This window comes from Mucilaginibacter sp. A3364, from assembly GCF_059690715.1.
Genome location: NZ_JCAWED010000002.1, coordinates 344,877 through 402,547 on the forward strand (window position 1 = coordinate 344,877; position 57,671 = coordinate 402,547).

Here is a 57,671-nt window from a genome sequence, read left to right on the forward strand (position 1 = left end):
CGCTATAAGTTTTTGGGTCGATGATGTTGATCTCGTCTGATACAAAACCTGCTCTGAAATAGTTCAGATCATCATCAAAATATTTTTTGGTGAGTAAAACGTTCATAGCCTTATAATGAATCTGCAAAAGTTATCAATCGGTCAACACCTTCTTTTATCTGCTCGGTAGTGTTTACCAGCGATATGCGGCAGTGATCGTCAAAATTCTCGCCGAACGAGTTGCCGGCCAATACTGCCACCTTCTGCGCTTTTAAAAATTCGATGGTAAACTGGTCGCTCGTCATACCGGTTTTTGATATGTTCAGGAAACCAAAAATACCGCCGGTTGGCTTAACAATGCTTAGTTTTTTTGATGAGTTGATCCTATCGTAAACATACTGCGCGCGATATTTCAGATCAGCCTTAAAATTCTTTAAAGTCTCGGCATTATTTTTCAAACCCTCAATAGCCGCAAACTGCGTAAACTCGGGCGTGTTGGTGTTTATTTGCTGATTGATCTTCAGCATTGTTTGGTATATAGCCGTGTTGCGGGTATGCAGGTAACCAATTCGCCAGCCTGTCATTGAAAATGATTTGCTGAAACCGTTGATGGTTACCACATGCTGACCGTCGGTATCAAAAGCAGCCGGACAGGCGAACTCTTCATTGCCAAAATAAACCGGCTCATAGATCTCATCAGAAATAATGATAATGTTTTTGCTGATGCAGAACGCGGTAAGTTCGGCAATCTGTTCTTTTGATAGTATGGTACCGGTAGGGTTATTAGGAAAATTAATGAGTATAGCCTTGGTTTTATCTGTAACCGCGTTTTTCACGGCATCCATATCAATGCTGAAGTCGGTTTTGCTCATATCAATATTTACGGCCTTCGCTTGCGGTTCCGCCAGGTAAATAAGGGGGATGTTACTCACATAGCATGGCGTAAAGTTAATGATCTCGTCACCCGGCTGTAATATCGCAGCAAGCGCCAGGTATAAAGCATTTTTAGCACCTGGCACAACCATAACCTGTGCTGCTGTTGCCTGAATATTATTGGCGGTTTGCAGTTTGTTGGCAACCAGCTCCCTCAATTCGGCAAGGCCATTGGCGGCCGAGTAACGGGTGCGACCGTTCATGATAGCTGCAATGGCGGCGTCCTTAATGTTTTGCGGGGTATCAAATTCAGGTTCGCCTAAACCCAGGGAGATAATTTTTTCGCCTTTTTGTTTCAATTCGGCAATGGTTTTACCTAACTCCAACGATGGCGACATTACCAGACTACTATGCAGTTTCATATATCTATTTTTTCAAATTTGCTGTTAACAATTCGTATTCCTTGTGTATCTCTTCAAACACGTAAGGCCTGTTGTACTTACTTTTTATAACACCGCGGGCGGCATTTTTTATGCTATTGTATAAGGCCTCATCGGTTTCTAACCTTACCATGGCATCAAACAGTTCGGTTTCTGATTTTGGCGCTACCAGTAAGCCATTCACCTCATGGTCAACAATATCTGCACAACCTACAATATTGGTACATATAACCGGTATGTTAAAGGCCCCGGCCTGCATAGGTACGTTAGGCAGGCCTTCGCGATAGCTTGGGAACACCACCACCTGCGCAATTTTTAAATAATGTCTTACATCCTTTTGATAGCCTACAAAATAAATGCTGGGATGGCTATTGATGATCTCTTCGGTTTCGGGTTTTACCGGGTCAAGGGTTCGTTCAAAATCGCCAACTAAGATGAGGTTTGCGTTGGGTTGAAGTTTGCTTAGTTTATCAAAGGCTGCCACCAACTCGTTAATACCTTTATCCTTCACTATGCGACCGATAGCAAGGTAATTAAACGCTCCGGGTTGCAGCAATGCAGATGGAATACCTTCAATACTTGCTTCAAATTTATCAGGATCAAAAAAGTCAAGATCAACCCCGTTTGAACTGCCTTTGCCTATCACTTTAACTTTACTTGCAGGGGCAAAATTATGCGCTAAAATAAAATCCTTTAAGCCGTACGAGTTGGGATAAACCTTATCGGCAAACTTATAGGTTAGTTTTTCAATGGCTATTAACAGCTCGCGTTTTTTGCCGGTTGTTTCCATTAGCGGCATGCCTGCTACGGTATGCATTTTAACCGGTACGCGTGCTATCCAGGCGGCCATCATACCCAGCAAACCCGCCTTAGGCGTATGCGTGTGCACTATTTCGGGCTTGTGTTTACGCAGAAATTTAACTAACTGGTAGAGCGACTTCAGGTCTTTAACCGGCGATATAGTGCGCGTCATGGTAATAGGATAAACCGCAACTTCTTCGGTATTTTTAACGTCCTCCAGGGCCTGGCCCGCGCCCGAAACAGCTGTTACATTGTAAAACTGGTTCATGTAGCGCAACTGGCCCTTAAGCAGCCCCCGTAATGATTCGGGGATGGTTGTAATACGGATGAGTTTAAGTTGCTTATCGCTATTGCTGGTCTTTAACATATTTGGTGCCTTTGTATGATACTACGGGCCTTTGTTCGTTTTTATCTGAATAAAATGAATTATCTTTTGATACCGAAGCATTCTGGATCAGCGATACCGGCTTACCTTTTTTAACCGCGTGCTTTGGTATGTAGATCTTGTTGTTTTCGAATATTAAACCCGGCATACGCAGGTAAGGGAAGTACGTTGAAAACCCTTCTTTAGCGGTGCTTGTTAATTCGTTATTCTTTATAATGAGCGAGTCGGACGCATCTGTCGACGCTCCTTTAATGCCACTCTCGGCGCTTTTTATCCTGCTGTTTAATATCTGTACTGTCGATCCGCTTTTCTTTCCTTTAGCGTAGATGCTGCCGTTGGCACAATCAATGGTACAATTATCAACTATCAAGTTAACAGCCGATAATATCATGGTATATCCCGAGCTTTTTTCGGTTGATGTTACCGTGCAGTTTTTAAGCACAACGTTTGCCGTTTTATTGGGTGCCGTACAAACAAACTGGCTGCCTAAATTGCCGGCAAAGATACAGTTATCAAACACAATACTGCCGGTTTTATAATCTTTATAAAGCTTATTAGGCTCAATGTCAACCCCGGCTGTAGGTGCATGGCCACCATAAGCGCCAGTAAAGCCGGTGCCGGTGAATTTGCAGTTAGTAAACTGCCCGCCATACAACCCTGTTATTGACATACCCTGCCTGGCGTTGTTACTGCAAACCACGTTATTGGCTTTAACATTTAAAGTGGGCACATCGGCACCGGTTATATATAAGCCGTCGCTTTGCGCATGATGAAGGTAAAGATCTTTAAGTGTTACGTTTTCGCATTGGGTTATGCGTACCAAATGCGATGACCGCTCGGCAATACCTTTATCGCGGGTCATTTTGTCAACATTGCCATTTATCTCAAGCCCTTGCACCAATACATTTTTGCACTGGCTGATTACCAACGGAACAATGGCCGTTGTAAAACTATTGCCGTTACCTTTAGCTGTTTCGGCATCGCGCACACGCTTAAAATTTCCGTTAACCGATATTACTGCCTGGCTGCCAATAATATTAAGGCCGGTGCAATTCAAAAAGCTAATATTATCATAAGGATTTTGCTTTGTGCGATAGGCTTTTATATAATAAGTACCCTTTGGGAACAGTAGTGTACCGCCACCTTTTTTGTTAATATAATCAGCCGCTTTTAGCAAAGCATTGTAATCGTCAGTAACACCATCGCCTTTAGCGCCAAATTGTTTTATACTTATCTCGCCTTTGGCATTTGCGGTTTGTGCGCTTATTTTACTGTGGCTTACGCCTAATAGTACAAGTACTATTGCTATACATTTTATACTTCTTGCTATAATCATGGCCTTGTTGCTTTTTATAATTATACTATGAAGTTTCAACGGCGGCATTTGTTTTAGCCGCGGGTGTAATGGTTTTAAACTTTGATCGCTTTTTTGTACCGGCAGCTTTTCTGAGCGCGTAATCCCTGCTTAAAAAGAAAAGCAGCACCAGTGGCGTAAAGTACATGGTTTTCATACGCACGGCAATACCCAGGTTTGACAGCGTACTTGACTGTGCAATAACCGGCAGTATCACCCCAAACAATAACATAGCGAACAAACCCTTGTATCTTGACTTAAAAACGGATCCGCGCAGGTTTAGCAGAATACTTATGCTCATGATAAGCCACACCGCGTTTTCTATGGATGCATATAGCATCATGCCGCTACGCGCGTCATAAAAAAGAGGCCTGAACATAAAGCCAAAAACTTTTGCCGGGAAACTTGCATTGGCCATGTTAACCGATGAGCCACCATCCTGGTTTAATGCCAGCCTTGAATCAGCTTTATTGGTTACCGCTTCGTAATCCACACTATCCAACTTTAAGCGTGCCTGTACCAGCGGTAATAACACAACAGACATTGCTGCAAACACGATCATTATGAATACCTTTTGCACGGTTTTGGATTTCTCGTTAAGCAACACGTTACCTATGGTTAAACCTACCACAAACAACAGCAATACCGGCGAGCGGATGATACCTACAAAGAAAACGCCTATTATAATATGGATATATTTTATCCTTATCACCCCGTAGAAAAAAATCGCCACACCAAAAAACATCAAAGCATCTTTACCAATGGCAATGTTCCAGATGTGTACCCCCGGCAGCAACAGGATGTAGAAGTATGTTTTTTTAACCATTAATGAATACCGTGCCATAATGTAAAGCAGCGTTTTCATCAAAAAGTAATATCCCGAAAGACCGAAGCACGAGAACACCAGGTACCCACCATTGTAGGAAAGACCCAAAAAATGAACAAACGGAAAGGTGAAAAAATGCACAAATGTAGTACCCTGCCCAAATGTTTTGAACCAGATATCATCGGTCATGTAATACGCGGTTCGGTAGTAAACTTTGGCATCGGCACCGCCGGTAATTACCAGGCCGTAAAAAAGCGCGATAAAGTGTACCGCCGCTATGCCTAAAAAGAAGTTAAAAATAAACTCTTTGTGCTTGGTTAGTTTTGACAAGGCAGAAGCATAATAACCGCTCAAGACACAAAACATTATAAATGGAAGTATGTCCGTTATCCGGAGTGAGGTAAATTCATTCATGCAGCGCCTATCCTTTCGGCAAAAATACACATCATTTTTATTATAAGTGCCTTATCAAGCATTAGCGCATTGCTTTTAATATAACAGCCAGCCATTGGGCATGTATTTTACCGGCTTCATAATTATCGGCCACGTAAGCATAACCTTTTGTACCCATCTGTGTACGGGCGCCGGCATCAAGCGCCATCATTGCCGCCATTTTGTCGGCCAGATCTCCGGCGTTTTGCTTGGTAAACAACAAACCGCAAGCGGTAGCGTCAACCAAATCTGTGTTACCCGGTATGGCCGAAGCCACAATAGGCAGGTTGTGCGACATGGCCTCTAATAAAGCGTTAGGGGTACCTTCCCATAACGATGAAAGCACCAGGGCATCCGCCTGTTTAATATAAGTTGATGGGTCTTTTACAAAACCAATAATTTTAACTTCATCGGTAAGGCCCAGGCCGTCAATATACTCCTGCGGCCAGGTTTGACCGAAAGTGTGGCCCAAAACGCCCAACTCAAATTTCAGGCCGCGGTCTTTAAGCAATTTGGCTGCTTCAAATAAGGTTCGATAATCTTTCTGCGGCCTGAAATGCGCGATGCTCAGCCATTTAAATTCATCGTTAGGGATTTTTCCTGTACTGGCTGCCGGCACCTCGATGGCGTTATTAATGAGCGATGACCTGTCGTCCGGGTGCGTAATGCCCAGCTTTTTAAATTTCTGCAACGCAAAATCCGAATTGAATACCGTAGCGTCATCTATTTTATAAGTACGCTTATACAACCACGCGTATTTGCCTGATATCTCATTATTCCTTACCGAGGTAATAAGCGGTATACGGCTAAACACTTTTACCAAACGCGCTACCAAATTGGCAATAAACATGAACGATATGATGATATCCGGTTTTGATTTGCGCACATAGCTTAAGGTTCCCGGTATTAAAGCCAGCTTACCTTTTATGCCTTTTGATGGCAAGGCGGTAAATTTGATATTCGAAACAGCAAGCTTATCAGCAAAATCATTGGTATTAATGAAGGAAAGTATCTCAACCTCATAATTACGCGTACGTAAGAACGCGGCCAGTTTAAACAGCTGATTTTCGGCTCCGCCTTTGTTAAATGCCGGGGTTATGAATAATATTTTTTTTTGCATTGCAGCGCATGTTTATTAACCGCTTATCACTTATCAGCAGTTCTCAAAAAAAGTAGTGTAGTCAAAATTATTGATGACCAATGTTGTTGCGGGCAGACTCTTAGCATCAATTAAACGTTGAGCCAACGCGTCCGGATCAGACACCGGTACGATATAGCCATTTTTCCCTTCATCAACAATGCCGTCAAAATCGGTGCAATTGGTTACCACCACAGGTGTGCCCAGGTACAATGACTCCAGCACCACATTCGGGAAACCTTCTTCTCTTGACGGCAGGGCCAAAACATCGGCCGCCTTAAAGTATTCGGTAACATTAGTTTTAAAACCGTGAAATATAACCACCTGTTGCAAACCCAGCGTTTCTACCAGGTCTTCTAATTTTTTCTTGTAGCCCGGCTCATTATTTTCGCGGCCCAAAATGTGCACTTTGGTGTTGGGTATTTGCTTAAAAACCTGCGCGGTAGCCTGTATCAAAATATCAAACCCTTTAATATGCACCAAGCGGCCGGCGGATACAATGTTATAATCGTCACTGTCAAAATTTACGGTGCCGGTATCTTCAACATCAGCCAGGGTGTGCAAAATAATGTTGGGGATATGCAGTACCCTATCAGCCGGTAAATTGTAAAAAGCGATAGTATCCTGGCGCATTTCTTCGGTTTGAGCTACTATGTAGTGCGCGCTTTTAAATAACAGCCTGTTAACCGCGGCGCCCACCTTACCAATTAAGTTACGCTGGCGCTTAGCTTTGGGGCCGTGCGACAACCTTACTATCGGCAAATATTTTAGCCCCGAAATTTTACGGATAAGCAAACTGGCCAGGCTTATATGGTTTAAGCTGGTAAATACTATATCCGGCTTAATTTCCTTTAGTTTTTTGTAAATATCCTTAAACCCCGCCCTAAGATTTGGCTTGTTTAAAAACACCAGGTCAATGCCAGGCGGCAGCATTTTTACAAAATCGTCAGACGCGCTGATGGATAACAGTGTGACTTTTATTTTATCCAGGTCAAGCGTGCTGATAATGTTTACCAGCATCTTTTCGGCACCGCCACCACCTACACGTGGTAAAATAAAAACAACTTTTTTCATTCCCGGCCTTAAGCTATTTTATGATCAGATAACTCAGAATACACGTACATTAACTTACCTGTAGAAGAAAGATCAATATCATTGGTAAATAATACCTCTATCTCCGTTCCGGGCACTTCTTTCTTTATAATGCCTAATATGCGCTCCAATTCAGCCTCATCATAGTTGGCATTCTTAACTATTTTAAGTACAATTTTTTCTGTCGACTTTTGAATAAGCTGAAACTTATCAATACCGGTAAGGTTAAAAAACAACGTGGTAAAAAACTGCCCGTCAATATAGCTGCCATCTTTGCGGTACACTATGCCCAGCGTGCGGCCAAGTACCGATTTTATATTCAGCACCCATTCGTTATCGTCGCCTTTAACGCCCCGGTCGCCAATCTTGTACCTGATCAAAGGCATATAAAGGCTATGAAGCGTGGTAACCACAATCTCTCCGTCCTCGCCTTTTTTTACGGGTTGGTTATGTTCATCCAGTATTTCAACCAACACGTTATCAAACATCACCTTGAAACCGTTATCTGCAGGGGTTTCGGTAGCGATGGCATGCACCTCGCGCGAGCCATAAAAACTAAACACATGGCAATCATTAAATGCTTTTTTTATCTCGGCTTTAATTGCCGGGTATAAAGGGCCCGTTGTTGATTGTATAATAGGCTTAAACTTAATTTTGATGTTGTTGCGGTTAATGTACTTCGCTATCTCGTAAATAGAATGCACATAAGCCTTAATATATTTAGGCTTGCGCTTGTTCAGGATATTAACGTAGTCGTTAATGATCTCGTCGCTCATTACAAAGGTGTTGAGCGTGATACTTTGGTCGCTTATATTTTTGATGACCTTTTTAAGCGATTTCTTTTTATAGTTATGCATATCGCGCGCGGCACCCCAAAAGGTTACCGAACTGTCTGACGGGTTTACGCCGTTCAGGTAATTTGCATAGTAGTAGCTTCCCACGCCATCATACATTTGATCGCGGGTTTGGTAAAACGCCACCGGTTCGCCGGTTGAGCCGCCCGAAGTGTTTCTGTAAACTTTATCTTTTTTAGGATAACTTTCATCGCACATTTCCTTACCGTGCTCACGCAGAATATCTTTTGTTAAAACAGGTATTTGGGTAAACTCGCTATAGGTAAGTTTATCAATATCAATAGCCGCCAATAGGTTTTTATAATAAGGCGTTTTATTGGCTATGCGCAAAATATCCTTCAGCTTATCCATCTGGTATTTTACCACTTCGGCATCACGGGGCTGGCCAATTTTTTTTAGCTCCTTATATTTCTTTATCTGCTGGCGCTGAAATATGTGCTTAAATATTCCTTTCATATAATAGCTTTATTTACCCGCTCGTTTAAAAATGCTTCTTAATCTTTTGGCATGCACTTTAACTATGGCCTGCATCATGTATTTCGAAAAATTCATGTGCGATAGCAACCTGTAGTCTATTTTGCCGCCTTGTGTAACGTTGCGCTGTGCAACGCTTGATATGGTTTCGTTCTGAAATTTATTGATAGCAGCAATAAGTTTTTTATCGCTGCTGCTTTTTCTGATGGCTTCTAATGTTGGGTAAGTACATGGCAGGGCCGAGGTAGCATTTTTGGTTACCATGTTTACCGAGTCGAGGTAATACGATGAAAACACCTGGTTAATATGTATACTCTCTGTACTGGCCTGCAGGGCACGCACCCACATATCCAGGTCGCCCCCGCGTTTGCAACGGCCAACCGGGAAATCACCCGCTTGTGCAAACACCTCTTTTTTTATAGCCACTGCACCCGTCCAAATGTTGCGCGGGCCATTTAAAAAGTAAACCAGGGTGTAGTTAATTAACCGTTGTCTGTTAGCCGCATGTTTTTTTGAATGCGCATCGGGCGTTTGCATACCATCTTTCACCAAATTCCAGCCCCAGCTTAGTAAAGTTGCTTCCGGCCTTTCGTTAATAACGCTGTTCAGGTTTTCCAATAAATTGGGTGCCCACTCATCATCAGCATCTAAAAAACATATCCAGTTGTATTTAGCTGTCGCGATGCCTGCGTTACGGGCAGCGTAGCCACCCGGGCCCGGCGTATCGCGCCTGATGTGGGTAATGCGGGGCTCAACAAATTCGGTAAGCTTTTCGGTCGACCCATCGGTGGATGCATCATCAACCAATATCAACTCAAAATTGCCATAGGTTTGCTTAAGCACCGAGTTTATTGATCGGTCCAGATGCGGCTTTTTGTTATGAACCGGGATAATTACCGAAAAAAATGTGTCTGCCATTGTGCCAAGCTTTTAAACCTTGCGGGTTATATTACTTCTATAAAATACCTGTTATGAACCTTTACTGTAATTTTTTTACCAAGTATAGTTTCAAGCATATTTATTTTGGCTTTAACGTAGGCTTCATCAAAGCCCTGAAATTTTTGATCATTTACAGTCGCGTCATTGCCTTTGTTTCTGCCTAATACTTTTTTCAGGGTGCGTAACACCTTTTTCCTTATTTCAGATTTGATGTAATATTTTGAGATAACCGATGAAGATGGCGCTGTTGACGTTGCCGTTAACTGCGCAAGCTTATTTTTAATTACATTAACATATAATTCAAACGAATCGGCCCTTAAATTCTCCATCAGGCGAACGGCTCTTTCCGGGTATTCAAAACCATCGTCAAATTTCTTCTTATCTGTTAAAGCCAGGTCCATCAATTCAATAACGCCCTCAATGGTGTTTGCCCTGCGGCCCATTTGATTGGGCAGGTAAATATCATAGGTATCAGAAAAATTTGGCTTGTAATTAATCACCGGCACGCCCGATAACTGGCCCTCGATAGCCGTTGTACAGCCATCGTGCAAAATAACTTTGGCACCTATAATCCATGGCGCTACGGGCCCGTCATACACCACATGTATGTTAGGGATATCTTTAAATACTGTTTTATATATATCGTGGCTCTCGATAGGGTGCGGGCGATACACGAAGTTTAATTGCGGAAATTTAACCGCCAGGTGATGCGTCAGCTCTATCATTTTAGCCAACTGGCCGGCAGTATAACTAAACTGTCCAACACGGTGAAGGCGCTTAGGTATATCGTTTACCACATAATTACCGCGGCTTGAAAAAACGCGGTCAAGCCCGCTGGCATGGTTAGCTTTTGAATAGTTGCCGTTAACCAGCACATAGTCGCCATACCTGGCTTTAATTTTTTTAATATCGTCCTGGTATATGCCGTTGTATTTTTGTTTGTACAAGTCAAAACGCGGATGGCCGGTTGTGTGTATTTTTATATTTTTATTTGCAATACGCTCCTCGTCATGCTCGCGCTGAAAATCGCCCCAAACACATATCCTGTCTTTTTCGTCAAAAATATTAATGTTGTATAATGAGTCCTGTTTGGCTTTCCATTCATCTTCGCTGCCAAAATAAGCACCACCTTCTTCGTGCAGGTATACCAGGTCTATATCGCTTTTTTTTAGCTGGCGATAGCGGGCGCCGGTTTCAATGTCGGCACGCTTGCTAAATACATTTTTGCCTACATATACGCCGGTTTTAAACTCGGGGATAAGGTTATGCAAAAAATGCTGCTGGCCGATAAAGATATGATGATCATTGCCACTTAAAATAGCCGCCAAAGTTAACCTGTAATCAATCTCTCTGTTTATCGTTTCTACCGGGAATAAAATGTTAGCCATGGGGTATACTGCAATTGTTATAAAGCTTAAAAGCCAAGCCTTATATCGTGTTTAATATATTGGTGTATAATGAAATGGTTTCGGTGCGTTTAGCGTTTAACAGTTGTGTGTTAATGGCAAACTTATTGTCAAAAACCAGTTTTGTTTTTTCAATCAGGGCATCGGCAAATTCCCTGTCAATCATCACTACCCTGTCGGCCATATCAAGGCTGTTGTACATGTTGGTAATCCTATCCAGCGCAGCAATGCCTAAAACCTGTGTATCCATAGCTATTGAGCATACGTTGGCATGGAAACGCATCCCTAAAACCAGCGAGCTGTTTTTATAGGCCGAAAAAACCTGGTTGCAGCCGTAATCGCCTTGCGAAAACGGCGCTATCCTGATCTTGGTTCTTACATCATAATCATTCACGTTAACCAATAGCTTGTTTATCGCGTCATAATCACTGTAAATATGTGGGGCAAAAACAATATCCATATCGGTATCAGCCAAAATATGGTTTATTACTTCTGACATTTCTTTAATATACAGGCTGGTTTCAACCTTACCCATTTGGGTGTTGTTCATCAACACCTGGTCGGCAGTGGTATTGATAAGTACATATTTTTTAGGGCTTGGATTGTAAAGGGTTCCGTCATTTTCATAAAAGAACCCGCTATCCAAAACCTCCGGAATTTTATCGGCATACTCTTTACCAATATACTCGCGTAAGATGCTGCTTGACCCATCATTCCTAACGCCTATAAATGTATTTTCCCTGCTTAGCAAAGCATCTAAAAACGCTCTGAATTTAGGGATGTTACCTTCGGGCACCTCTTTGTGCGGTATGCTGCCAACGCTTATAATGGCTATAGGCGTTTTAATTTGATCTAAAACCTCTTTACTAATATTTAAAGTGGTGCCTGTTGCGCTATTCTCTACCCAAAAATCCAGGAAACCGCCGCCGCCAATTATTAACAGGTCATACCGGTTTACCAGTGTTGCAAAGTCAGCATCAAACTTATGTTTGTCGCTTAAATTATAGTTATTATAAAACTTTCTGATCTCCAGGTTATCTATCTCGTACTTATCGGGGATAAGCGACTTTAACACCGTTCGTAAGCCCATGTGGCTGGCGTTATCGCCAATGTTGCCATTAAAGGCTGCTAAATGTAAGATCTTCATTAAATATATTTTTGTTCGATTAAAAAGCGGGCATATTCCAAATCGGCCATCTCATCCAGATCAAGGTTGGCATATCCCGTCATTTCAAAGCCATGTGCTTCGGGCGTGTTATATGATTTAACCGCCCTTAAAAAATCAATTTTCGAAAAATACAGTGCTCCGTTATGCTCATACACCGCTGGCTGATCCTGTCGCCTTTGGTTAGGTACAAAACCAATTACCGGGTTCAAAGCATCATCAGCACCCTTGTAAAACATAAATTGTGGATGCTTTTTCACCCTTGATACCGATACCATCAGATCATGGCCGGTATCAATAGTTTGGGCAATACAATCATCAATATGCGCTGTTGTACGAAAAGGCGATGTTGGCTGCAATAGCATCAGGTAATCATAATCGCCATCAACATTGTCAAGCGCATGCATAATTACGTCCATGCTGGTGCTTGTATCCGTAGCAAGTTCTTCGGGCCTGATAAAAGGCACATCGCAGCCATACTGCCTGGCTACATTTATGATGTTAGCATCATCGCTTGATAGTATTAACCTATCAATAAATTTACTGTTCAAGGCAGCTTCAATGCTCCAGGCTATAACAGGTTTACCACCAAGATCGATGATGTTCTTCCCGGGAATACCCTTTGAACCCCCTCTCGCTGTAATCAGTGATAAAACTTTTTTTCCTTTATACATGTATTTTTTACTGAAAAGCTACGTCGCTAAATTTCTTTTGTTTAGAAATTTGCCAAAGCGCATCCGATTTCATCACTTTTAAAAACTTTATGGCGCTGGTACCATCGCCATAATGGCCGCAAGGTGTAAAGCGTTGGCGCGTGCCTATTTTACTAACCGACTCCACTATTTTATCTACTTCAAACGGCACGTTAAAAATAGACTCGTACTGAAACCTGTTGTTTTGCCTTGTACCGATATTGATGCTTGGTACGCCATATACCGGCGCCTCATGTATACCGGCGCTTGAGTTACCGATAATAAAATCGGCATGTTTTAAAAACGAAAGGAAAAACTCAAACCTTAAAGACGGGAACATCCTGATGTTTGGATGTTGCTCCAGGCGGGCTTTATAAATGTTATATATTTTATCAGATCCCAAATCATTATTAGGATAAATAACGATGTATTTCCTGTCGCTTTTTATCAGGGCATCTACAAACTTTACAGCGTTTTCTTCCTGTATATCTATCTCGGTTGTAACCGGGTGCAGCATGGCAACGCCATAGTTTTCAAATGGTATTTGATAACGTGCCCGGGCATCGTCCAGTGATGGCAACGAATCAGACAACATTACGTCAATATCCGGCGACCCGATCTCGTGAATGCTTGATTCGGTTTCGCCCAGCTGCTGCAGTCGCCTTTTGGCAATATTGCTGGCCACAAAGTGTATGTGCGATAGTTTTGAAGTTGCATGGCGCAAAAGGTCATCAATTGTACCCGATACTTCTCCGCCTTCAACATGGGCAACAAGCGTGTTTCTTAACGCGCCTACGGTTGCGCCGGCAAGCGCCTCTATCCTGTCGCCATGTATTACGATCAGGTCAATAGGCGTTTCGTGCAGATAGCGTGTAAGGCCCGAAATAGTGTTAGCCAATACCACCTCCATACTATCGCCATCCATCTGGTTAATGTACATAAATATGTTATCATAACCGGCATGCTTGATTTCCTTAACGGTTTTACCATACTTTGCCAGCATATGCATGCCGGTTGCAAAAATATGGCACTGAAATTCAGGGTCGGCCTGTACCGCGTTAATTAATGGCTTAAGTTTACCAAAGTCTGCACGTGTGCCTGTAAGAAATAGAATTTTTTTACTCATTATTTTTCAACGTTGGCCCATTTTACATGCACATCTTTGGCTATAGCGGTGGTGGCTTTTTTGCCTAACAGGTCGTTATAACTTTCGGCCAGTATCTCGCCGGTTCCGGGTCTTTTAACCCAGATATTCTTGTCGGTAAATACTTCGCCTTCCGCAATATCTTCAATAGTTACTACCGATGCGTAAGCAAAATCAATAGTAGGCTGTTCTTCTTTTATTAAACCTTTTTTGCCGCCTCTTTCCTGCTTCAATATTTTTGATCCTTCAATCAGTTCGGTAAGCGCGGTTGGGTCCATAGAGCATACAATGTCGGGGCCCGGCCTATCCATACTATCAGTAAAGTGGCGTTCTAAAATTGACGCGCCTAAGGCTACCGCACCTAAACAGGCCAGGTTATTAACCGTATGGTCTGACAGGCCTACAACAGCGTCAGGGAAAGTTTCGGCTAACTCATTCATGGCACCCAGGCGCACCAGGTGTGGTGGGGTTGGGTAAATATTGGTGCAGTGCAATAAAGCGTACTGTGTATTGTGTTTTCTGAATATGGCTACCGCTTTTTCAATATTTTCGATAGTGTTCATACCGGTGCTTAAAATGATAGGTTTGCCAAATTTGGCAACGTGCTCCAGCAGCGGATAGTTATTACATTCGCCCGAACCTATTTTGTAAGCTGCTACATTAAATTTATTTAACCTGTCGGCAGCAGCTCTTGAAAAAGGCGTGCTGATAAAGATCATACCTTTTGACTCTACATACTCCATTAACGCTTTCTCATCAGCTTCGTTTAATGAGCAACGTTGCATGATCTCGTAAATAGATACGTCAGCATTTCCGGGGATAACTTTTTTGGCGTCGCCGCTCATTTCGTCTTCAACAATATGAGTTTGGTGCTTAACAATTTCGGCTCCTGCCGCGTGCGCAGCGTCAACCATTTCGAAGGCTGTTTTTAATGATCCTTCGTGATTGATACCTATTTCTGCAATAACCACCGGATCAAAGTCGTAGCCTATTTTACGATTGCCTATTTGTATGTATGGAGTAGTACTCATTGTTATTATACTTATATCTGTTACTGAATTATTACTAACTGTTATTCAATTGTAAGCGCTTATGTAATTGATTTATGCCTGGGCACCAGTTTGCTCAGGATAAAATTACGGGCAGGTTTTTCTAAAAACTTATAGGTTATGCTTGATATAACCATTACTATGGCAATTGATGCTACCGGATACAAAACCGAAGCCAGCATAGGGTGCTTTGCCAGCTTGTGGTTAACCACGCTTTTTAAAAACACCAACACTACCGGATGCAGCAAATACACCGAGTATGATACATCGCCCAAAAACACCATCACTTTGTTTGACAGGAAATTGGTTGACGCCGACGGAAAACACAAGCCCAATATAAAAAACGGAGATACCGCTAATACCATCCATGGCTGCACGTTGGTAAAGAAGGGCACGATAATGATCAGTGTGAACCACAGCGCGGCAAAAACATTGCAATATTTACCGCAAAATTTGGCAAACGGTGTTTCGTTTTTATAATGGTAATACAGCATCCAGCCTGATGTAAAACCGGCTACGCCGCGTATCCAGGCGGGCCATGAGCGGGTTACTGTGCCCTCGCCGGTTATGCTGTACATGTACACAACCACGCCTATGCTTAGCAAGGTAATTACCAATGGCGATGATAACACGCGATGCACTTTTTTTAGCACCAGCAAAACCGGGAACAATAGTATATACAACCACCACTCAATACTTACCGACCATGAGGTAAATACCAACAGCTTTTTCAGGTAAAAAAATGGCATGGCGCTTAGCAGCACCAACTGGTTGCCCAGGGCCATTACATCAAAACTGAATGTACCTTTTATAATATCGCGCGACGAGTAGCTTAAAATATACACCGCCAACGCAAACAGGTACAGCGGATAGATACGCGCCAAACGCGCCGAGTAAAACTTGTAAAAGAACGTACGGCTACGTGTATAGGCCGGCAAATAAACATAACTGATAACAAAACCCGATAACACAAAAAACAGATCGACATAAGGCTGGGCAAAGAAATACTTTTCTACGTCAACCCATTTTTGCAGATCGGCGTTTAGGTGGCCCAGTAAAACCCCGGTCGCTGCAAGCCCCCTGATACCCGTTAGGGCCAGCAGCTCGTTTTTATTTCTGTTTAAGGCTTTAGGGGTATTGTCCATCAGTAGGTTTCGCTATACAAAACTATTTATTTAATAATCAATTACTTGATAATTCCTGCAAAGATATCATATGTTTGAATTTGGGTGAAATTTCTAACATAGTTTTAAAGTCGCCGAATGCTTTTATTTTGCCTTTTTCCAATAAATAAATGGTATCGGCATTTTTTATGGTTGATAGCCTGTGCGCTATAATAACCATAGTATAACTGCCATGCAGTTTTTCAATATTCTCCTGTATGTTCTTTTCCGTTTCCGAATCAAGCGCCGATGTAGCCTCGTCCATGATCAGTACTTCGGCTTTCTTATACAGCTCGCGGGCTATGGATATGCGTTGTTTTTGTCCACCGGATATCAGCATACCGTTATCACCCAGCTGGGTAAGTTCGCGCTCGGGCAGGCCATCTATAAACGCTTTAAGCGATGATAGTTCAATGATCTCTTCAAAGCGGGCTTTATTTTCGGCAGTTGGCTCGGCCCAAAAAGTAATGTTATTAAAAATGTTATCGCTAAAAATTACCGGCTCCTGCGATATATAGCCAATAGTGTTACGGAAACTACCGATGTTGTAATCGCGCAAGCTAACCTCGTCAATCAATAAATCGCCTTCCTGGGGTTTTATCAGGCCGGCTATCATGTTGGCCAGCGTGGTTTTGCCCGATCCGCTTTCGCCTATCAGGGCAATGGTTTGGTTTTTAGGAATATCAATAGTAATATCATTTAAAACCTTGTTCTCGCCATAGGCAAACACGGCGTTTTTGATCAGGATATTATTTTTAATGTTGATAAACTCGCGGTGTACCGCAGGCTCCTTCATCTCATCCATCTCGGCATTAATATCGGCTATTGATTGCATGGCACCAATGTTTTGCACAAAGTTTTGCCAGTGGTTTTGTATAACGATCAGGAAAGTTAACGAGCGATAAAACAGTATCAAACTCACTAAAATAGCAGCCAGGTTACCGCCCAAAAAGTTAAGCTGTACGTATATTACCGCGGCAACTATAATAATGATCATGGGTTCGCGCCCGGCGGTAGTAATGGCGCTGTAAAAACCCATGCGTTTGTTTATCGATTCCGAATCGTCAATTACATACTTCAGCTTACCGTTAAACTTTGCAAAGTAGTTGGTTGATTTGAGGTACTTAAAGTTATGGATAGCCTGTATCAGGTAAGCATTAAAATCATTAGCCTTTTTTGATAACGCTACCGACTGACGTTTGGTAACAATATATACCTTGCGGTAAACCAGGTTTGACAGCGTTGCACCCACAGCAACCAAAATGGCAAACTGGTAGTTAGCCAAAATAGCCAATGCCACATAGGTCATCAACATTACAAACGACTGCGTGGCGTTAAAATAAAAGTTCATGCCCTGAAAAAGGCGCTGCACTTCGGAAGTAAGCGTATTTTGAATACGGCCCGCATCCATCTTTAAAAAGCCCTGGTAGCTAAGGTCCTGCAGTTGGTTTACTAACGAGTAGCGTACTTTTTTGATGAACAATTGCCTTACACCTATCTGGTATCTTAATTGCGCGTATTTTAAAAGCCCTTTACAGCAAAAAACTACAACCAGTAAAATCAATACGTTAGTTAAAGTAAGGTCAATCCCTACGCCGTTAAAAGCCCTGGTTAAAAAATTATCAGCGCTCTTTTTTCCCGCTGTAGCGTTTAGCAAAGGCATAAACATAGCCAGGCCAATGCCATCTAAAAAACTTACACCTACGCCCAGGGCAAGGTTTATCAGTATTTTATTGCCTACTACGCTGTAATAAAATAAAAAATAACCCAGGAAATTATTCTTAAACTTAATCTTCATCGGGGTTTATTAATAATCAGGCGTAATAACTCAGATACCACTCGGTAAACTTTTTTACACCCGCTTTTACTGATGTTTGTGGTTTAAAATTAACGGCATTAACCAGGTCGCTTACATCGGCATGCGTAGCCAGTACATCGCCCGGCTGCATTGGCATCATGTTGCGGATAGCTTTTTTGTCTAAGGCTTCTTCCAATGCCTCAATGTAATCCATCAGCTTAACCGGTGTCGAGTTGCCGATGTTATAGATCTGGTATGGGGCTGATGAGGTAGCCGGATCGGGATTCATGTTATCCCATTCGGTATTGATCTTAGCCGGGTTAACACAAAGGCGGCTCACACTTTCAACAACATCATCAACAAAAGTAAAATCGCGCACCATTTCGCCATTATTAAACACGTTAATAGGTTGGCCCGATAGTATGGCTTTAGTAAATAAAAACAGCGCCATATCCGGCCTGCCCCATGGGCCATAAACGGTAAAGAAACGCAAACCGGTAGTAGGCACCTGGTACAAATGGCTGTATGAATGTGCCATCATCTCGTTAGCCTTTTTAGTAGCCGCGTATAATGATACCGGGTGCTCGGTTGATCTGTGCGTGTTTAAAGGCATATCGGCATTTAAGCCGTATACGCTTGACGTACTTGCGTAAATAAAGTTACCTACCTTGTTGTTGCGGCAACCTTCCAGCAAATTCATAAAGCCAACCACATTACTTTCAACATACACGCGCGGGTTTTGTATAGAGTACCTAACGCCCGCCTGTGCTGCCAGGTTAACCACCACCTCAAATTGCTCCTGCTCAAAAAGCTGCTCAATAGCTACCCTGTCTTCCAGGCTTATTTTAGCAAAGCGATAGGCCAGGTACACACTGCTTTGTATAAGCTGCGTATTATCCCCAACGCCGATAATACCGGTTTCTTTTAGCCTGCCAAATTTCAGGTTAACATCATAATAATCGTTTATGCTGTCAATACCCACAACATGGTGGCCCTGCTTTACTAATTTATTTACCAGGTGAAAGCCTATAAAGCCCGCCGCCCCTGTTACCAATATTTTCATTGTTTGGATAGATGGTCTCCCTTGTTTAAGAATTGTCTTTATACCACTTGATAGCTATGTTCAAGCCATCTAGTACAGATATCTTTGGATCATAGCCAATAAGCTGGCCTGCTTTATCAACATTGGCCAGGCTGTGTTTTACATCCCCTTTACGCTCATCACGATACACGGGCGCCACATCAATCCCTATCTGCTCGCAAATCCTTCCCCAAAGCTGGTTTAAAGTAGTACACTCGCCATAGGCTATATTAATTACCTCGGCTTTATCCAGGCCCTGGGTTAGCATTGCTTTTATATTAGCTTGAACAGCATTTTCAACAAACGTAAAATCACGGCTGGTTTCGCCATCGCCATTAATAAAAGGCGCTTCGTTTTTTAATGCCGACTCGATAAACAAAGGTATTACCGCCGCGTAAGGGCCTTTAGGGTTTTGCCTTGGGCCAAACACGTTAAAGTAGCGCAAGCCAACAGCGTTAAAGCCATACGTGCGCGAAAATACCGAGGCATAAAGTTCGTTTACGTATTTAGTTACCGCATATGGCGATAAAGGATTACCAATGTTTTCTTCCTGTTTTGGCAAAGCCGGATGATCTCCGTAGGTGCTTGAGCTGGCTGCATAAACAAAGCTTTTTGCGCCGGCATCACGCGCGGCTATCAGCATATTTAAAAAGCCGCTGATGTTTACTTCGTTAGTGGTTGCCGGGTCATTAATAGAGCGTGGTACCGAACCAAGCGCCGCCTGGTGGCTTACATAATCAATATCTTTTACCGCGGCGTGGCAGGTCGCTATATCGCGTATATCGCCTTCAATTAATTCAAACGCCGGGTTTGCTTTAAACGGGTCGATGTTGGTGTGCGATCCGGTGGCGAAGTTATCAAGCACACGTACTTTCTTCGCATTATACTTTAACAGGTACTCAACAATATTTGAGCCTATAAAGCCGGCGCCGCCCGTAATTAAAAATGATAATCCTGATAGATCCTGGTTATGAAATTTTTCCTGGTACATAGTGCTTATTATAATCTTGCGTCAACAACTTCAGGATTTAAAAATCCTTTAACATCGTACACCACACTTACCGGGTTTCTTAAACTGTCCAGGTCAACTTCACGGAACTCATTGTGACTCACCGCTAAAATAACTGCGTCATATTTACTTTTTGTAACGCTTGCAATATCATTAGTAGTTTCCAGGTTGTACTCGTGTTTAACCTCCTCCGGTTTTGCCCATGGGTCGTACACGGTTACGTTGGTATTGTAGGTTTTCAGTTCGTTCACAATATCAATTACCTTGGTATTGCGCACATCCGGGCAGTTTTCTTTAAAAGTAAAGCCCAATACCAGTACCGAAGCATTTTTAATGCCTATCTCTTTTTTGATCATCAGCTTAACGATCTCATGCGCTATATATGAGCCCATATCATCGTTTAACCTACGACCGGCCAGTATAATTTCGGGGTGATAGCCAAGCTCCTGTGCTTTTTGCGCCAGGTAATAAGGGTCAACACCTATACAGTGACCACCAACCAGGCCCGGTTTAAACTTCAAAAAGTTCCATTTGGTACCGGCAGCTTCCAATACTTCGTGGGTATCAATACCCATTTTGTTAAATATCTTGCTTAACTCGTTTACAAAAGCAATGTTAATATCGCGCTGCGAGTTTTCAATTACTTTGGCAGCTTCGGCAACTTTAATGCTGCTGGCTTTGTGTGTACCCGCGGTAATGATAGACCGGTAAACAGCATCTATCTGTTCGGCAACTTCGGGGGTTGAGCCCGATGTTACTTTTAATATTTTGGTAACCGTGTGCTCTTTATCGCCCGGGTTAATACGCTCGGGCGAGTAGCCTGCAAAAAAGTCCTGGTTATATTTTAATCCGCTCACTTTTTCCAATACCGGGATACATTCGTCCTCGGTAACACCCGGATAAACGGTTGATTCGTAAACCACAATATCACCCTTCTTTAACACTTTGCCTATGGTTTCGCTGGCTTTATAAAGCGGCGTTAATACCGGGCGGTTATGTTTATCAGTCGGGGTTGGAACGGTTACAATGTAAAAATTGCAATCTTTCAGCGCATCAAGCTGGTTGGTGCAGTGCAAACCAAGCTGGCCGGGTTGGTTTACAATTACTGATTTTAATTCCTCGTTGTCAAGTTCCAACGTACTATCTACACCACTTTGCAGGGCATCTATACGTGCTTGATTGATATCAAAACCTACTACCTGGAATTTTTTTGAAAAGGCAGCTGCCAATGGAAGGCCCACATAGCCCAGGCCTATAACGCCGATACGAGTGTTGTGCATTTATTTACTATTTTTTTTTCTTAAATATTGAGGTTAACTTACTTAAAACAGATTCGGGCTTACGCACATCGTCAGAGTAATAGCCATAGCCACCGTATGAACCGCCATAGCCACCATACCCGCCGTATCCACCATACCCACCATAGCCGTATCCATACCCGTACCCATATCCATATCCATAACCTTTTTTGGTTTCGATACCGTTAATTACCAGTGATAAATTAGGCAGCTTATCATTCTCTTTCAAATCATTAAGCAATTGCAATGCTGACCTGAAAGAGTAGTTATGCCTGATAACGAATATCGACGCATCAGCCAATTGGCCAAGGCTTACACCATCGGCAACAAGGCCCACCGGCGGCGTATCCATTATTACATAGTCAAAATTTTCGCGCAGATAAGCAATAAGCTCGGCCATACGCGGGCGGGTTATCAACTCGCCCGGGTTAGGCGGTATAAGGCCCGAGTTTACCAGCGAAAGGTTTGGATAGTCCTTCAGCTCAAATACAATATCTTTAGGCTTAATACTTTCATTGATAAGGTATTGCGAAATACCGATATCGCTACGCATACCTAATTTTTCTGATAGCCTTGGTTTGCGCAAGTCAAGCTCCAGTACCACTACTTTTTTCTCGATAATAGCAATACTGTTAGCCAGGTTAAGGCTCACAAAGCTTTTGCCCTCGCCGCTGATGGTTGAAGTAACAATAAACACCTTTTTATCGCCCGCGCCTATGTACGATAAATTGGTACGTATGGCCCTAAACTGCTCAGCAATAGCCGAACGGTTTGATGAAGTAATGGCAATAGGCGCGTCAGAAATATTAGACAAACTTAACTCGCCCAAAATAGGCACGTTGGTTCCGTCCTCAATTTCTTTACGGGTTTCAATTTTATTATTAAGGAAAGCGATAACCAGGATGATCAATGCCGGCACCAATAAGCCTACACCAAACGATACAGAATAAACCATCATTGATTTTGGCTCAACCAAACCCTGGTTCAAAATATCATCAACCGTACGTGAACGCACCACATCGGCCGATACGAATTGTATTTGTGTTTCTTCCTTTTTTTGCAGCAGGAAGGTGTACAATGATTCCTGCACGTTTAATTTACGTGTTAGCTCAATAAATTGCTTTTCCTTTTCTGGAAGCACTTCAAACTGGCTGGAGAATGTGCTGTTTTGGCCGGTTAAATAACCTTTGTAAGTAGAGAACTGCTTACGTATGTTGGTTATATTTTTTAAGATGTTTGAGCGTTGTACCTGTATTTGCTCATTAAGCGCAGGCAACCTCACATCATTAGGTGTATTGGTGGTTAGTATATTTTGTTTTTGAGCAACCAGGTTGTTATACAAAGTTATTTGGCCTGATAGTACGGGATCGGCTAAACCACTATTGGTTGCAACAATTTCCTCTTTACCCCTGGCGTTTTTTATAGCGTTTTCAACAAGGTCAAGCAACTCTACCTGGTACCTGTTCTCGTTTTTTTGCTGATCGGCCAGCTGCATTTTGGTTAAAAGCGTTGTTGCCGCGGCAGATACGTCGTATATTTTGTTGGAGGCTTTAAAATCGCGCACCTGGTTTTCTTGTTTCTCCAGGTCGGCACTCACGGTTTCTAACCTGTCATTCAAAAACTTAAGTGCCCGCCTTATGGCCTGGTTTTTATATACCAGGTATGATTGATTGTACGAGTAGATCAAAACCTCGATAAACTTACTGGCCCTTACCTGCAATTCATCAATTACCGATAGTTGCAACAGCCCTACGCCACCATTTTTTGCAGGCGCTATGGTTAAGCGGCTAAGATATTTTTTTATAGCTTGTGTGCGGCCTGTTATCTGCAGCGTAAAAGCTTGCTGCTTATCGCCGTGTATGGCAAACCTATTGTTTTTAGATATCACTACCGTATCATGCCCCAGCATAAACAACTGGCCATAGCTGCCTTTATGTTTTGATTTATCGGTGCCAACAGTAAAACCATCGGCTTTTAAAACCAGGTTATATAGCGGCGTGCTGTTGTTTATAAATTGCTGCGGTTTTTTAACAACGATATCAAAAGGCAGGCTATCTTTAAAAACCGGCTGATCTTTAAGCGTACCCTGCTCGGTTACGTTAATATCCAGATCTAATGAATCAACCACATCGCCTATGATTTTAAATGAGCGAAGGATGAACATTTCATTATTAACAGTATTACTGGCATTATCGGCAGCGTTAATTACACCGGCATTATTTAATATGGTGTTAGTACCACCTTCAAGCTCGCCACCACCCACTAATATATAGCCATCTACCTGGTATTTTGATACCGTGTAACGCTTGTATAAATAACCACAGATAAGTGCAATAATTAAGCTAAGACATATCCATTTATAGTAGGTTAATAATTTTAACAGATAGTATTTAAAATTAAAACCGCTACTTTTTTTGTCTTCTTCTATAAATTCTTCCATCAAAAAATATTTATTATTTATACTTTATAAAAATAGCATAAATACCAACGGCCAGTGTTAAGAACGACACGTAGAACCTTGCCTCTTCGTTAAACAATCTGCTGCTGCGGGGTTGCACATAAATTATATCATTATGCCTTATTTGAAAAAGCTCCTGATTATATAAAATATCTTTTTTGCGAAGGTCGACCTTAAAAATGGTACGCTTGCCATTATAATCGCGATAGATAGCTATATCATAACGCTTGGCACTGCTGGGCAGATCGCCGGCGGCACCCAGTGCATCTAAAAATGTAGTACGTTGTAAAGGAAGCGTAAAAGTACCGGGGTTTCTAACCTCGCCAAGTACTGTAAACTTTAAAAGGAAAAACTTGACACTTACTATTGGCGCCTTTAAATAAAAAGCCAGTTTTTTTTCTAAAATATCTTTTAACTGATCGGCAGTAAGACCGGCTGATTTGACCTTGCCCAGGTAAGCAAACTCAATATTACCTTCCGAGTCTACCAAAAAACCGCTGGTTTCTGCCACACGACGGCTTGCATCTGCACCACCTACACCACCGTAATTATTAAATCTTTCGGCTGCTACCGCGTCTTCGGCACCGATATCTATCTGCAGCCTGTCGCCTTCCTGAATAAAGCGCGGTTGCTGCGGTAAGTTTGGTAAATGAACAACTGATGAATCTGGCAGATCATTAAAGTACCTTAATTGTTTTTGCGAAGTACAGCCTCCTAAAGCCAACAGGGCGCAAAGGAATAATAAGCAGATGTTTTTATTCATAGGGTTTCTTAAAAGCTAAAAGCTTAGTTTTTAAATTCTTGCAAATATATCATTATTTGGCTAATATATTGCTATTCAAATGTGCAGTACGTTTAACAAATCGTCAATTTATTGTTTATAATTTAATTAAAACAACATTTTAACCCAGCCAATTTGCACTTAAAAGCGATAGGTAACAGCCAGGGCCAATTGCACATTAATAGCATCATGCCGTACATAATCCCAGTAAAATATTTTCGGATCATCCTTTATCTCCCATTCGTAATTTAACTGCCTGGCGAATAACAATTTACCCGAGAACAGGAAGTGCTTATAGTCCCACTCGCTGTTCAGGCCCAGGTTAATATCTACCCAATGGCGCCTTAACTCACCTTTCGGAAATGTGCGGGTAAACAGGTCGGCGTTGTGTTTATAGCGCTCTATCACAATACCTATTTTTTTCATGCCCCTAAACCAGCTCACATCAAGCGCCTGCAGGCTGCCACCCGGGCCTATGCCGGCGCCCAAAAGCTGGCCATTATTGGTATACCCGTGTTTAATGGTACCATGCGTATACCAAACGCCACCACCACGAAACACCGCGTCATTTGTTCCGGCGGCCAGTTGCGAAGCTTCAACACCTATTTGTATATATTGATCGGGCTTACTGCCGGTTGGATATAATTTTTTAAAACCCATGGTATAAGCGCTTGAATGATCAGGATCAAGGAAAAAATCGCGCAGGCTCCAGTTATGGTCATTTTTGCCAAACTCGAAGTAAATTTCGGCTTTGGCGTCGGTCCATAAATAGCGGGCAAAAATTGAGGTAACCTGGTCGCGCTTCTGGGCGTCTTCGGTACTTTGGCCGGTTGCGGGATCATACGAAGATGATTTTGACAGCCCCAAAAATACCGGGAAATAATCGCCAAACCCGTGGCCCATATCGCCCTGGTAAACCTGGTAAGCCCTGGTTAAGCCCAAAAATAAGCCCGGCACCCATTTAGGATGATACGTTACCGCTAAACCCGAAATGTAACGCCAATCGTTACGCTTGGGTTTGTAAAAGTTATCGCGGCCAAACTCCTGGCCCAGTACCAGCGGTGTTTGGCCCGAGCCTTCCAGTTTACCGCCTATCAGCTGCGCTTCAAAATGGCCTATAGGTGTTTTAATTGGCCGCGTTGTATTTAAGGTAGCATGCAAAAACCCGCTGGCCGTATTACTCATAATAAGCGAATTGCGGATACCCGGCCCCCACCATAAATTCTCTGTCGATACGCCTACTGATACCGGATCAAAAGTAAGGCGTACACTGCTTTGGCCCGGGAACACTTTAGTGTATTTACCTGTACCAAAACGCTCGGGCAGGTCTATCGAGTTATAAATACTATACCAGCCAGACCATACACTACTTTCGTTAGTTGCCTGCGTAAACCCATCAAAGTTTCTGTTTTGGGCAAATACAAATTCGGGTTTAAACTGTATGCTTAAAAATTTATACTTCGCAAAAAAACCGGCACTTACCAGGGTTTGATATCCGGCAGCAGGTATCATGGCGCCATCGTTCCAGCCGTAAGGGTTATGGCTGTTATACTGTTGCTGCCAAACTACCGGCAACAGTTGTATAAAACCATTACCATCGGCAGTTTTGTACATGCCGTTGTTGCCTTCAAGGCTATCATTAAGCCCGGTTATGTAAGGGTTTTGTTTTTTAAACGCGGCCATGGGGTTTATTGGCCTTATGGTGAATGACACGTTCGAATCAACCTTGCCCAGTAATTGTGCCCTGCGGTAAGCATCCTCAATAACCGGTGTACCCACTTGCAGGGTTTGAGCCATAGTGCTCATCGCAAACAAATTAAGCAGTAAAGCCAGGCTTAAGGTTAAAGTATTTTTGATCATAAACAGCGTAAAATTTAATCCTGCTAATATCCTGAAATAAACGTTAATATGCTCACTATTAATTATTATAGTTTTTATTAACTTATTATTAATAAAAAGCATTGGGGCAATAATTACCTGCGCCATCGGCGTAATAAGCTATATTTTATTAATATTGCCTATGGTTACTATCCGCGGTAAATAACGCTTCGCCTTTAATGAAAAGTATTAAACATAGCTTTATATATAACGCGCTGTTAACCGGGGTAAACCTGTTGTTTCCCTTATTGAGTTTTCAATATGTGCTGCCATTGCTGGGGCCGGCGGGCTTTGGTAAAACCCAATTCGTACTTTCATTTGTACAATACTTTTGGATAGTGGCCGCCATAGGGGTACCTGTTTACGGCGTGCGCGAAGTTGCCCGCTGTAAGGACGACAGGCACAAACTATCCGCAATTTTCTCTGAGCTTGTTATTATTCACTTTATCACAAGCCTGCTGTTATCGCTGGCTTACCTGGGCGTTATTTTTTACTTCGGCTACTTTAAGGCCGACCAAAGCCTGTACTTAATAGGCACCGTTACCATAGCCACCGGCTTCTTGTCTGTTGATTGGGTTTACAGCGGGCTATCGCAGTTCAGGCAACTGGCATTGCGGTCGTTGCTGATAAAAATGCTGTCGCTGGCGGCTATATACCTGTTCATTAAATCATCAGCCGATTATTACCTGTTTTTTATTATAAGCGTGGCCACCGGCCTGGCTACCAATGTTTGTAATGCGGCAACACTACGCGGTAAATTGCAATTCACACTAAACGGGCTTAAACCCCTACGGCACTTAAAACCTTTGCTGCTGGTATTTAGCATTGGCCTTGGCAGCAGCATGTATACCATATTGGATACCGTACTGCTGGGTTTTATAACTACCGATACAAGCGTTGGCTTGTATGCCTGTGCCGTAAAATTTTGCAAATTGCTGCTGCCCTTCATCACTACCATGGGCGTTGTGCTGATGCCCCAATTAAGCCAAAAAATAAGCAGTAATGATTTGGGCGATGCCGGACCGTTGCTGCAAAGATCGTTTGAGTTTATTGTGTTTTTTTCTGTCCCCGTTAGCTTTGGGCTTTACGCGCTGGCGCCCGAAGCCATTAGCTTTTTTTCGGGCGATAAGTTTGCCGATGCCGTTACCTGCATGCAAATTATGGCAGCCATTCCCTTTTTATATGGCATGGGTTATTTTTTTCAGATACAGGTATTAATTGCCGGCGGGCGCGATAAAGAGGCGCTTTACCCTGTACTGATGGGCCTGGCCCTGTTTATAGTTTTAAACGTTTTGCTGCTACCCAAACTACTGCACAACGGCGCGGCCATAGCCAATGTAATTACCGAAACACTGGTAACATTAGGATACATCTTTTTTGTGTGCAGGTACTATTCGCTGCATTTAAAAACAGGCAGCATTTTTAAAACCGTGTTAATATGCCTGCTGTTTTTACCGGTGGTGCATGGTATACGCCTGGTACACCTGCCGCTGTTTTTAACTATCATAGCTTCGGTAAGCGCTTGCGCGGTGATGTACCTGGCACTGCAATGGTTTTTATTTAAAAACACCATGGTATCTTATTTATATTTATGGGCCCCGGGCAGGTCCGGCGACGCCGAAAACAATATTTAGGCCCGATGTAAACCATTTACATGAAAAAAAAGATACTCTTTGTTGCTCCGCTGGCCTGCTATCCATCCTACCAGGGTAACTCGGCACGTATGGCATCTGTGTACGAAGCTTTGGTAAACATGGGGCATGATGTTTATTACCTGCACCTGCCCGATGGCGATTTTGATCCCCAACCGATGAGGGATAAACTGGGTGATAAATACATCTGCCAAAATTTTAAATTTAAACGCCTGAATACATGGCTGCTTTTAAAAGCACTGATAGCTTTTGTACTTAAACAAAAAGCCAGGCATGTAAAAATCGACGACTTTATAAGCCGTAAACACATCAGCTTTTATAAAAAGGTTGTTACAAATCTGCAGCCCGATACCGTATGGGTTAACCACGTTTATTATTCAAAACTATTTAACTATACCCCTGCCGGTACTTTAAAAATACTGGATACGCATGACTCGGTTTACCTGCGTTTTAATACCATATTTAAAAATCGCCCGGGCTATCGCAGCCTGGCCATAAACCTTGCCGACGAGATTGCCTGCCTTAACCGGGCCGACCAGGTGGTATGCATTCAGCAAAACGAAACCGATTTTTTTGCGGCTAACGGATGCGCCAAACCGCTAAGCACCTTAGGGCACATCATCAACTATGCGCCTACCCGCATCAATCAGCCTAAAAATAAGCTATTGTATTTAGCGGCCAATTACTTTACCTACAAAGAGGCTATCAACCTGTTTTTAAGCGAAGTATGGCCAAAACTACATGCCACACACCCCGATACGCAACTTTACATTGCCGGAAATATCTGTAACGCCCTCCATACGCAAACCCTGCCTGCCAACGTTACCTTGTTGGGCGTTGTGCCCCGGTTAGCCCAACTGTATGATGGCATAGACGTTAGCATAAACCCGGCCGGCGAAGGCAGCGGCTTAAAAATTAAAACCATCGAGGCCTTAGCATTTGGCAAGCCGGTTATTACCACACCAGCGGGCTTGGCAGGGCTTAAACAGTTTGAAGATAAAGGCGTAATAATTGTCGGCAACACACAGGAATGGGTAACGCAAATAAGCCTGTTATTAGCCGATGAAACCTATTACAACCAACAGGTTTTAAATTTAAAGAATGGCCTTACAACATATAATAAGGCCAATATTGCTATATTAGACCAATTATTTAACCACTAAAGCAGTGTACGTTTACAAAGCTTCATAAAACAAGCTTCGTATTATTCAGTTTTTAGTTTTGCTTATGCTGATAAATGCGCATTCTTTTATTTAACAGGCATTTACATACCCCTGCCGGTACTGAGCGGATGTCTACCTTGCTGGCCAATTACCTGCATAACTGCGGGCACGAGGTTTTTGCGCTCGACCTGCAAAACCTGGGCGAACCGTTTTTTAAGCTAAACGAGGGTATTACGCGCATCAGCCTTTTTCAAGCCGACTATAAACGCATAACCGATCTTACCAAATACTACTTCAGAACTTTACACCGCTATAAAAAAGTATTAAAGGATGTAAGGCCCGCCCTTATCATTGACCTGGGTATTTCCATGTCGCTTTTATCGCTCCCGGTAGGTAAACTGTATGGTTGCAAAGTTATTAGCTGGGAGCATTTTAACACCTTTGTTAACTGGCATACCCGTTCGTCAAAAATTGCGCGCTGGCTGGCATCAAAGCTATCGCACCGCGTGGTGGTTTTAACCGAGCTTGATCAGCATCACTTTAAAACTACTTATAAAGCTAACAACGCGGTTTGTATACAAAACCCCATCACCATTAATAATGAGGCGAAGCTGAAACCAAAAACCAGGAATGTTTTGGCTATAGGCCGGCTTACCGAGCAAAAGGGCTTTACTTACCTGCTTAGGGCCTGGAAACTGGTAATGGAAACCAACACCGACTGGAAGTTAATTATTGTTGGCGATGGCGAACTAAAAAACGACCTGCTTAAACAACGCGAACAACTGGGCCTGGTACAACATGTTGATTTTGACGAACCAACCCATCATATTGACGAGTATTATCGCAATGCTTCCATTTTTGCCTTATCATCGTTATTTGAAGGCCTGCCGCTGGTATTGCTCGAAGCTAAATCATTTGGCTTACCTATTGTGAGTTTTAACTGCAAAACCGGGCCCGATGTAATTATACGTAACAATACCGATGGCTTTTTAGTGCCGCTTGGCGATGTGCAGGCCCTGGCCAATAAAATATTGTTGCTAATGGAAGATGCCGCCCTGCGCAAAACGTTTAGCGCCAACGCCCTGGCGGATAAGCGCCGCTTCTCGCTCGAGGAGTTTCAGCAAAGCTGGGATGAATTGTTGAATACGGTGTGAGGAATAATTTTAAAAATTGTAGAGACGCAATATCTTGCGTCTCTGTGAGGATGCCGGAAGTATAAGTAAGCTCCTAAATTACGATTCTGTGCGTGTGGCGCAAACAAAGTATGTACCACTTTACACGTCATTACGAGCGAGGAACGAGCGTCGTAATCCCTTTAGACCAGCCGCGTGTTGACCCGTCTAAAGGGGATCGCCACGCTACGCTCGCGATGACGGGCTTTAGTTATCGCTCTACAAACTCACCCACCCTTTAATCGTATACACCTTCCCCTTAAACCCACCTCTCCGGCTCACCTTACCTTTACCATTCTGCCAGATCAACTCAACCGTGTTAAAACTATTCTGTTCAAAATTAAAAGTCGTGCCATCATCCTCAAATAACTGCGCGTTAGCAGCCGCTTTACCATACACATAGCAGGTAATATCAAACACCGTATTAGGCCCAACAAACTGTACGGGATTGGCCAGCGGCAGTATAGTACCTTCCTTAATAAAAATGGGGATCTGTGTAAGACCGGTTTTAATGGTGTAGCTTTGGCCCCCGGCATAGATTTGTTTGGTATTATAATCGTACCAGTTACCTTTTGGCAGATACACCTTGCGCGATGTGGCCGTATCAATTAACGGCGCTGCCAGTATGTTATCGCCAATCATATATTCGTCCCACACTTTCCAGGTGTTTTTATCCTCGGGATAATCAACCACCAGGGCGCGGAAAGGTGGCACACCTTCCTTATTATATTTAGCAAAGGCCGAATACAGGTAAGGTATAAAACTCATCCTGAAGTTTAGCAACGTACGCACATTGGCCTCAACTTCTTTGGCATTGGGCAGCATTTCGCCTTTGTTATTTTTATCCCTGTCATACTGCAACCATGGCGGGCTTTTTAAATACCAGCTGTTAAATACCGTTTGCGATGACAGGATAGCTGTTTGCGCGCGCCTGCACAGCTCGGTTACCGAACCCGATTCCCGCACCTCGGGCGACCATAACAAGCCCGAAAACCCCGAGTTAGGGATCATGCGGATATACTCTTTATGCTCATAAGTATCGCTGTAAAGCGATACCGGGTATGACGATGCAAAACCATTTAACGACCGGATATTAAAATACGAGCGTTTATTGGCCGCTTTATATTGATTGTACAGCGTTTGAAAATAATAAGTGCCAAATTGCTGGTGCATCTGCTCGCCTTCTATACCTGACGGAAACTGGCTTTGATCCGGGAAGGCCCAAACCGCGTCGCCAAAACTTATGTTGGAGTTATCGCACTCATCCATTTTAAAGGAAGCGATACCATTATCAACAAATGTTTTTTTATGATAATCGCCAAAAACAGACATGGCTGTTTTTCCTGCAAAATCGGGCACCAGGCCGTTCCATACTTTATAATCGCCGGCCATGCCTGCCATGGTATTATATATAGGCGATGCCGGGTTAACATAGGCATGCTCCCAAAGGTTAATTTTAATACCTTGCGCCTTCATTTTGTCTATCAGCTCCTGCGGAGCGGCAAAAAACTCAGGGTTCCAAACGTACGAGCATGAGTATGCTGCTGTTTGCCAGCGCGGCTCTAAACCCAGCACATCAACCGGCATTTTATTATCACGAAAGTAGGCTGCCATGTTATACACATCCTGCTGTTTCGAGTCGGCTTTCATGCGGTACTGCACGCCCATTCCCCACATAGCCGGCATGGCACCGCCGCCTGCAAACAGGTTATAGCGTTGCAAAGCGTTCTTTAAAGTAGGCCCGTTAAAAATAAATACATCGCCCCCTTTAGCACCGGGAATATCAACGATCACTTCGCCCGTACGACTATTGTTTTTATACAGATCGGCCACCGTTTGCGCCCCATTTGTCGCGCTGCCATCGCCGCCAACATCGCCTTTAACCTGCTTATGTGTACCACAGTAAAACGTGGTATAGCGCGAAGTATTTATTAATATGCCATACCCTTTGGTTGACAGGTAAAAAGTAGTAGGCGCATGTGTATAGCCTAAATTATTCAAGGGATTATCATTAACAATAGGCCTTCTGCGCAAACCACGTTGCTGAAACGAGCCCATCTGCAAACCAAAGCCGTATAGTTCTTCCTCTCTTTCCAGCGGGATATGTACCACGGCGCCACGCGCGTTTATTTCAATGCGGATGGCTTTAGGGTCAACCTGCGCGCCGCTTTCGGGTAAAGCCTTCATGGCATCCAGCTTAGGTTTTTCCTGTAAAATATCAAACGGCGTAAACTTATCTGCCTGCCCCTGCGTAACCCGTGTAACACCGGGTGCCATTTGTTGTATTTGCTGCGCGGATGCTGTTGTACTTATAGCCAGCGCGATGATGGAGGTAATTTTACGAAACATAGGTGTTTTTGTAATTGGTGGTGTAATATAAGAAAAAGCAGTTGTATTGAACTATAGCGTATCGGCCTGTGCGATTCCCCCCTTGAGACGGGGAGGGGTGTGTCCTTCGAATCGCTTTCGACGCCCTCCAGATGACTGGCGCAAGTCTTAGCGCGCGAGATGCGCACGTAATGGCCTGACTTGTGCCCAAGCCCACTCCCTTAGGCCCTTCACGAGCGGAAGGATTATACGAATTACCTGTAGCGCAGTGATACTGACAAAACACCGCCACCATAAAAATCAAGTATCTGATAACAAGTACTGTAGCATAGCTACACCAGGTGTAGCCCTGTAGCGTGCTACGCATACGGCGCTACACTGCGCCCTTTTTTAAAGGGTGCTTTAGGCTTTGTTAAGCGCATCCCAAATAATATTGAAAACGTCGGTAGGCTGTACATTCTCATGCGCCTCATCAGTTATCAAAACCGCCTTATAAGTAGCCGGAATATTAGTGCGGCCATGCGAGCCTTTGATGAGTGTGGCGTCCAACGGTATCACATCCATAACATAACGGAAGCCTGCCAGTTTGCGGGCCAGTTTATAGGCCGCGCGGGCTTTGCTGGTCATGAACATCTCCACGGGGTCATAACCCGGCTTTTTGTGTATGTCCACGCAGCGGGCGTAGTCGGGGGCAACCGCGTCGTCAAGCCAGAAGTAGTAGGTAAACCAGCTGGCTTCATCGGCCACCACCACGATGTCGCCCGCGCGTTCGTGGTCGATATGGTGTTGTTTTTGTGCCTTGCGGTCGAGGATGAGTTCGATGCCTTTAATGCCCTTCAAAATTGCCGTAACCTGTTCGGTAACCGATGGGTCGTTGATATAGATATGGGCGATCTGGTGGTCGGCCACCGCGAAGGCTTTGGATGCGCCCGCGTCAAGTAGTTCTAGTCCGCGTTCAACGCGTACGGCCAGCAAGCCTGCCTGGCGCAGCAGGCGGTTTAAATGTATAGGATTACTCACGGGCGCAATGCCGTATTCTGATAGGATGATGATCTCGGCATTCTTCTTCTCGTAAAAAGTTACCAGTTGCTCAATCACGCTGTCGATCTCCGCCAGCTCTTTACCTATCTTAGAAAAATCGGGACCGAATTTCTGTAAGCAGTAATCAAGATGCGGCAGGTAAATGGTGGTAAGCGTTGGGTTATGCAGGTCGTCGTTCAGCATGGAGGCATCCGCTATCCATTGCGTTGACTTAATGTTCGCCCCCGGCCCCCAAAACTGGAACAGCGGGAACTGGCCCAGCTTATCCTGCAGCACATCACGCAGTTCGGCCGGCTGCGAGTAGCAATCAGGCATTTTGCGGCCATCGGCCAGGTACTGCGGGCGCGGCGTTACGCTGTAGTCGGCTGTGCTGTACATATTGTACCACCAAAACATATTGGCGCTGGTAAAGGCAGGGTCGGCAGCTTTGGCCTTGTCCCAAATTTTATCGCCTATTACCAGTTTATTAGATTGTTTCCAGAACTTAACTTCTGAGTCCACTCTGTCGTACCAGCCGTTGCCCACAATGCCGTTATCTGCCGGCCATTTACCGGTAAGGTAAGTTGATTGTACCGATGTAGTAACCGCAGGCAGCACGGGTTCAATGGTAGTAAGATTTCGCCCGGCAATATATTTTTGCAAAAACGGCGTATGTTCGCCAATTACCGATTTGGATAGCCCGACAACGTCAATAACAACCGTTTTTTTCATAGCGTAAATTTAATTTTATAGTTGGTTTTTCACCCAATTCAATTCGCGGATTATGGAATTGTTGAGTGGTAATTTTTGCCCATCGGGCAGTACCGTCCAGGTGTAGGTTTCCACCTCAAGATGATTGGTAAAGGGTTTGCTTTTATGCAATCCCAACAGCGTCACAATATCACTTTGGGTTGATTGCAGGTGGCCAAGCGCTTCCGTAAAAATCGGCACGTGGAAGTGGGCGCGCCATTCCTCGGCTTGTACGTTTCGGGTATCAGCCAGCGCTTCTGGAAGATCAGGGTAGCGGGTGAGGGTGCCGTTGGTATTACGGGCCACCACCTGGTGCAGGTAGGTATCCTCATTAAACTCCCCGAAGGCATTTATGATTGGCTCGCGCTCACTAAGCTCGGCGGGTAACAAGGCTTTTAACGCGGCGCTGATCTGGATCTTGCCAACCTTAATGCCTTGCTGCTCTAATTTTTCCAAAACCTCAGCATGCGGCTCATAGCCTATGGCGAAGTGACAAACGTCGTAGCAAAGGCAGATATGGTCTTTGATCAGCTGCTCAGCCTCATCTGCAGAAACGTTGAATTGTGAGGCAATCAATTCACGACCTTGCGGAAGTAAAAAGCCCTGGTACCAGGCCATAAATTCATCACCGGTTTCCAGAATGCCGTCAGGTTCGGGTTCCAGGTCAAGGTGCATGTAAACGCCGGTAGCTTTACGCAGGCGGATCAGCTCCGCGGCTACGCGTAAAATGTTGTTGGTGGCGGTGGCAGTGGCTTTTTGCAAGTCGCTGCCCGGTTTGTGCCAGTGGCGGTAGCTTAGCGGCGAGGTTGATATGCCGCCTTCCATTCCATCAGGTAACAAGCCTGCCAGGATGTGGAATAAGCGGGTGGTGTAATCCACGCGTAATTCTGTCGTCCAGTCAGGGGCGTGTACCTGGTCTTTTACCGCGGTGTGGTGAAACTCGCCGTAAGGGAAACCGTTCATAGTAAATACGTAAGCATCATTCTCGCGCAACCATTGCAAAAACTGAGCAACGTTATCACCCTGCTGAATTTCCAGACTGGCCACATTAGATAAACGCAAACCAATACCCATAGGCGCATCAGGCGAAACCTGCTGCTTTATACCCGGAAAGTTTTTCCGCAATGCCTCAAAGTGCGCCGACCAGCTTTCGCCGGGGTGAATATTTGTACAATAACTTAAATGGCCAAATGCTGTTAACATAGTATATCTTATCGCCTCGCAGGCTGTTATTTTTGTTGTTTTATCTGGAAGACATTTCCTTCCGTGTCCTCACCATCGCAAAGCCAGAAGTTATAACCTTCGAAAGTTTTTATCTCGCGCATACTTACGTTTTGCGCGATGAGTTGCTCACGTACCCGGGCAATGTCATCTTCTGTTTCGAACACTATTTTGGCATTGCTGTTGGCCCTGAAAGCGGCTTTGCTCTCATCCCAAAAATGAGACCCGGCTTTGTGCAAGCCAATATTGCTATTGCCGGCATTAAGCAGCACCCATTCACCCTCAATTTCTTCAATAACCCCCAGTCCAAAAGTATCAACGTAGAATGTTTTTAGCTTTTCTACATCGCCAACGTACAGTATGATGCTATCCAGGTTTACATTCAGGTTCATGTTTTAGGCCGCGGTGTGTTCGTTTTTTAATACCTCGCCGGCTTGCTTTAGTATATCGGTATCTATTTCGTGCACCTCTTCGCCAACGCCAATGCGGTTTAATAGCATAATAGTCAGCTCGCCGCCCAGGTGCTCCCTGAACTCGTTCAGGCCGCGTAGTATAGGGCTGTCGTCGGCAGATACGTCTAGTAACGGGTGTGTTATTTCGAAACCTACCTTTTTTATCAAATTGATAACACGTTGGGTATCTACATCAGTCAACCTTCCCGACAGGTTTGAATACACCGTATCCAGTGCTATGCCCATGGCAACGGCCTCGCCGTGCAGTACTTTAAAGTTGGTTAGCTGTTCCAGTTTATGAGCACTCCAATGACCGAAATCCAAAGGGCGAGATGAGCCTTTCTCAAACGGATCAAGGCTGGCAATGTGGTTTAAATGCAGTTCGGCACAGCGTTTAATAAGGTATTTCATGGCGGACATGTCGCGGGCAGTTAGGGCCGCGGCATTATTTTCCAGCCATTCAAAAAATACAGGATCCTTTATCAGTGATACCTTGATGGCTTCGGCAATACCTGAGCGGTAATCACGGTCTGATAGCGTCAGCAAAAACTGGTCGTCATTAAACACGGCCGATGGTGGCGCGAAAGTGCCCAGGAAATTCTTTTTACCGAAAAAGTTGATGCTGTTCTTCACTCCTACGCCCGAATCATTTTGCGCCAAAACGGTAGTAGGTATGCGAATGTGTTTAACACCACGATGCGCCACAGCGGCTGCATAACCGGTCATATCCAGCACCGAGCCACCGCCAATGGCTGCTACATACGAGTGCCTGTCTATTCCGTGCGCGTTGATGGCTTCTAATAATTTGTCAAAGTAAGCCGATGTATTTTTAACCTGTTCGCCACCCGGAACCAGTATTACATCGGTTATTAATTGGGCAGCTTTATGGATAGAAAAGTAACGACGTATTTTATCGGCCAGTTCGGGACGGGCGTTCCATACGTCCTGATCGGCTACGAATAATATTTTTTTTACCGATGCTGATGTGCTATCGGCCAATAAAAAATCATTGAATGAGGTATTGGTCAGATCAAAAAGGCCCGAGGTAAAAAAAACCTTGTATTCAAACTTCACACTAAACGCCTGCTGTAAATATTCCATATCTGTTAGCGAATATCCAAAACATCTGCTGAATATCCCATTTATAACCAAAATTTGACGAAAATATGAGCGCGGACTGGCGATTAATTGCAGCGAGTTAGACGAGGCACCTACGGAGCCCAAGTTGTTTTGCCAATTTGCTATAAACACGAAGCTCCTAACGGAGCTACTTGTCAATCGGTTAAAACTGCACAATTTTTCGACCGGCATCAATGAAATAAAATGGCTCCGTTAGGAGCCACGTGTTTATAGAAATTCAATACGAAAAACAGGCTCCATAGGAGCCACGTATAACCATCTTGCTACGTTACCGCAAACACCTTAGCAAAGCGAAGCGATATGGGCAACAAACAAGCGATACACAACGCAGGTACAATAGCCCCAAAAGCCGCGGCAAGCGCTGCATCCATTAATATTAATGATATAACACCTGCTTTAACAGCTTTACCAATATTAGGGCCAGTAGGGTCGTTAATAGCTTTACCCAGCGGCTTCAATATCATCACCAAAAACGGCACGACAAAAAAGTAGGTTGTAATAACCTTACCGTGGCTAAAATGTTGCGAAAGGATATTAATGCCCGAAGCAACCATCATGTACATAAAGCCACCAATGTACAGGTTTCGCTTGTTGCCGCCGTGCACTTCGCCCTGGCTTATCATGGTGATGGAAAAAATGTAAATGATAGGCAAAATAGCGACAGCATACCATTGCGGAATGGCGGTGGTTATAATACTAATACCCAATATTAAATTAAAGCCGCGACACAGACCCATATTTAACGGACCGGCGAACTTAAAATTCTTACTTACCTTATTATATAACAGCGCCAAAAACGATATCAGCACCGCTATTAAACCTGATTGCGGGCTATGCGCATAACCAAAGCCTATCCCCCACAATAATAAAAACGCGCCTAACAGGCTTGCCTGTTTAACGGTGACGATTCCTTGGGGGATAGCTCTTTCGGGCCTTTCTACCTTGTCTAGTTCGGCATCAAAAACATCGTTAAAAACAATGCCGCCGCCGTAAAGGCCCATGGTAGATAGGCACAATAGTGCCACCGGGTAAAGGCTATTGGCCGAAAACGTGAGATTAGTAAAGTAGCCCGAAATGGCCACGCCTGCCAGCACATCGGCAACCGAGGTTACGATATTGGCCGGGCGCATCATGCGTAGATAGTGTATTGCTTTTGATGCCAATTTTTTAGCTTATTATGATGGATGATTTATCAACGCGTGGCTGCTGCCCTCCACGCAAAATGGTATTACCTTCAAATTTCTGGCTTTGATCAATGCCGCCGGCTACGTTGGTAAAATCGGCCTCGTTAATTTGTCCGCTTTGCGCGAAGGCCGTGATGGCGTTACGGTAAGTGATCAGTTCGATATCGGCATCGCTTATACCGCGTAGCTTCATTAGTGCGGCTGTTTTTGGTACGGCCAGCGGGTCGCTGATACCCCAGTCGGCAGCCGAGTTTACCATAATACGTTCTGAACCATATTGCTTAGCTATGTCAACCATGCGCTCGTTACCCATTTTGGTGAACGGATAGATAGTAAACGCCGCCCAGAAGCCACGGTCTAGCACCTCTTTTACCGTCTCTTCGTTGTTATGATCGATGATAACTTTGTAAGGGTCGATACCATGCTCCAAAGCAATATCCATACTGCGGGTAGTACCGCCTTTTTTATCGCGGTGCGGGGTATGGATCTGTATTGGTAGGCCGGCTTCTTTAGCCAGTTCAAGCTGTGCGCGATAGTATTTTTCTTCGGCGGCGGTTTGGTCGTCAAAACCAATTTCGCCAATGCCTACTACGCCTTCTTTGTAAACAAACAGGGGCAATATTTCCATTACCTGCTCGGCTAAAGCCTCGTTGTTTGCTTCGCGGGAGTTTAAGCCGATGGTGCAATAATGCTTAATGCCGAATTGCGAGGAACGGAAGCGTTCCCAGCCTATTAAGCTGCTATAATAATCGCGAAAAGTATCAATACCGGTACGCGGCTGACCCAGCCAAAAGGCAGGTTCAATCAACGCTACAACACCGGCATCGGCCATGGCCTGGTAATCGTCCGTAGTGCGCGACGTCATGTGCACATGCGGATCAAAAAACTTCATGCCTTTTATGCCACTCAGGTCAACGGGAACCTGTGGTTCTCTTTGCTCGGGGATTCTGTCTTCAAACGAATGGGTACAACACATATCTTTCAGTATTTATCAACGGAACTATGCCTGCTGCTCAAGCGCCAGGCTATCCCAGGTTAATGTTTTATTTTCAACGGCCTGTTTAAGGTCGGGATAGTTATTTAGTAAACTTTGAGCCGGCGGATAGTTTGATACTGATACAGCCAGCGCGGCGGCCTTTTTTTCTACCGGCAAACCTGTAGAAAAAACACGCTCAATATCGCCCAACAATTTATCATCAATAAACGGACCTACCAGCCGCCATAAATTAGGGTTAACCTCACGTTTTGCGGCCCAGCGTTCGTGCGCGTAATCGCTTAAAATATAAGCCAGGTCTTTATTGGCGCGTTCATCCAGACCGGTAATTTTACCTATTTGTTTATCGGTGAAAAACGCTTTCAGCACCAACTGGTTCCAGGCACCCTGGTCCAGTTTTTGGGCAGGGTAAGGGTTTTGGTACATAATAGCCTCCAGCACGTTGGCTATATTACTGCGGATACCTTCCGAGCAACGTTTTATCCAGCTATCGGGATGTGCCAGTAATGGTAACGATGAATACAAGGCCACCAATTCGCCCATCTCCGCGGCTAAAAACAGATTTTCAATAATGCGGAAGTATTCTTTCTCATCGCTCGAATCAACATTGAGCAGTAACCATACCCGGCCTAAATGATCGGCCGTCCAGCCTTGTACGCTAAAACCGGGGATAATAGCATCTATCTGCTTCACTTCTTCATCGCTTACAGTAACAACGGCTTTACCAATTCTGCGTGGCGCTAAAACGAAGGCAGTATTCAAAGCGCGCTTTTCTTCCAGCCAGGCCAGGGCATCGGGTGCCAGGTTGGCCTGCAGTATTTTTTTTATGACATCCGTTAACGCTTCGTGATTATAGTTGAACATATTATGCGCCAATGTTTGTTACCACAAAATAATCGATGATCAAGGCTCCGGATATAATGAGTAAGCCAAAAAACTCGCGGGTAATTTCAATAAATGGTTTTTCGGCCTGCATGGTTTCTACCAGGCTTGGGCGTTTGTATTTGATGATCCAATCGCGCACGCCGTCTTTCTCAAAATAAAGTTTAATAGCATAGATCAGGTAAAAGGCAGTTAAACCCAAGTACACGTTAGGGTAATACATGCCATACGCCGCCAAACCGCAGCAAACAGCTACCGCCACGTAAATTGGCACCCATAAATACCAGTCGATATCGTTAAAATTAAGGTAAGCGAATACCAAAAACGACAGGCAAAAAATGATATTAATAATGATGAAGACTATCATGACCGTTATAGTTTATGCAAGATTATAAAATTGGGACGGGTTTATACGCGGTAAAATTACTTTCCTGCGTGATAAGTATCATATTTTAATGTAAGGTTTCTGTAAAAAAGCGTTTACACGTGCTACCTAACAGCCGTATACTTTTGTATGCTGGTTGGTTTGGTATAAACAATTTGCCACAAATGGTTTTTACGCGAACGGAACGAAGCCGCGCTGGCACTTAAATAATATTCCCAAATGCGGTAAAAGGTACGGTCGTATTTAGGGTCGGTACCTGTCCAGGTGTCTTTAAAGTTTTTGAGCCACTCCATACAGGTACGATAATAATCGGTACCGAAGTTGTGCCAGTCTTCCAATATAAACAGGCCTTGCGACGCGGTTGAAATTTGCGCGGCTGATGGCAGCATCCCGTTAGGGAAAATATACTTATCTATCCATGGGTCGGTTATTTTGGTAGAATAGTTGCCGCCTATGGTATGCAGTAAAAATATGCCTTCGTCAATCAGGCAACGCGCCGCAACTTCCATTAGTGAACGATAGTTACGATAGCCTATGTGCTCCATCATGGCAATGGTTACCACACGATCAAATTTCTCGTTCACATCACGGTAATCACTAATGCGGATCTCCACCGGCAAACCTTTGCACATTTCGCGGGCGTAAACGGCCTGTTCTTCTGATATGGTTACGCCTACCACAGTAACACCATAACGCTCGGCAGCAAATTTGGCGAAGCCGCCCCAGCCGCAGCCCAGTTCCAATACACGCATGCCCGGTTCAAGCTTTAGCTTGCGGCAGGCCAGGTCAAGCTTGGCCGCCTGGGCTTCTTCTAACGTATTGGCATTTTCCCAGTAGCCACAGGAGTATTGCATCCAGGGGTCGAGCACTTTTTCGTAATGATCATTACCCAGGTCATAATGCCTGCGCACCACTTCTTTCGAGCGGCTTTTGGTTTGCATGTTGAAGAATTTGGCCTTTAACGCGTATTTTATGGTATTCCAATCCTTAGGTAGCTTTTTATCTACGCGATGAAATTGTACACGGAAGAAAAATTCGTCTAAAGCTTCGCAATCCCACCAGCCCTCCATGTAGGCTTCGCCAAAGCCTAGTGAGCCGCCGCTCAGCAGTCTGTCATATAATTTAGGGTTGTGTACTTGTATGTCCCAGGGTTTATCGCCGTTTATGGTGATGTCCCCGGTTTCAAACATGTCGGTAATAATTTGCTTTGACGAACCCATAGTATTATATGTACTTTCTTAATTTTCGGGAAATATATCCTTTTTGTTGCACATGCGGCTGCAAATCATCGCCAAAAAATTCGTCATCATGAAATCGCTGCGCGCTGTAAATGCCCGTATGCCCGCTAAACAGGTAAGCCACAAAACATGCCAGCGCAAAAAGCAGTAGGTACTCACTCCCGAATAACTCGGCACCCATAATAGCGCAAGCCAAAGGCGTTTTGGTAGCGCCCGCAAACACCGCTACAAAACCCAGGGCGGCAAACAAACCTACCGGCGCATTCATCAAAACCGACAAAGTATTGCCCAGGGTGGCGCCTATATAAAACAGCGGAGTTACTTCGCCGCCTTTAAAACCGGTGCCCAGTGTGATCACGGTGTAAATAGTTTTCCAAAGCCAGCTCCAGGTATCGGCACCGCCGGGGTTTAAGGCCGAAGGAATAGTGACGGCCCCGGGATATTCTGCATCTACACCTAAACTTAAATAATCGGGCTTGCCGTTTATAAAAGCTAGCGCGATGATCAGAACACCGCCGATAACAGGTATCAGCCATTTAATACTGATAAATTTGTTGAACGTATCTTTCACGCCATGCGCCAAAAACGCGAAAAGCCAACTGCATAAACCGAAGGACGCGGCAGCTATAATTACTTTAAGAATAAGCCAAACATTAGTAGGAATACCAACCGGCCCCAGATGCGGCCCGGTTAATATGGTATAGATCTGGTAATGGGTATGATGCACTTGCAGCGCAGCAACCGTGGCATCGCCCGCAAAACCAGCCAGCAGGCATGGGATGAGCGCGTTGTATTTTACTTTGCTGAGAGTTAATACTTCCATGGCAAATATGGCACCAGCCCATGGGGTACCGAATACAGCACCGAAACCGGCGGCTATACCTGTGGTGAGGACGATGCGGATATGATCCTGATCCAGCTTAAACAAGCCACCCAGCCATTGCGCGACGCTACCGCCAATTTGCACGGCCGTACCCTCGCGCCCCGCGGAACCACCAAACAAATGCGTGAACACCGTAGCCGCCAAAATAAGCGGAGCCATACGTTTAGGAACGCCACCGCCGGGCAAATGGATCTCGTCCATAATCAGGTTATTGCCCTTATCTGTGTTTTTGCCGTAATGCCTATAAGTAAAGTAAATGCCAATCCCTGCCAGGGGCAAAAGGTAAAGCAACCAGGGATGCGCGAACCTGAAATGTATGGCCCAGTTAAGCAGCCACAAAAACAGCGCGACGATGCCGCCCACAGCAATAGCAACCACAATGGTTACCAGCAGCAGGTACAGGTATTGTTTAATGTCAGTTAGAGAAGGGATTGCAATTTTTTGGTTCATAACGGTACCTACAAAAAATAAAACACGGCAAGGCCATGGGTTAATTAGTTTGCAGGCGCCATCAGCTTTTTAGGGCGGTTAAATCGGAAGACACCATTTCCGTTACTGAATCGAAGATAGAAATAGATTTTAACAAATCCGAAATTGAACATTCGAAATTCGAAATCATTTAACCGAGGTTTCGCTTTTAAAGTTTTTTACGGAGCGAACTATACCGGCTACTATTTCATCCTGGCCGGCGTCTGAGGCAAGATAATCTTCTTCGGATGGATTATTGATGAAGCCTGTTTCTACCAACACAGCAGGCATGGCGCTATGAGCCAGTACCAGCAGTCCCTGCTCTTTTACGCCGATGCTTTCGCGGCCATCGCCTTTAAACTCCTTGTTCAACAGATCGCCAAACAGGATGCTTTGCTTGCGGTACTTTTGCATGTAAGCGTTTAGCAGGATGCGGTTGACAGGGTTGTCTGAATCATACGATTCGTAAGTTTTTTTGTAATCTTTCTCCTGGTAGATGGAAGCGTTCTCGCGGATGGCCTCTAATTGTTCCGCCACGCGGTGAAAACCATAAACAAGCAGCATTACACCTTTACGGCGCCCCGGTTTCTCGGGCGATGAATTGCAGTGGATAGATATAAACAGGTTACCCTTATGCTGGTTAGCAATTTCTGACCTACGGTTAAGGGGGATAAAAGTATCATCAGAGCGGGTCATGATCACTTCCAGTTCGGGCATTTGTGCCTGCAGGGCCGTGCGCAGCTTTTTGCCGATGGAAAGGGCTACGGTTTTCTCCAACGCGTGGGCGCCATGCGCGCCGGGGTCTTTACCACCATGGCCGGGATCAATAACTACCGTTTTAAATTTAAAAGTTGATTTGGAGGAGCTATCCTGCGCAGCTGTAAACGAACTGAAAAGGACAAACGACAGCAGCATCGCGCCGCTCAGGATATATGTTTTTATAAAAGTTGTGGTATAATTCATTTAAGCGGATAGACTAATAAATTTTGCCGTGGTTTAGTTTGCGTTGGTGGCGGCACATTTTGGGCACACACCTTTAGCGGTAAAATCAAAGCTTTGCAGTTGAAAACCTTCGGGCAAAGTTATTTTAGGGAAATCATGATCGTCCAGGCAATACACGTTGTTGCATACGGTGCAGTTAAAATGCAGGTGCTCGTCGCGGTGATCGTGTTCGTCACAGTCTGAAGAGCAAAGGGCATAGTTGGCCGTGCCGTTAAGGTCAAATACTTTATGGATGATGCCTTTCTCTTCAAAGGCGCTTAGGATGCGATAAAGCGTAACACGGTCAACATCATTGATCACACTCTCCAGGTCGGGTTGCGATGTGGCTACCTTTTTTTTAGATAACATTGCTAAAACCCGCAGCCTTGGCTCGGTGCGTTTAAGCTGATGCTTTTTTAATAAGCTTTCAAAATGTTGCGTATGATCGTGTGCCATAATGAACAGGAGGTAAAATTACCACCCACAAAATTACTAACAATTTAACGCTGAACGAAAAATTATAGTCTTTTTGCAGCGTGATTATGTTTTTCGTGCCGGCCGTGCTTAAAGTGGAAAAAGTGCGTGGTAGTACTGCAGGCATCCACATACTTAAAATTAATAAAGTGAGCTGCCGCGATAGTTAAACCACCCAGTGGTACTACAATAGCTTCAACCCATCCTTTTAAAAATATATGCCCCAATATAATGGCCGCAAAGCCGGCCAACAGCATTAATAAAGGCAAAGGCTTGCGGTGTGTACGCAGGTAAGCTAAAAATATAGATGATACGCCCAGTAAAATTGCCAGTATGATCATCCCCCACTCAAACACCGGGTTGGCCAAAAAACCTACCCCCAGCAAGGGCACAAAAGTTAAAAGCAAAGGCACCACAGCACAATGCACAGCGCATAATGTTGACGCCGTCATTCCTAAAGTATCTAAGCGTTTTAAGTGCCTTGGATTTTTCACAGCGCAAATATAGGGTTTAATGCAACTTTATTGCATTATATTTTTATAAATTATATTATACTGACAATGTGCACTATAAAAAACTGAAGCAAAATTTGCGTATTATTGTTATACCGATAATCGATTGCTTTGTGTAAAATTTTTACATTTACAACCAATAGGAGTATAACCTTTTAATTTACATCTACGTATAAACCTGACATATGAGTACCACCGGCAAACCTGTAAGCATTTTATTGGTTGATGATGATGAGATTAACAATTTCATATCCATTAAGTTAATAAAGAAAGCGATCGAAAACACGCAGATATCAGCATGTTTAAACGGGAAGTTTGCTATTGACGAATTAGCTGCTATACAAGATCCTAATCAACTACCCGATTTTATTTTATTGGACATTAATATGCCCATTATGAACGGTTGGGAGTTTTTAGAAGAATACAAACGCCTTAATATCGACCCACAAGGCAAAAGCAAGATATTTATCATCTCGTCATCGGTGTTCAGCAACGATATTAACAAAGCGCGCTCTTACCCGCTGGTAAAGAATTTTATATCAAAACCATTAAGCGTAGAAAAGATCAAAGAGATGTTTAGCGCGCAATAAACTTTGCGGATACGAGACTCCTACGGAGTCTTTTCATGTTTAAATTATTCCTATAAACACGAGGCTCCTAACGGAGCCTTTTGCGTTTAGATAATTTGTTGAGCACGATAACTTTACCAATGATAACACTCTGTAGGAGCATCGTGTTTATAGCATCGAGACCAATCAGGCTTTAGGCTACGTTAGGAGCCTCGTGTAACATTATTTAACCGGCGTTATCAAAAAATGATCATCATTATAACTTATGGTGCCTACCGGCGATGATTTGGCGTGATAGAACAAGCATGTCCACCCTTCTTCGGCAGCTATTTTGCCGTAGTCGTCGCGCAATTGCATGGCTTTGCGGCCGTCATAATCATACTTAGCTACAAAGCGGCGGATCAGTTGCTCCGGTTCGGGCAGTTCATCACCGCCGAAAAAGCATTTGTCCGCGCCATCTTCTATCCAAAATACCTGGTGAAACTGGCTATGTCCACCTGAAAGTTCGTAACGGATACCTGGTTTAAACTCGCCGCTGCCTTCTACAAAAGTGATGTTGGCCGAGCGTTGCAGCACGTCGAATATATCGGTATGGTATGACGATGATTTGCCGCTGTAAGCTGTTTCCCATTCGTCGCGCTGTATCACGTGTTCGGCAGCGGGGAATGCGGGTTCAAATTTACCATCGCGCTCAACTACTAAACCTCCCGAGTGGTCATAATGCAAGTGCGACATTAAGACCAAAGTAACATCCTCCGGATCAAAACCCGCGTTGCGGATATGTTGTTGGATGATCAGTTCGCCCTGCTCATTTTTATAGCCAAGGCCGGTATCAAATAAGATCAGATCGGTAGCCGTTTTCACCAAAAACGGATTTACGTGGATAAATAACGAACCCGGCCTGTCGCGAAAATTATGGATCTGCGGATCAAAAGGAATAAACTTTTTTGTGGAATCTACCGAGTAAGAGCCTTCGCCCAGGGGGAATATTTTCATGGTGTGGATATGCAGATGTGCGGATATGCAAATGTGCAGATGATGATTTAATGTATTGTAATATTAAATAAACGTTAATTATAAAAAACAGTTTGCAACTCTTTCACTATCTGCACATTTGGCTATTTACACCTTAACCCGTTCAAAAAATCTGCACATCCGCACATTTGCACATCTGCACATCCAAAAGTATCTTTACTGTTTTAAGCAACAAAGATAATGAATAAACGGTGGGCGATAAGGGAAATTCCGGCAATTGAGGAGGTAAACAACTTATCTGGAACGTTAAACATTGATCCGGTACTGAGTACGCTGCTCATACAGAGAGGGATAAGCAACTTTGAAGAAGCTAAATACTTCTTCCGACCCGATGAGCGCCACCTGCATGATCCCTTCCTGATGGCCGATATGGAAAAAGCCATCGCCCGTATCGATATCGCGTTAGCAAAAAACGAAAAAATAATGATCTATGGCGATTACGATGTGGATGGCACCACTTCTGTAGCCCTGGTTTATAGCTTTTTCAGTAAGATCCACCGTAATATTGATTATTATATTCCCGACAGGTATAAAGAAGGCTACGGTATATCAACCCAGGGTATTGATTATGCTGCCGCGAATGGATTTACCTTAATTATAGCGCTGGATTGCGGCATCAAGTCGGTTGATAAAATTGCCTATGCCAATGAGCTTGGTGTTAATTTTATCATTTGCGATCACCACACGCCCGGGGATGAACTACCCGAAGCTGTAGCCGTGCTCGACCCAAAACGCGCCGACTGCGGATATCCTTTTAAAGAACTCCCCGGCTGTGGCATTGGCTTTAAACTGGCCCAGGCCTATGCCGAAACCCACGACATACCTTTTGAAGAAGTAAGCCGTTATTACGACCTGGTAGCCGTAAGTATTGCATGCGATATTGTACCCATAGTTGGTGAGAACCGCACGCTGGCCTACTTCGGTCTACAAAAATTAAATAATAACCCATGCACAGGCTTAAAAACCCTAATGGGTGTAGCCGGAAAAACTATCACCTATACTATTAGCGATATTGTTTTCCTGCTGGGCCCACGCATTAATGCCGCAGGCCGTATTGATGACGCCAAGCATGCGGTTGAACTACTCATCTCATGCAACGAAGCCGAAGCCCAGGAAAAAGGCGAACTCATCAACTTAAAAAATGTAGAGCGCAAAAGCCACGATCTGCAAATAACTGACGAAGCTTTAGCATTAATTGATAACGATGATATTTTGATCGCCCGCAAATCAACCGTTGTATTTAACGAGGGCTGGCACAAGGGCGTGATAGGCATTGTCGCTTCGCGATTAACAGAAAAATATTATCGCCCTACGGTGGTGCTTACACAATCCAACGGTCACGTGGCCGGGTCGGCGCGCTCGGTTTTGGGGTATGATCTGTATGAGGCCTTATGTGGCTGCAGCGATCTGCTTATTCAATTTGGAGGGCATAAATATGCGGCTGGTTTAACTATGCATCCCGAAAACGTAGAGGCTTTTAAGCTGAAGTTTGAGGAAGTGGTTAGTGCCAGCATTACCGAAGAACAGTTAACCCAGCAAATACAAATTGACGCCGAAATACGTTTAGAGCAGATAGATGCTAAATTTTTCAGGATACTGAACCAAATAGCGCCTTTCGGGCCGGGCAATATGTCGCCGGTGTTCATCAGCAAAAATGTGTATGTTAGTGCCGCACCTGCATTGGTAGGCACCAACCATTTAAAAATGACGGTGATGCAGCCCGGTTCGGCATTGTTTAATTGCATTGCCTTTGGCCATGGCGAATTTATTAACCAGATACAAAAGGATGTACCTTTTGATATTTGCTATACCATTGAAGAAAATGTATGGCGCGAAACGCGCACTTTACAGTTAAATATAAAAGGGATAAGGGTGTGACCCCTCCCAACCCTTCCAGAGGGGGAGGGCTTTTTTTTAAACGCTATTTCAAATCTCCCCCTTTGGGAGAGATTTAGAGGGGGTACAATGAACTTAAGAGCAGAAAACTTAATTAAAAAATACAAGCAGCGCGCTGTGGTTAACGATGTATCTTTCAACGTATCGCAGGGCGAAATTGTGGGTTTGCTGGGACCGAATGGCGCCGGTAAAACTACTTCGTTTTACATGATCGTGGGCTTGATAAAACCTAACGAGGGCCGGATATTTTTGGAGGACGAAGAGATCACTACCGACCCGATGTATCGCCGCGCTCAAAAAGGCATTGGTTATTTGGCGCAGGAAGCTTCGGTTTTTCGTAAACTTTCTGTTGAGGATAACATTAAGGCGGTGTTGGAAATGGGCAATATTCCGAAGGCTGAACACGAAGAAAAACTGGAATCGCTGATAGATGAGTTTAGCCTGCACAAAGTACGCCGTAACCGTGGCGATTTGCTTTCCGGTGGTGAGCGTCGCCGTACCGAAATAGCGCGTGCCCTTGCCGCTAATCCTAATTTTATTTTGCTGGATGAGCCCTTTGCCGGGGTTGACCCGATTGCGGTAGAGGAAATCCAATCCATTGTTGCAAAACTAAAACACCGCAACATAGGCATCCTGATAACCGACCACAACGTACAGGAAACACTATCCATTACCGACCGCGCGTACTTATTGTTCGAAGGGAAAATACTGGAATCGGGCGTGCCCGAGGTATTGGCCGAAAACGAAATGGTGCGTAAAGTTTACCTGGGCGCCAACTTTGTTTTAAAACGTAAAAACTTTGCGGTATAAACCTTAGCTTTAAGTATGACAATTTTCAACTCCGTTTTTACCTGGTTCATGAAAAAGCGTATCCACCAGATAGAGCTTTTTATGAAATACCCTAACGAGGTGCAGGAAGAATGGTTTGAACAATTGATCAGTCGCGCAGAAAGCACCGAATGGGGCAAAAAATACGGTTATAAAAGCATCACCAGTCTTACCGAGTTTAAGCAGCGCGTACCCATACAAACGTACGATACGCTGAAACCCTACATTGAGCGCATGCTCAAAGGTGAGCAAAATATCCTATGGCCTTCAGAGATCCGCTGGTTCGCCAAATCATCAGGCACTACCAGCGACAGGAGTAAATTCATCCCGGTAAGTGAAGAATCACTGGAAGAATGCCACTTTAAAGGCGGTAAAGATCTGCTTACCATATACTTTAATAATAGGCCCGATGCTAAGATGTTTACGGGTAAAATATTGACGCTAGGTGGTAGTCACCAGATCAGTCAGCTAAGCCCGGATACTTCTTTTGGCGATCTTTCGGCCGTATTAATGAAAAACCTGCCGCTTTGGGCCGAGTTTCATCGTACACCACACCTGGACATTGCACTCCTCGAAAACTTTGAGGAGAAAATAGAAAAGATGGCCCATGCTACCAAGGATGTTAACGTAACCAGCATAAGCGGCGTACCAACCTGGAACCTGCTGCTGTTTAAGCGCATCCTGGAAATTACCGGCAAAAAAAATCTGCTGGAAGTGTGGCCCAACCTGGAAATGTACTTCCACGGCGCGGTAAACTTCACCCCTTATCGCGAGCAATTTAAAAAGCTCATTCCGGATGATAACATGTATTACCTGGAGAATTATAACGCATCTGAAGGCTTCTTTGGCATACAGGATACTACCGAGCCAGGCGAAATGTTGCTAATGCTGGACTACGGCGTTTTCTACGAGTTTTTACCCTTAGAAAACCTGCACGATGAAAACCCGCAAACACTAACGCTTGATGAGGTTGAGCTGGATAAAAACTATGCTTTAATTATAAGCACCAATGCCGGCCTTTGGCGCTATTTAATTGGTGACACCATTAAATTCACCTCGCTTGCCCCATACCGCATACAGATTACCGGCCGTACAAAGCATTTTATTAATGCCTTTGGCGAGGAAGTAATTATTGACAATGCCGAGCGCGCCCTCGAAGAAGCCTGCGCCCAAACCGGTGCCATCATTCGCGATTATACCGCTGCCCCCGTTTACTTCAGCGGCGACCAATGCGGCGCCCACGAATGGCTCATAGAATTTGAAAAGAAACCTGCCGAGTTTGAGCGTTTTGTTGATATTATGGACGAAACCCTTCGCCGCATCAATTCCGACTACGACGCCAAGCGTTTTAAAGACATGGCCCTGCGCCGCCCCATAGTACATCGCGTGCCCGAAAACACTTTTTTTAACTGGATGAAGGAAAAAGGTAAACTGGGCGGGCAACACAAAGTACCACGCCTGGCTAATAACCGGGAGTATGTGGATGCGATTTTGAAATCGACTGAAATTGTAGGTCTACATGAAAACTAAGGCGATAATATTATCTATCGTTGTTAATCTGCTTTTGTTTACTACGCTCATTTTTCTCTTTTTTATTAGCGCGATTGTTTTCGCATACGGTTCACCCAACGGTTCTGTAGTTGAAAAACTTCTTTTTGCAGGCTTTGCATTACTTCATATTGTCCTGAATCTAACCGTCATTACACGCCCTTCAAAAAGTAGTTTGAGCATGGCTATAGGCAGCTCGGTTTTTGTTGTTTGTCTCTTTGTTGCCACGGCTTACCTATAAAATAACGGGGTTTAAAGACTAAATATTTATCTTAGTGTAACCTAAATCTAAGATGAAAAAAGCATTACTTACATTTTTCCTTTTTATTCTATCATTTGCAGCTTTTAGCCAGGTTGTTATTCCCGATTTTGAGAATAACGTAGATGACAAAACTCATCCTTTTGATGAGGTATACACAAATTTCCAATTAATAATTGCTTCCGGCAGCGGACCGTCAAGATTTGGTTACTCTAAAACCTATTTAGTCTACCTATTACAAAACAACCATTGGCGAAAGGCAATTTATACGGAACCAAATCCAACCGCGCCAAAACTTTTCCAAATACCGATCAAAGAAATAGCAACAACCGATAGTTCATGTAATGCCCTTTACGGCAAGCTAATCAACTTGAAGCTTTTCACAATAGAAGATGACGTAAAACTACCGCCATGTAATGAAACATTGCAAATTGATCATCCAACCACATCCAGCCTTTGGATCATTACACCATCAAAGGTAAGGCACTTGTATTACACCAATCTATTTTTTGGTGATTGTATTAAAGACGAATCAAGGCAAAAAGCCCATAAGATATTAAGCGCTTTGTACGAAGGAAAATAAAGCCAAGATTCACTCACCCATTCCATCATTCACTCCCTCACTCATTAATCTCCCCTCCCACAACCTGCATCATAAACCCAATCGCCTCATCCGAGTGCAAAGCATCCGTCGATACCAACGACACCTCGGCTATTTCCGCCCCGCGTGCTAACATTCTTTTTTCATATGCAGCGATAGCGTTGTAAATATCAGCATGAGTATCATCCAACAAACAATGGCTCAGCTCCACCGCATCCAGCATCGCCATATTCACACCTTCGCCGGCGAAGGGTGGCATCAGGTGCGCGGCATCGCCTAGCATGGTTAGGTTGGGGCGGGGTTTCCAATTTTGATCAAGCGGCATGCAGTTTATGAGACGGGGTACATATTTGCCGGTGCTGTTTTCCAATAGTTCGGTCCATACATCGGCCCAGGTGGCGTAGTCGGTTTTAAACCAATCGAGCATTTGCTCTTTGTTGTTAAAATCCAGGCCGCTTTGCGCTATCCATTTATCGCAGGCTTTAAAGCTCAGGTAAAACACCAACGAGCCATCGCCCTTGCTGCTTACTATCAAATTTTGTTGATTTCCGAAGGCGAATATCTTACCGCCGTTTAACAACTTATGCACCTGCGGACTATTAATTGCCGAATCTTCCACAGCGCCTTCTATCATGATAACACCAGCATAAAAAGGTTTAATATCGGTAAGGTACGAGCGTATTCTTGAGTTGGCACCATCGGCAGCTATTACTATATCGGCGAAGGCTTCGGTACCGTTTTTAAACTCTAGTCGCCATACATTGTTTTGCTCGGTCATGTTTACAAAATAGCTATCCCAAACTACAGTACCAGGTTGTAAGGAGTTAAGCAAAATACTTTGCAGCGGACCGCGATCAATCTCGGGCCGGGCATTGGCGCCTTCTTTATCAATATCTTCTTCGGCTATGGTTATAGCCTGACTGTTCATTAGGTGCATACGGTCGGCGCCGGGGCGGTAGTTGGCGTTAAATTCGTCTATTAAGCCGGCTTCACGCAAGGCTCGCAGCCCCGATTCATCATGCAGATCCAACGTAGCGCCTTGCGGACGGGCATTGGCATCCGCGTCGCGCTCGTATACGTTTACATCAACACCCTGCATTTGTAAAAGGCGGACAAGGGTTAAGCCGCCCGGTCCACCGCCTACTATAGCTATTTTTTTATCTGTGAGTTTGTTCATCTTCTGTAGTGATTGTTATTGATGAAGACGAGCATCGGCTCAAAACATTTTAAAATATTGTAATTTTTTGTGAGCGAAACAAATTTGCTTATGTTAAAAAATAGACGGAAATTGCTGCACAGGATCATCCCAACAAAATAATAAGCACCCTTAAATATGAAAAAAGTAACAGGCCTTGGCGGCGTATTTTTTAAATGCGACGACGCGAAAGCAATGAACGATTGGTACGCCAAAAACCTTGGCTTGCCCACAACAGCCTACGGTACCACCTTTGAATGGCGCGATGCCGAAAACCCGGAGAAAAAAGGCTCAACTACCTGGAGCACTTTCCCGGCAGATACCAAATATTTCAACCCATCCACCAAGCCATTTATGATCAACTACCGCGTTGAAAATCTGGTTGAACTGGTTGAAGAACTGAAAAAGGAAAACGTAACCATTGTTGACAAAATAGCCGAATACGACTACGGCAAGTTTGTGCACATACTAGATCCGGAAGGAAATATTATTGAACTTTGGGAGCCGAAGGATTAAACTGCTATTACCACACGCTATTCATTCATTGCCGTTGACTTTAGTCAACGGAATTTGAAATAAGCACAAATGGCTTTAGCCGAACAAACGAATTTTGGCTAAAGCCACTCCTTACTGCTTGGTAACCCGTTGGCTGAAGCCAACGGCAATGAAAACTGTCGATTTTATCAAGGGATCGGGTTATTTCTCTACCGGACTATACTGATAAACCACCTGGTAGGGTTTATCTTTCAGGCTGGCCGATAGCTGACCAATTTTCAGATCTTCTTTTTGCGGCGTAGGCTCGCACACCGAATAGGTTTTGCCTTTATATACTATCGGGCTGCCTACCGGTTTATTAAACTGCACGGCCATGGTAATGTGCGTTGGGTAAAGCAGCGCTATCATGGGCAGGTTGTAGATCTCTTTCACCAGGTAAAAAAACAGGGCGGCGCGGTCGTCGCAATCGCTGTAATCCGCAAACAGGGTACCTTCGGGCGAAAGACGTTTCTCTTTGCCAAAGCTTTCCTCATCCGGCTCATACAAAAACGCGTGACGGGTAAAGCGCATCAGGTAATCAACCCCGGTTTTCTGATCCATACCCGCGATGTTTTTCTTCAACAGCGGGATCAGCGAACCATAGGTTTCCTTACTCAGCGGAATGTTAAAATAGCTTTCAAAATCAACCACTGGATAATTTTTAAATATATCTGCAACCTGGTTGTTCAATTTTATGCTGAACTGGTAAACTTTGTGCTTGTAGGTAAACTGTAGTTCCTTGTCAAAATAATCAGCCGGTTTAAAATCGGGCATCTTATTGATTTTGTAGGAGAATGGGTTAACCGCCTCCGGCACGTTTACAGCTACCGGTACCGGCGGGTCGGCGTTCAGGTCAGCGTTGGCGTAGTCGTGGTAATTAAGGCAGGTGTATTTTTTGCCGTCGATGGTGAAGAATGGCAGATCCTCTACATCTTCATTATTATAAACGTAGAAGATCACTTTATCCTCGGTCAGCGCCAACCTCGCGTCATAGCCGGATTTGGTGAGCAAAAACCATTTATATAAAGTATAACGGCTATAATTTTCTGCTTTAGGGCTTAGCTGCTGGGCAACTTTACGTATGAGTTGATAGTATAACCAATCATTTAGCTCATGGCGTTTTTTGTAGGTCATGAGCGAATCGACAACAGGTTTATAGTTGCCGCCGTTAACAGTATTATAAAATCTTCTTACAGTTCGTGGGGTTAATTGGGCGGACACATCGGGCAACAGGTCTTTGTCAATTTCGCTATTGAAGGTGCCGTCGTAAAATTCAAAGCAAATGCGTTGGGTTTTGCTTTGCGCCCTGGCTAAGGGGGCCGCAAAAACCATCAGTAAAAACACATATATCAAACTCGCACGCATTCAAATTTTAATTGGTATATTAAAGTTAAGTTAATTTAATGATACTTCAATGTTAAGCTTATGTTAACGCATGTTACGACTATTGACAGCAAACATTTTGCTATCTTGCATTACATTAACCTGCATGAGCAATCCAGTATTTAACCGACCGATACGCATACTTGTAGCCAAGGTGGGCCTTGACGGGCACGATCGTGGCGCACGTATCATAGCCACATCGCTACGCGATGCCGGGATGGAGGTTATCTATACCGGTCTGCGCCAAACGCCGGAGATGGTTGTTAACACCGCCTTGCAGGAAGATGTGGATGCTATAGGTATATCCATCTTATCGGGCGCGCACATGACGGTCTTCCCGAAGATCATGAAACTCATCGCCGATAAAAAAATGGACGATGTGCTGGTAACCGGCGGCGGCATCATACCCGAGGACGACCGCGCAGAGCTAAAGAACATAGGCGTTGGCGAGCTTTTCCCGCCAGGCACCAATACGCATGATATTGTAACCTATATAACTAACTGGGTGCACACGCATCGCAACTTTTAATTGGGGAAACATGGCTTATCAAAACTTACTGATCGAAACCAAAGCGCGGATACAGTACATCACCATCAATCGCGAAAGCAAGCTCAACGCGCTTAACAGACTAACACTGCAGGAACTGCATAAAGCTTTTACAGCCGCTTTTGCCGATGAGCAAGTTGGTGGCATTATCATAACCGGCGCCGGCCCCAAGGCCTTTGTTGCCGGTGCAGACATTGCCGAGTTTGTAAACGTAAATGTTGACGCCGCCCACAAAATTGCCCGAGAGGCCCATAATGATGTTTTCGACCTGATTGCTGCCGGGTCTAAACCTGTGATAGCCGCAGTTAATGGTTTTGCTTTAGGCGGCGGGTTAGAGCTGGCGCTGGCTTGCCATATCCGCATAGCATCTGATAATGCCAAAATGGGTTTGCCAGAAGTTACTTTGGGTTTGATACCCGGTTATGGCGGCACGCAACGCCTTACCCATTTGCTTGGCCGGGGCAAGGCCATGGAAATGATCATGACGGCGGATATGATTCCCGCCGCCGAAGCGCTGCAACTGGGCCTGGTTAATCATGTAGTTGCGCAGGATGGGTTGATCCCTAAAGCTGAAGAAATTCTTCAAAAAATATTAAGCCGTGGGCCACTGGCTATCGCGGCAGCTATCACCGCTGTTAACGCTGCCAATGCGTCGGGGGTTAATGGCTTTGATGTGGAGATAAAAGAGTTTTCTAAGTGTTTTGACACGGCCGATTTTAAGGAGGGTATAGCCGGATTTATGGAAAAACGCAAGCCCGAATTTAAAGGTAGATAGTATTTTTGCTGTCGCGATATTTTCTAAAATCGCCCCTGAGAGCCCACAATCTAGCTTTTCTGACAATACCCTGACTAAATAACCTTAATGGTCAAAAAATAAATCATTGCTAATCAATTGATTAATTAAACGTGACAATTGCGTGAAAATTTGAATATATTTTGTTGTGTTACTTTGACACCGTGTTCTACCAACACACACAACAATTAATATTTAAACATCATGAAAAACGTTTTAAAAATCTCAACCTTGATCTTAGCTTTCGCAGGTTTTACCTACAGCGCACAAGCTCAGACCGCCCCTACATCTACCTCAACTACAAGTAATGGAATTCGTTTAAGCATCGGCGTTGAGTCGGGTATACCTACGGGTAACTTCTCCGACGCATACAGCTGGAACCTGGGTGGTTCGGTACAAGCCGATATCCCTGTCGCCAACCAATTATTTGCCACCGTTAACGCGGGTTACAACAATATTTTTGGTAAAGACAATATTGCGGGTACGAGCCTTTCGGCAACCGATATTCAGTTACTGCCTGTTAAAGCGGGTTTAAAATATTTCCCGGTTAGTAATTTCTACGTACAAGGTGAAGCCGGTGCTGCATTTGCCTTAAATAAAAGCAAAGTAGGCTTTGATAACGGCGCGGCCTTTATATGGGCACCACAAGTAGGTATCCAATTCCCGATAGGCGACAAAAACTACCTTGATGCAGGCGTACGTTATGAGGCTAGCAGCAAATTTGCAAGCAACATTAGCAACAGCAAAGTAAACTTCTTTGGCATCCGCTTAGCTTATGCTTTTGATACCAAGTAATTTTTAAACACACAACAACCCCAAAGAGCCCGTCCCCATGTTTGTGGGTACGGGTTTGTTATTTAATGTTAAAAATTTTTTAAAACCGAAAGGGATGTTAGCTTTGCAGAAATTTAACGTATACTATACGCCAATAAGGCATTAAGCGTTTAACAACATAGCTTGAACATAATAACACATGACCAATACATTTAAATCACTGCTGTTTTCGTTATTAATTACCGGTTTATCGTTTACCGCTTCGGCGCAGCGCTCGTTTCCTGATAGCGTACGTGTAGGC

At 44.1% G+C, this 57,671-nt stretch carries 53 protein-coding genes and 1 riboswitch (2 of these 54 cut by a window edge); of the genes, 14 read left to right on the top strand and 39 right to left on the bottom strand.

Annotation, left to right across the window (positions count from 1 at the left end; genetic code table 11):
• From AC59JT_RS14090 to AC59JT_RS14195, 22 genes are all read right to left on the bottom strand, one after another.
• A protein-coding gene (locus tag AC59JT_RS14090) for an NAD(P)-dependent oxidoreductase (RefSeq protein WP_497399969.1) crosses the window boundary here: on the bottom strand, positions 1–106 show its 5' end (the start). 899 nt of this gene lie to the left of the window's left edge; only the first 106 of its 1,005 coding nucleotides appear in the window; it begins with the start codon at positions 104–106; its stop codon lies off the left edge, out of view.
• A 4-nt stretch (positions 107–110) separates the two neighbouring features.
• On the bottom strand, positions 111–1,274 hold the full coding sequence (locus AC59JT_RS14095) for a pyridoxal phosphate-dependent aminotransferase (protein WP_497399971.1): 1,164 nt from the start codon (positions 1,272–1,274) through the stop codon (positions 111–113).
• A gap of 4 nt (positions 1,275–1,278) precedes the next feature.
• Complete coding sequence (locus AC59JT_RS14100; RefSeq protein WP_497399973.1) at positions 1,279–2,460, bottom strand: glycosyltransferase family 4 protein; 1,182 nt, start codon at positions 2,458–2,460, stop codon at positions 1,279–1,281.
• Positions 2,441–3,814 carry a right-handed parallel beta-helix repeat-containing protein gene (locus tag AC59JT_RS14105; RefSeq protein WP_497399975.1) on the bottom strand — a complete coding sequence of 458 codons (1,374 nt, stop codon included), beginning with the start codon at positions 3,812–3,814 and terminating at the stop codon, positions 2,441–2,443. Before AC59JT_RS14105 ends, AC59JT_RS14100 begins: the two co-directional genes overlap by 20 nt.
• A gap of 25 nt (positions 3,815–3,839) precedes the next feature.
• Positions 3,840–5,012, bottom strand: a complete 1,173-nt coding sequence (locus tag AC59JT_RS14110) for a hypothetical protein (RefSeq protein WP_497399977.1) — start codon at positions 5,010–5,012, stop codon at positions 3,840–3,842.
• A 121-nt stretch (positions 5,013–5,133) separates the two neighbouring features.
• Positions 5,134–6,210 (bottom strand): glycosyltransferase family 4 protein, encoded by a 1,077-nt coding sequence (locus AC59JT_RS14115; protein WP_497399979.1) that lies wholly within the window; start codon positions 6,208–6,210, stop codon positions 5,134–5,136.
• 33 nt (positions 6,211–6,243) lie between these two features.
• The gene (locus AC59JT_RS14120; protein WP_497399981.1) at positions 6,244–7,302 is read right to left on the bottom strand and encodes a glycosyltransferase; all 1,059 of its coding nucleotides are present in this window, start codon (positions 7,300–7,302) and stop codon (positions 6,244–6,246) included.
• A gap of 8 nt (positions 7,303–7,310) precedes the next feature.
• On the bottom strand, positions 7,311–8,630 hold the full coding sequence (locus AC59JT_RS14125; RefSeq protein WP_497399983.1) for a phenylacetate--CoA ligase family protein: 1,320 nt from the start codon (positions 8,628–8,630) through the stop codon (positions 7,311–7,313).
• 9 nt (positions 8,631–8,639) lie between these two features.
• A complete protein-coding gene (locus AC59JT_RS14130) occupies positions 8,640–9,566 on the bottom strand; it encodes a glycosyltransferase family A protein (RefSeq protein WP_497399985.1) in 927 nt (308 codons plus the stop codon).
• 26 nt (positions 9,567–9,592) lie between these two features.
• Positions 9,593–10,975 carry a surface carbohydrate biosynthesis protein gene (locus tag AC59JT_RS14135; protein WP_497399987.1) on the bottom strand — a complete coding sequence of 461 codons (1,383 nt, stop codon included), beginning with the start codon at positions 10,973–10,975 and terminating at the stop codon, positions 9,593–9,595.
• A 40-nt stretch (positions 10,976–11,015) separates the two neighbouring features.
• Positions 11,016–12,140: a polysaccharide pyruvyl transferase family protein gene (locus AC59JT_RS14140; RefSeq protein ID WP_497399989.1), complete on the bottom strand. Its 1,125-nt coding sequence runs from the start codon at positions 12,138–12,140 to the stop codon at positions 11,016–11,018.
• On the bottom strand, positions 12,140–12,832 hold the full coding sequence (locus AC59JT_RS14145) for an acylneuraminate cytidylyltransferase family protein (RefSeq protein ID WP_497399991.1): 693 nt from the start codon (positions 12,830–12,832) through the stop codon (positions 12,140–12,142). The genes AC59JT_RS14140 and AC59JT_RS14145 overlap by 1 nt, the downstream gene beginning before the upstream one ends.
• Positions 12,833–12,839: 7 nt before the next feature.
• Positions 12,840–13,976, bottom strand: coding sequence for a UDP-N-acetylglucosamine 2-epimerase (neuC, locus tag AC59JT_RS14150; protein ID WP_497399993.1), 1,137 nt, complete (start codon positions 13,974–13,976; stop codon positions 12,840–12,842).
• A complete protein-coding gene (gene neuB, locus AC59JT_RS14155; RefSeq protein ID WP_497399995.1) occupies positions 13,976–15,025 on the bottom strand; it encodes an N-acetylneuraminate synthase in 1,050 nt (349 codons plus the stop codon). Before neuB ends, neuC begins: the two co-directional genes overlap by 1 nt.
• 59 nt (positions 15,026–15,084) lie before the next feature.
• A complete protein-coding gene (locus AC59JT_RS14160) occupies positions 15,085–16,188 on the bottom strand; it encodes an acyltransferase family protein (RefSeq protein ID WP_497399997.1) in 1,104 nt (367 codons plus the stop codon).
• Between the two features lie 37 nt (positions 16,189–16,225).
• On the bottom strand, positions 16,226–18,004 hold the full coding sequence (locus AC59JT_RS14165) for an ABC transporter ATP-binding protein (RefSeq protein WP_497399999.1): 1,779 nt from the start codon (positions 18,002–18,004) through the stop codon (positions 16,226–16,228).
• 16 nt (positions 18,005–18,020) lie between these two features.
• Positions 18,021–19,067 (bottom strand): NAD-dependent epimerase, encoded by a 1,047-nt coding sequence (locus tag AC59JT_RS14170; protein WP_497400001.1) that lies wholly within the window; start codon positions 19,065–19,067, stop codon positions 18,021–18,023.
• 25 nt (positions 19,068–19,092) lie between these two features.
• On the bottom strand, positions 19,093–20,076 hold the full coding sequence (locus tag AC59JT_RS14175) for an SDR family oxidoreductase (protein ID WP_497400003.1): 984 nt from the start codon (positions 20,074–20,076) through the stop codon (positions 19,093–19,095).
• Positions 20,077–20,084: 8 nt separating this feature from the next.
• On the bottom strand, positions 20,085–21,374 hold the full coding sequence (locus AC59JT_RS14180) for a nucleotide sugar dehydrogenase (protein ID WP_497400005.1): 1,290 nt from the start codon (positions 21,372–21,374) through the stop codon (positions 20,085–20,087).
• 7 nt (positions 21,375–21,381) lie between these two features.
• On the bottom strand, positions 21,382–23,832 hold the full coding sequence (locus tag AC59JT_RS14185) for a GumC family protein (protein WP_497400007.1): 2,451 nt from the start codon (positions 23,830–23,832) through the stop codon (positions 21,382–21,384).
• Positions 23,833–23,845: 13 nt separating this feature from the next.
• On the bottom strand, positions 23,846–24,613 hold the full coding sequence (locus AC59JT_RS14190) for a polysaccharide biosynthesis/export family protein (RefSeq protein WP_497400009.1): 768 nt from the start codon (positions 24,611–24,613) through the stop codon (positions 23,846–23,848).
• 159 nt (positions 24,614–24,772) lie between these two features.
• Positions 24,773–26,491, bottom strand: a complete 1,719-nt coding sequence (locus tag AC59JT_RS14195) for a capsule assembly Wzi family protein (RefSeq protein ID WP_497400011.1) — start codon at positions 26,489–26,491, stop codon at positions 24,773–24,775.
• A gap of 197 nt (positions 26,492–26,688) precedes the next feature.
• Between AC59JT_RS14195 and AC59JT_RS14200 the strand changes: the two genes are divergently transcribed.
• The 3 genes from AC59JT_RS14200 (at position 26,689) to AC59JT_RS14210 (ending at position 30,478) form a co-directional block, all read left to right on the top strand.
• On the top strand, positions 26,689–28,143 hold the full coding sequence (locus AC59JT_RS14200) for an oligosaccharide flippase family protein (protein ID WP_497400013.1): 1,455 nt from the start codon (positions 26,689–26,691) through the stop codon (positions 28,141–28,143).
• A gap of 20 nt (positions 28,144–28,163) precedes the next feature.
• Positions 28,164–29,324, top strand: a complete 1,161-nt coding sequence (locus tag AC59JT_RS14205) for a glycosyltransferase family 4 protein (protein WP_497400015.1) — start codon at positions 28,164–28,166, stop codon at positions 29,322–29,324.
• A 74-nt stretch (positions 29,325–29,398) separates the two neighbouring features.
• A complete protein-coding gene (locus tag AC59JT_RS14210; RefSeq protein WP_497400017.1) occupies positions 29,399–30,478 on the top strand; it encodes a glycosyltransferase family 4 protein in 1,080 nt (359 codons plus the stop codon).
• 237 nt (positions 30,479–30,715) lie between these two features.
• Here AC59JT_RS14210 and AC59JT_RS14215 read toward each other — a convergent pair whose 3' ends face one another.
• From AC59JT_RS14215 to AC59JT_RS14280, 14 genes are all read right to left on the bottom strand, one after another.
• Positions 30,716–32,845 carry a glycoside hydrolase family 31 protein gene (locus AC59JT_RS14215; protein ID WP_497400019.1) on the bottom strand — a complete coding sequence of 710 codons (2,130 nt, stop codon included), beginning with the start codon at positions 32,843–32,845 and terminating at the stop codon, positions 30,716–30,718.
• 381 nt (positions 32,846–33,226) lie between these two features.
• Positions 33,227–34,576 (bottom strand): alkaline phosphatase family protein, encoded by a 1,350-nt coding sequence (locus tag AC59JT_RS14220; protein ID WP_497400021.1) that lies wholly within the window; start codon positions 34,574–34,576, stop codon positions 33,227–33,229.
• Between the two features lie 15 nt (positions 34,577–34,591).
• Positions 34,592–35,797: a metabolite traffic protein EboE gene (eboE, locus tag AC59JT_RS14225; protein WP_497400023.1), complete on the bottom strand. Its 1,206-nt coding sequence runs from the start codon at positions 35,795–35,797 to the stop codon at positions 34,592–34,594.
• Positions 35,798–35,823: 26 nt separating this feature from the next.
• Complete coding sequence (locus AC59JT_RS14230; RefSeq protein ID WP_497400025.1) at positions 35,824–36,207, bottom strand: VOC family protein; 384 nt, start codon at positions 36,205–36,207, stop codon at positions 35,824–35,826.
• 3 nt (positions 36,208–36,210) lie between these two features.
• Positions 36,211–37,368, bottom strand: a complete 1,158-nt coding sequence (locus AC59JT_RS14235) for a 3-dehydroquinate synthase (RefSeq protein WP_497400027.1) — start codon at positions 37,366–37,368, stop codon at positions 36,211–36,213.
• 302 nt (positions 37,369–37,670) lie between these two features.
• Positions 37,671–38,570: a UbiA-like protein EboC gene (eboC, locus tag AC59JT_RS14240; protein ID WP_497400029.1), complete on the bottom strand. Its 900-nt coding sequence runs from the start codon at positions 38,568–38,570 to the stop codon at positions 37,671–37,673.
• 4 nt (positions 38,571–38,574) lie between these two features.
• Complete coding sequence (locus AC59JT_RS14245; RefSeq protein WP_497400031.1) at positions 38,575–39,567, bottom strand: TatD family hydrolase; 993 nt, start codon at positions 39,565–39,567, stop codon at positions 38,575–38,577.
• A 24-nt stretch (positions 39,568–39,591) separates the two neighbouring features.
• Positions 39,592–40,449, bottom strand: coding sequence for an EboA domain-containing protein (locus tag AC59JT_RS14250; protein WP_497400033.1), 858 nt, complete (start codon positions 40,447–40,449; stop codon positions 39,592–39,594).
• 1 nt (position 40,450) lies between these two features.
• Positions 40,451–40,834 carry a transmembrane 220 family protein gene (locus AC59JT_RS14255; protein WP_497400035.1) on the bottom strand — a complete coding sequence of 128 codons (384 nt, stop codon included), beginning with the start codon at positions 40,832–40,834 and terminating at the stop codon, positions 40,451–40,453.
• A 122-nt stretch (positions 40,835–40,956) separates the two neighbouring features.
• Positions 40,957–42,072, bottom strand: a complete 1,116-nt coding sequence (gene cfa / locus AC59JT_RS14260; protein ID WP_497400037.1) for a cyclopropane fatty acyl phospholipid synthase — start codon at positions 42,070–42,072, stop codon at positions 40,957–40,959.
• 4 nt (positions 42,073–42,076) lie between these two features.
• Positions 42,077–43,423 carry a voltage-gated chloride channel family protein gene (locus AC59JT_RS14265; RefSeq protein WP_497400039.1) on the bottom strand — a complete coding sequence of 449 codons (1,347 nt, stop codon included), beginning with the start codon at positions 43,421–43,423 and terminating at the stop codon, positions 42,077–42,079.
• A gap of 45 nt (positions 43,424–43,468) precedes the next feature.
• Positions 43,469–43,533: riboswitch (Fluoride riboswitch) on the bottom strand.
• 55 nt (positions 43,534–43,588) lie between these two features.
• Positions 43,589–44,404: an N-acetylmuramoyl-L-alanine amidase family protein gene (locus AC59JT_RS14270; RefSeq protein ID WP_497400041.1), complete on the bottom strand. Its 816-nt coding sequence runs from the start codon at positions 44,402–44,404 to the stop codon at positions 43,589–43,591.
• Positions 44,405–44,437: 33 nt separating this feature from the next.
• Positions 44,438–44,878 (bottom strand): Fur family transcriptional regulator, encoded by a 441-nt coding sequence (locus AC59JT_RS14275; RefSeq protein WP_497400043.1) that lies wholly within the window; start codon positions 44,876–44,878, stop codon positions 44,438–44,440.
• 62 nt (positions 44,879–44,940) lie between these two features.
• Positions 44,941–45,390: a MerC domain-containing protein gene (locus AC59JT_RS14280; protein WP_497400045.1), complete on the bottom strand. Its 450-nt coding sequence runs from the start codon at positions 45,388–45,390 to the stop codon at positions 44,941–44,943.
• Positions 45,391–45,593: 203 nt separating this feature from the next.
• Here AC59JT_RS14280 and AC59JT_RS14285 point away from each other — a divergent pair, with 203 nt between their 5' ends.
• Positions 45,594–45,998 carry a response regulator gene (locus AC59JT_RS14285; protein ID WP_497400047.1) on the top strand — a complete coding sequence of 135 codons (405 nt, stop codon included), beginning with the start codon at positions 45,594–45,596 and terminating at the stop codon, positions 45,996–45,998.
• 201 nt (positions 45,999–46,199) lie between these two features.
• Here the strand turns inward: AC59JT_RS14285 and AC59JT_RS14290 are convergent, their stop codons facing one another.
• Positions 46,200–46,973: an MBL fold metallo-hydrolase gene (locus AC59JT_RS14290; RefSeq protein ID WP_497400049.1), complete on the bottom strand. Its 774-nt coding sequence runs from the start codon at positions 46,971–46,973 to the stop codon at positions 46,200–46,202.
• Positions 46,974–47,192: 219 nt separating this feature from the next.
• Between AC59JT_RS14290 and recJ the strand changes: the two genes are divergently transcribed.
• From recJ to AC59JT_RS14315, 5 genes are all read left to right on the top strand, one after another.
• Positions 47,193–48,890 (top strand): single-stranded-DNA-specific exonuclease RecJ, encoded by a 1,698-nt coding sequence (gene recJ / locus AC59JT_RS14295; protein ID WP_497400051.1) that lies wholly within the window; start codon positions 47,193–47,195, stop codon positions 48,888–48,890.
• A gap of 87 nt (positions 48,891–48,977) precedes the next feature.
• Complete coding sequence (gene lptB, locus AC59JT_RS14300) at positions 48,978–49,718, top strand: LPS export ABC transporter ATP-binding protein (RefSeq protein WP_497400053.1); 741 nt, start codon at positions 48,978–48,980, stop codon at positions 49,716–49,718.
• A 15-nt stretch (positions 49,719–49,733) separates the two neighbouring features.
• A complete protein-coding gene (locus AC59JT_RS14305) occupies positions 49,734–51,266 on the top strand; it encodes a GH3 auxin-responsive promoter family protein (protein WP_497400055.1) in 1,533 nt (510 codons plus the stop codon).
• Positions 51,256–51,525 carry a hypothetical protein gene (locus tag AC59JT_RS14310; RefSeq protein WP_497400057.1) on the top strand — a complete coding sequence of 90 codons (270 nt, stop codon included), beginning with the start codon at positions 51,256–51,258 and terminating at the stop codon, positions 51,523–51,525. Before AC59JT_RS14305 ends, AC59JT_RS14310 begins: the two co-directional genes overlap by 11 nt.
• Positions 51,526–51,577: 52 nt before the next feature.
• Complete coding sequence (locus tag AC59JT_RS14315) at positions 51,578–52,126, top strand: hypothetical protein (protein WP_497400059.1); 549 nt, start codon at positions 51,578–51,580, stop codon at positions 52,124–52,126.
• Between the two features lie 37 nt (positions 52,127–52,163).
• On the opposite strand, the gene AC59JT_RS14320 is transcribed toward AC59JT_RS14315, so the two are convergent.
• Positions 52,164–53,321, bottom strand: coding sequence for an FAD-dependent oxidoreductase (locus tag AC59JT_RS14320; protein WP_497400061.1), 1,158 nt, complete (start codon positions 53,319–53,321; stop codon positions 52,164–52,166).
• 156 nt (positions 53,322–53,477) lie between these two features.
• Between AC59JT_RS14320 and AC59JT_RS14325 the strand changes: the two genes are divergently transcribed.
• Positions 53,478–53,855, top strand: coding sequence for a VOC family protein (locus AC59JT_RS14325; protein ID WP_497400063.1), 378 nt, complete (start codon positions 53,478–53,480; stop codon positions 53,853–53,855).
• A 180-nt stretch (positions 53,856–54,035) separates the two neighbouring features.
• Here AC59JT_RS14325 and AC59JT_RS14330 read toward each other — a convergent pair whose 3' ends face one another.
• Positions 54,036–55,238, bottom strand: a complete 1,203-nt coding sequence (locus AC59JT_RS14330) for a hypothetical protein (RefSeq protein WP_497400065.1) — start codon at positions 55,236–55,238, stop codon at positions 54,036–54,038.
• A 124-nt stretch (positions 55,239–55,362) separates the two neighbouring features.
• Here AC59JT_RS14330 and AC59JT_RS14335 point away from each other — a divergent pair, with 124 nt between their 5' ends.
• The 4 genes from AC59JT_RS14335 to AC59JT_RS14350 all read left to right on the top strand — a co-directional run.
• The gene (locus AC59JT_RS14335; RefSeq protein WP_497400067.1) at positions 55,363–55,785 is read left to right on the top strand and encodes a cobalamin B12-binding domain-containing protein; all 423 of its coding nucleotides are present in this window, start codon (positions 55,363–55,365) and stop codon (positions 55,783–55,785) included.
• 10 nt (positions 55,786–55,795) lie between these two features.
• Positions 55,796–56,578: an enoyl-CoA hydratase/isomerase family protein gene (locus AC59JT_RS14340; RefSeq protein WP_497400068.1), complete on the top strand. Its 783-nt coding sequence runs from the start codon at positions 55,796–55,798 to the stop codon at positions 56,576–56,578.
• Between the two features lie 222 nt (positions 56,579–56,800).
• Positions 56,801–57,391 carry an outer membrane beta-barrel protein gene (locus tag AC59JT_RS14345; RefSeq protein ID WP_497400070.1) on the top strand — a complete coding sequence of 197 codons (591 nt, stop codon included), beginning with the start codon at positions 56,801–56,803 and terminating at the stop codon, positions 57,389–57,391.
• Positions 57,392–57,569: 178 nt separating this feature from the next.
• Positions 57,570–57,671 carry the beginning of a hypothetical protein gene (locus tag AC59JT_RS14350; RefSeq protein ID WP_497400072.1) on the top strand. Its footprint extends 477 nt past the window's final position, so only the first 102 of its 579 coding nucleotides appear in the window; the start codon lies at positions 57,570–57,572; the stop codon falls past the right edge of the window.

What these genes read in the sequence shown, in the direction of transcription:
- eboE (WP_497400023.1), bottom strand. Translation starts at nt 35,797, where the DNA reads ATGTTAACAGCATTTGGCCATTTAAGTTATTGTACAAATATTCACCCC.
- AC59JT_RS14250 (WP_497400033.1), bottom strand. Translation starts at nt 40,449, where the DNA reads ATGTTCAACTATAATCACGAAGCGTTAACGGATGTCATAAAAAAAATA.
- AC59JT_RS14140 (WP_497399989.1), bottom strand. Translation starts at nt 12,140, where the DNA reads ATGAAGATCTTACATTTAGCAGCCTTTAATGGCAACATTGGCGATAAC.
- AC59JT_RS14345 (WP_497400070.1), top strand. Translation starts at nt 56,801, where the DNA reads ATGAAAAACGTTTTAAAAATCTCAACCTTGATCTTAGCTTTCGCAGGT.
- AC59JT_RS14180 (WP_497400005.1), bottom strand. Translation starts at nt 21,374, where the DNA reads ATGCACAACACTCGTATCGGCGTTATAGGCCTGGGCTATGTGGGCCTT.
- AC59JT_RS14205 (WP_497400015.1), top strand. Translation starts at nt 28,164, where the DNA reads ATGAAAAAAAAGATACTCTTTGTTGCTCCGCTGGCCTGCTATCCATCC.
- AC59JT_RS14120 (WP_497399981.1), bottom strand. Translation starts at nt 7,302, where the DNA reads ATGAAAAAAGTTGTTTTTATTTTACCACGTGTAGGTGGTGGCGGTGCC.
- AC59JT_RS14230 (WP_497400025.1), bottom strand. Translation starts at nt 36,207, where the DNA reads ATGAACCTGAATGTAAACCTGGATAGCATCATACTGTACGTTGGCGAT.
- AC59JT_RS14190 (WP_497400009.1), bottom strand. Translation starts at nt 24,613, where the DNA reads ATGAATAAAAACATCTGCTTATTATTCCTTTGCGCCCTGTTGGCTTTA.
- AC59JT_RS14270 (WP_497400041.1), bottom strand. Translation starts at nt 44,404, where the DNA reads ATGAATTATACCACAACTTTTATAAAAACATATATCCTGAGCGGCGCG.
- AC59JT_RS14330 (WP_497400065.1), bottom strand. Translation starts at nt 55,238, where the DNA reads ATGCGTGCGAGTTTGATATATGTGTTTTTACTGATGGTTTTTGCGGCC.
- AC59JT_RS14275 (WP_497400043.1), bottom strand. Translation starts at nt 44,878, where the DNA reads ATGGCACACGATCATACGCAACATTTTGAAAGCTTATTAAAAAAGCAT.
- AC59JT_RS14185 (WP_497400007.1), bottom strand. Translation starts at nt 23,832, where the DNA reads ATGGAAGAATTTATAGAAGAAGACAAAAAAAGTAGCGGTTTTAATTTT.
- AC59JT_RS14335 (WP_497400067.1), top strand. Translation starts at nt 55,363, where the DNA reads ATGAGCAATCCAGTATTTAACCGACCGATACGCATACTTGTAGCCAAG.
- cfa (WP_497400037.1), bottom strand. Translation starts at nt 42,072, where the DNA reads ATGGGTTCGTCAAAGCAAATTATTACCGACATGTTTGAAACCGGGGAC.
- AC59JT_RS14325 (WP_497400063.1), top strand. Translation starts at nt 53,478, where the DNA reads ATGAAAAAAGTAACAGGCCTTGGCGGCGTATTTTTTAAATGCGACGAC.
- recJ (WP_497400051.1), top strand. Translation starts at nt 47,193, where the DNA reads ATGAATAAACGGTGGGCGATAAGGGAAATTCCGGCAATTGAGGAGGTA.
- AC59JT_RS14145 (WP_497399991.1), bottom strand. Translation starts at nt 12,832, where the DNA reads ATGTATAAAGGAAAAAAAGTTTTATCACTGATTACAGCGAGAGGGGGT.
- AC59JT_RS14115 (WP_497399979.1), bottom strand. Translation starts at nt 6,210, where the DNA reads ATGCAAAAAAAAATATTATTCATAACCCCGGCATTTAACAAAGGCGGA.
- AC59JT_RS14195 (WP_497400011.1), bottom strand. Translation starts at nt 26,491, where the DNA reads ATGATCAAAAATACTTTAACCTTAAGCCTGGCTTTACTGCTTAATTTG.
- AC59JT_RS14095 (WP_497399971.1), bottom strand. Translation starts at nt 1,274, where the DNA reads ATGAAACTGCATAGTAGTCTGGTAATGTCGCCATCGTTGGAGTTAGGT.
- AC59JT_RS14165 (WP_497399999.1), bottom strand. Translation starts at nt 18,004, where the DNA reads ATGAAGATTAAGTTTAAGAATAATTTCCTGGGTTATTTTTTATTTTAT.
- AC59JT_RS14220 (WP_497400021.1), bottom strand. Translation starts at nt 34,576, where the DNA reads ATGAAAAAAACGGTTGTTATTGACGTTGTCGGGCTATCCAAATCGGTA.
- AC59JT_RS14170 (WP_497400001.1), bottom strand. Translation starts at nt 19,067, where the DNA reads ATGAAAATATTGGTAACAGGGGCGGCGGGCTTTATAGGCTTTCACCTG.
- AC59JT_RS14310 (WP_497400057.1), top strand. Translation starts at nt 51,256, where the DNA reads ATGAAAACTAAGGCGATAATATTATCTATCGTTGTTAATCTGCTTTTG.
- AC59JT_RS14130 (WP_497399985.1), bottom strand. Translation starts at nt 9,566, where the DNA reads ATGGCAGACACATTTTTTTCGGTAATTATCCCGGTTCATAACAAAAAG.
- neuB (WP_497399995.1), bottom strand. Translation starts at nt 15,025, where the DNA reads ATGAGTACTACTCCATACATACAAATAGGCAATCGTAAAATAGGCTAC.
- AC59JT_RS14175 (WP_497400003.1), bottom strand. Translation starts at nt 20,076, where the DNA reads ATGTACCAGGAAAAATTTCATAACCAGGATCTATCAGGATTATCATTT.
- AC59JT_RS14125 (WP_497399983.1), bottom strand. Translation starts at nt 8,630, where the DNA reads ATGAAAGGAATATTTAAGCACATATTTCAGCGCCAGCAGATAAAGAAA.
- AC59JT_RS14320 (WP_497400061.1), bottom strand. Translation starts at nt 53,321, where the DNA reads ATGAACAAACTCACAGATAAAAAAATAGCTATAGTAGGCGGTGGACCG.
- AC59JT_RS14245 (WP_497400031.1), bottom strand. Translation starts at nt 39,567, where the DNA reads ATGTGTTGTACCCATTCGTTTGAAGACAGAATCCCCGAGCAAAGAGAA.
- AC59JT_RS14285 (WP_497400047.1), top strand. Translation starts at nt 45,594, where the DNA reads ATGAGTACCACCGGCAAACCTGTAAGCATTTTATTGGTTGATGATGAT.
- AC59JT_RS14100 (WP_497399973.1), bottom strand. Translation starts at nt 2,460, where the DNA reads ATGTTAAAGACCAGCAATAGCGATAAGCAACTTAAACTCATCCGTATT.
- AC59JT_RS14290 (WP_497400049.1), bottom strand. Translation starts at nt 46,973, where the DNA reads ATGAAAATATTCCCCCTGGGCGAAGGCTCTTACTCGGTAGATTCCACA.
- AC59JT_RS14235 (WP_497400027.1), bottom strand. Translation starts at nt 37,368, where the DNA reads ATGGAATATTTACAGCAGGCGTTTAGTGTGAAGTTTGAATACAAGGTT.
- AC59JT_RS14265 (WP_497400039.1), bottom strand. Translation starts at nt 43,423, where the DNA reads ATGAACCAAAAAATTGCAATCCCTTCTCTAACTGACATTAAACAATAC.
- AC59JT_RS14160 (WP_497399997.1), bottom strand. Translation starts at nt 16,188, where the DNA reads ATGGACAATACCCCTAAAGCCTTAAACAGAAATAAAAACGAGCTGCTG.
- AC59JT_RS14135 (WP_497399987.1), bottom strand. Translation starts at nt 10,975, where the DNA reads ATGGCTAACATTTTATTCCCGGTAGAAACGATAAACAGAGAGATTGAT.
- AC59JT_RS14340 (WP_497400068.1), top strand. Translation starts at nt 55,796, where the DNA reads ATGGCTTATCAAAACTTACTGATCGAAACCAAAGCGCGGATACAGTAC.
- neuC (WP_497399993.1), bottom strand. Translation starts at nt 13,976, where the DNA reads ATGAGTAAAAAAATTCTATTTCTTACAGGCACACGTGCAGACTTTGGT.
- AC59JT_RS14215 (WP_497400019.1), bottom strand. Translation starts at nt 32,845, where the DNA reads ATGTTTCGTAAAATTACCTCCATCATCGCGCTGGCTATAAGTACAACA.
- AC59JT_RS14200 (WP_497400013.1), top strand. Translation starts at nt 26,689, where the DNA reads ATGAAAAGTATTAAACATAGCTTTATATATAACGCGCTGTTAACCGGG.
- AC59JT_RS14255 (WP_497400035.1), bottom strand. Translation starts at nt 40,834, where the DNA reads ATGATAGTCTTCATCATTATTAATATCATTTTTTGCCTGTCGTTTTTG.
- AC59JT_RS14305 (WP_497400055.1), top strand. Translation starts at nt 49,734, where the DNA reads ATGACAATTTTCAACTCCGTTTTTACCTGGTTCATGAAAAAGCGTATC.
- lptB (WP_497400053.1), top strand. Translation starts at nt 48,978, where the DNA reads ATGAACTTAAGAGCAGAAAACTTAATTAAAAAATACAAGCAGCGCGCT.
- AC59JT_RS14315 (WP_497400059.1), top strand. Translation starts at nt 51,578, where the DNA reads ATGAAAAAAGCATTACTTACATTTTTCCTTTTTATTCTATCATTTGCA.
- AC59JT_RS14210 (WP_497400017.1), top strand. Translation starts at nt 29,399, where the DNA reads ATGCGCATTCTTTTATTTAACAGGCATTTACATACCCCTGCCGGTACT.
- AC59JT_RS14105 (WP_497399975.1), bottom strand. Translation starts at nt 3,814, where the DNA reads ATGATTATAGCAAGAAGTATAAAATGTATAGCAATAGTACTTGTACTA.